Below are 55631 nucleotides of genomic sequence, written 5' to 3' on the forward strand. Positions count from 1 at the left end.
GTACAAGCAGTCACTCCAGTCGGCGCTGGACCAGGCCGGTGGTTGATCCGGCGGCCGGGTCCGCACAGGCTCCCGCCGCGGTACGTCGGGTGGAGGAGACGATGGGGACCGTCTTCTCCTTCGACGTCCGCGGCGGGGAACCCACGGCCGTACGGGCCGCACTGGACGAGGCGGTGGCGGAACTGCGCCGGGCCGACGAGGTGTTCAGCACCTACCGGGAGGGCAGCGAGGTCTCCCGGCTGGCGCGCGATGAGACGACGCTCGCGGAGTGCGTGCCCGAGGTCGCCGAGGTGCTGGAGCTGGCCGCGGAGGCGGAGCGGGTGAGCGACGGCTGGTTCAGCACCTCGTACCGGGGACGGCTGGATCCGACGGGGATCGTCAAGGGCTGGGCCGTGGAGTGCGCCGCCCGGCGGGTCGCGGCGGCCGGTGCGAGCGGCGTGAGCGTCAACGGCGGCGGGGACGTGCAGCTGCTCGGGACGCCGGGGGCGGGGCGGCCCTGGCGGGTGGGCGTGTCGGACCCGTTGCGCCCGGGCGGGCTGGCGGCGGTCGTGTCGGCGGCCGGGGCGGACGAGCTGGCGGTGGCGACGTCCGGCTCGGCGGAGCGGGGCGCGCACATCGTCGATCCGCGCACGGGGCGCGCCGCGGTGACCGACCTGGTGTCGGTGACGGTGGTGGCGGCGCGGCTGACGTGGGCGGACTGCTGGGCCACGGCGGCGTTCGCGATGGGGGCGCGGGAGGGGTTGCGGTGGCTGGAGTCGCTGGACGGGGTGGAGGGGCTGTTGGTGACGGCGGGGGACGAGGTGCGGTGTACCGGGGGCCTGGCGGGGTGGTTGGGGTGACTGCAACCCCCAAGGGGCGCGGGGAACTGCGCGACCAGCCACCGACCACCCGCACCCGGCCCCCGGCCCCCGGCACCAGCCCCCGCGGCGCTCACCCTCCGTTCTGAGCCAACCGCAGCAAATGGTCCGCCAACGCCTGCCCACCCGTCGGCTCCCTGCTGATCAGCAGCAGCGTGTCGTCACCCGCGATCGTGCCCAGGATGTCGTGCAGTTCCGCCTGGTCGATCGCCGAGGCGAGGAACTGCGCCGCCCCCGGAGGGGTCCGCAGGACCACGAGGTTCGCCGATGCCTCCGCGGAGATCAGCAGCTCCGCGGAGAGCCGCCGCATCCGCTCCTCCTTCGCCGACTCCCCGAGCGGCGCCCGCGGGGTGCGGAAACCGCCCTCGCTGGGCACCGCGTAGATGAGGTCGCCGTCGTTGTTGCGGATCTTGACCGCGTTCAGCTCGTCCAGGTCCCGGGAGAGCGTCGCCTGCGTGACGGTCAGCCCGTCGTCGGCGAGCAGCTTCGCGAGCTGGCTCTGCGAGCGCACCGCCTGCCGGTTGAGGATGTCCACGATCCGGCGGTGGCGTGCGGTGCGGGTCTGCGGTACGGCAGGCCCACCGGTCTGCTCGTGCTCCTGCGCCTGGCTCATCGTCGTCTCATTCTCCGGATCGTCCGTCCCCGTGGGCCCCGTGGGCCTGGTCAAGGATGCCGGTCAGCGCCCCGAGGAACGCGTCCACCGCGTCGTCGCCGAGGTTCAGCGGCGGCATCAGCCGTACGACATCGGGTGCGGGCGCGTTCACCAGGATTCCGGCGTCCTGAGCCGCCTGCTGCACCCGGGGTGCGAGCGGCTCGGTGAGCACGATACCCAGGAGGAGGCCGGCCCCCCGGACATGGGCTACGAGCGGGTGGCCCAGCGCCTCGACGCCGCCGCGGATCTTCTCGCTCTGCCGCTTGACGTTGTCCAGCAGTCCCTCGTCCGCGACGGTGTCGAGGACGGCGAGTCCGGCGGCGCAGGCGACGGGGTTGCCGCCGAAGGTGGTGCCGTGCTGGCCGGGCTGGAGGAGTTCGGCGGCGCGGCCGAAGGCGACCGTCGCGCCGAGCGGGAGTCCGCCGCCCAGGCCCTTGGCGAGAGTGACGACGTCCGGCAGGACGCCCTCGTGGGCCTGGTACTCGAACCAGTGCCCGGTCCGGCCGATGCCGGTCTGCACCTCGTCCAGGACGAGCAGCGCGCCGGTGGCGGCGGTGATGGCGCGGGCGGCCTTCAGATAGCCGGGGGGCGGGACGACGACGCCGTTCTCGCCCTGGATCGGCTCGATGATCACCAGGGCCGTCTCCTCGGTGACCGCGGCGGCCAGCGCCTTCGCGTCGCCGTAGGGCACGTGCGTGACGTCGCCGGGCAGCGGCCGGAAGGGTGCCTGCTTGCCGGGCTGGCCGGTGAGCGCCAGCGCTCCCATGGTGCGGCCGTGGAAACCGCCGTCGGTGGCGACCATGTGCGGACGGCCGGTCAGCCGGCCGATCTTGAAGGCGCCCTCGTTGGCCTCGGCGCCGGAATTGCAGAAGAAGACCTTGCCGTCGCGGCCGAAGCGCTGGAGCAGCCGTTCGGCGAGGGCGACGGGCGGTTCGGCGATGAAGAGGTTGGAGACGTGGCCGAGGGAGGCGATCTGCCGGCTCACCGCCTCGACCACCGCCGGGTGGGCGTGGCCGAGCGCGTTGACCGCGATGCCGCCGACGAAGTCCAGGTACTCCTTGCCGTCGGCGTCCCAGACCCGGGCGCCCTCACCGCGCACGAGCGGCAGGCGCGGCGTGCCGTAGTTGTTCATGAGCGTGCCCTGCCACCGCTCGGTCAGCTCCGCGTTGCTCACGGCTCCCCCTGTCCGTCCGGCACGACCATCGTGCCGATCCCCTCGTCGGTGAAGATCTCCAGCAGGATCGAGTGCTGGACCCGGCCGTCGATGACGCGGGCGGTGGTGACGCCGCCCCGCACGGCGTGCAGACAGCCCTCCATCTTGGGCACCATGCCGCTGGACAGCTCGGGCAGCAGTTTCTCGAGCTGGGCGGCGGTGAGGCGGCTGATCACCTCGTCGGAGTTCGGCCAGTCCTCGTACAGGCCCTCGACGTCGGTGAGGACCATGAGCGTCTCGGCGCCGAGCGCCGCAGCGAGTGCCGCAGCCGCCGTATCAGCATTGACGTTGTAGACATGTCCGTCGTCCTGGGAGCGGGCGATCGAGGAGACGACCGGGATACGGCCGTCGGCGAGCAGTGCCTCGATGGCGCCGGTGTCGATCTCGGTGATCTCGCCGACCCGGCCGATGTCGACGGACTCGCCGTCGATCTCGGGCCGGTGCTTGGTGGCGGTGATGGTGTGCGCGTCCTCGCCGGTGAGACCGACGGCGAGGGGTCCGTGCTGGTTGAGCAGCCCGACCAGCTCGCGCTGCACCTGCCCGGCCAGCACCATCCGTACGACGTCCATGGCGTCCTCGGTGGTGACGCGCAGGCCGGCCTTGAACTCGCTGACGATGCCGTGCTTGTCGAGCGCCTTGCTGATCTGCGGCCCACCGCCGTGCACGACGACGGGCTTGAGGCCGGCGTGGCGCAGGAAGACGACGTCCTGGGCGAAGGCGGCCTTCAGGTCCTCGTCCACCATGGCGTTGCCGCCGAACTTGATGACGACGGTCTTGCCGTGGTGCCGGGTCAGCCAGGGCAGCGCCTCGATGAGGATCTGGGCCTTGGGGAGCGCGGTGTGCTTCCTCGTCGTACTCATGAGCTGTACGCGCTGTTCTCGTGGACGTAGTCGGCGGTGAGGTCGTTGGTCCAGATCGTGGCGGTGGCGTCGCCGGCGGCGAGGTCGGCGACGATGTGGACCTCGCGGTAGCGCATGTCGACCAGCTCGCGGTCCTCGCCGACGCCGCCGTTCTTGCAGACCCAGACGCCGTTGATGGCGACGTTGAGGCGGTCGGACTCGAAGGCGGCGGAGGTGGTGCCGATGGCGGAGAGCACGCGACCCCAGTTGGGGTCCTCGCCGTGGATGGCGCACTTGAGCAGGTTGTTGCGGGCGATGGTGCGGCCGACCTGGACGGCGTCGTCCTCGGTCGCGGCGTTCACGACCTCGACCTTGATGTCCTTGCTGGCGCCCTCGGCGTCCCGGATGAGCTGCTGGCCGAGGTCGTCGCAGACGGTGCGGACGGCCTCGGCGAACCCGTCGTACTCCGGGGTAATGCCGGAGGCGCTGGAGGCGAGCAGCAGCACCGTGTCGTTGGTGGACATGCAGCCGTCGGAGTCGACCCGGTCGAAGGTGACCCGGGTGGCGTCGCGCAGGGCGCGGTCGAGCACCTCGGTCTCCAGGTCGGCGTCGGTGGTGAGGACGACGAGCATGGTGGCGAGACCCGGGGCGAGCATGCCGGCGCCCTTGGCCATGCCGCCGACGGTCCAGCCGTCCTTCGTCACGACGGACGTCTTGTGGACGGTGTCGGTGGTCTTGATGGCGATGGCGGCCTTCTCACCGCCGTGCTCGGAGAGCTGACCGGCGGCGGTCTCGACGCCCGGCAGCAGCTTGTCCATGGGCAGCAGTACGCCGATCAGTCCCGTCGAGCAGACGGCGACCTCGCCCGCGCCCGTACCCAGCACCTCGGCGGCCTTCTCGGCGGTCGCGTGGGTGTCCTGGAAGCCCTTGGGTCCGGTGCAGGCGTTGGCGCCGCCCGAGTTCAGGACGACGGCGGACACCTGCCCGCTCTTCAGCACCTGCTCGGACCACAGCACCGGCGCGGCCTTGACGCGGTTGGAGGTGAAGACACCGGCGGCGGCGCGTCGGGGGCCCTTGTTGACCACGAGGGCCAGGTCGGGGTTCCCGCTGTCCTTGATCCCGGCGGCGATGCCCGCCGCCGTGAATCCCTTTGCTGCCGTCACACTCACGGCGCGACTCCGATCGTCGTCAGTCCGGTGGTCTCGTCGAGACCGAGGGCGAGGTTCATGCTCTGGACGGCACCGCCCGCGGTGCCCTTGGCCAGGTTGTCGATGGCGCTGATCGCGATGATGCGGCCCGCGGCGGCGTCGTACGCGACCTGGACCGATACGGCGTTGGAACCGTAGACGGACGCGGTCGCGGGCCACTGGCCCTCGGGCAGCAGGTGCACGAAGGGTTCGTCGGCGAAGGCCTTCTCGTAGGCGGCACGGACGGACTCGGCGGCGACCCCGGGCTTCGCCTTGGCGGTGCAGGTGGCGAGGATGCCGCGGGGCATCGGCGCGAGGGTCGGGGTGAAGGAGACGGTGACCGGCTCGCCCGCCACCGCGCCGAGGTTCTGGATCATCTCGGGGGTGTGCCGGTGCAGGCCCCCTACGCCGTACGGCGACATGGAGCCCATGACCTCGCTGCCCAGCAGGTGCGGCTTGGCCGCCTTGCCCGCGCCGGAGGTGCCGGAGGCGGCGACGATCACGGCCTCGGGCTCGGCGAGCGCGGCGGCGTAGGCCGGGAAGAGCGCCAGGGACACGGCCGTCGGGTAGCAACCGGGCACCGCGACACGCTTGGACCCCTCCAGCGCGGCGCGGGCACCCGGCAGTTCGGGGAGGCCGTAGGGCCAGGTGCCGGCGTGCGGGGAGCCGTAGAACCTCTCCCAGTCGGCGGCGTCCTTCAGCCGGAAGTCGGCGCCCATGTCGATCACCAGCACGTCCGGCCCGAGCTGCTCGGCGACGGCGGCGGACTGCCCGTGCGGCAGCGCGAGGAACACAACGTCGTGCCCGGCGAGCACCTCGGGCGTCGTCGGCTCCAGCACCCGGCCGGCCAGCGGCGGCAGGTGCGGCTGCAGCGCGCCGAGCTTCTGTCCCGCGTTGGAGTTGCCGGTCAGGGCGCCGATCTCGACCTCGGGGTGCGCGAGCAGCAGACGCAGCAGCTCACCGCCCGCGTACCCACTCGCTCCGGCCACCGCCGCACGTACCGCCATGACATCCTCCATCCGTGATGGCATGACTATACGTATCGCTGCACGTTTATGCAATCGCTTCATGGAGCGCGGCCCCGCCGTCTTCGTCGACGTGCCGACCCTCGCCGTGTCGTCACTGGCCGAACGGCAGTGGAATGGGGCGCCACGGACGCGGAACGGTCGGCGGCCAAGGCGTTCGTTCTGGACGTGCTGGACCTGGCCGCGCGCCGCCACCGCTGGGGCCCCGCCGACGCCGGCCCCGGCGACGAGCTCCCCGACGCACCCCTCGTCGCCTGCTGCGTACGGCACCGGGTGCTGAGCGCGCTGCCGTACTGGGAGGGGTGCGTCTTCTGTCACGGGTGAGGGACGTACCGGCCGGGGATCCCGGGCGCTATCGCTGCCTGATCCGCAGGAAGGTCACCGAGTTCGCCGGGAAGGTGTAGGTGAACTCGCTCGCCACCCCGGAGAAGGTGGACCGCACCGGGGTGACCGGGGTGTCCGTCTCCGTGTTCACGGCGTCCTGGTCGGCGGCCAGCGTGGTGACGCGGGCCTTGCGGGCGACCTTGGCGCCGCCGAGGTCGACGGCGGTGCGGGCCGCCGTGTCCTGGGCGTTGACGACCTTGACGATCAGCTCGCCGGTCCGGTCGTCCTCGGTGACGATCTGGCGGAACGGCTCGGCGGGCTTGTCGTCGGTGAAGCTGCCCCACTCCTCACCGTCGAGGTAGAGGGTCACCTGGCGGCCCCGCACCTTGACGTCGATGTCGTAGGCGCGGCCCGTCTCGATCGAGCCCGCCTTGGAGAGGAGCGTCGACTTGCCGCCGTCCGAGGCCTGTTCGACGGCGGACTGGGTGTTGTTCCAGCCGCCCAGGTTCCACCAGTAGTAGTTGCCGGTGTCCTTGACGCCGAAGGCGATCAGGAAGCCCTCGTTGCCGGATTTCTTGGTGGCCCGCACGTGCAGGTCGTAGTTCTGCCAGGCCGGGTCACCGGCCGTGACCATGGTGTTCTCGGCCGCGGTGTCGGTCTGGACGTAAGCGCCGTCCTGGACGGTCCATGCGCCGGTGCCCGTGTGGGTCCACTGCGACGCGTCGCCGGAGAAGTCGTCGGACAGGAGGGTCTCCCCGTCCGCCGACGTCACCCGCACGTCGTCGTAGGCCGCGCTGGTCGCCCACGTCGACAGGCCGACCGCGCCGGTGATGGGCCCGCTGACGGCCGGTGTGCCGGTCGCCGTGGAGGGGACGACCCGGTCGCCGGTGTTGTTCATGAAGAGCTTCTGGACCTCGTAGTTGGCCGAGCCCCAGGACGCGTGGTTGTTGAACCAGATCATGTCCGGGCTCCACTGCACGTAGTCCTCGTTGGCGAGCAGCGGGGCGTAGGAGGCGAGCTTGACGACGTCCGCGTTGCGCTCCAGGCCGGTCATGAAGGCGGCCTCGGAGAGCGCGTTCCGCCACGCGTTGCCCTGGGAGGCGTACTCGCCGAGGAAGACCTTGGGGCCGTTCCTGTCGTAGGAGTCGTAGCGGTCGTTGTTCTGGAGGAACCACTGCGGGCTGTTGTAGTAGTGCTCGTCGACCATGTCGACGCCGGCCTCGCGGTTCAGCCGCCAGGCGGTGTCGAAGGTGGTGCCGGAGTCGTCGGGGCCGGAGTTGGAGATGACGGTGATGTCCGGGTACTCGGCCTCGATGGCGGCGCGGAACTGCTTGAAGCGGGCCATGAACTCCCGGGGCAGGTTCTCCTCGTTGCCGACGCCGATGTGGGTGAGGCCGAAGGGCTTCGGGTGGCCCATCTCGGCGCGCTTGGCGCCCCATTCGCTGGTGCGCGGGCCGTTGGCGAACTCGATCAGGTCCAGGGTGTCCTGGATGTGCCGCTTCAGCAGCGCGTCGTCGTCGGTGGCCTTGTTCTGGCCGCAGCCGGTGACCAGGGCGGGCACGACGGGCAGCGGCATGGCGCCGATGTCCTCGGCGAAGCGGAAGTACTCGTAGTAGCCGAGGCCGTAGCTCTGGTTGTAGCCCCAGAAGTTGGCGTTGGTGGCGCGCTCCTCGACCGGGCCGATGGTGTCCTTCCACTGGTAGGACCGTTGACGCTCCCAGCCGGAGGCGGCGCTGTAGTCCTCCATGGAGCCGGTGTTGACCAGGCACCCGCCGGGGAAGCGCAGGAAGCCGGGGTTGAGGGCCTCGATCTTCTCGGCGAGGTCCTTGCGCAGTCCGTTGGGCCGGCCCTTGTAGGTGTCCCGGGGGAAGAGGGACACCATGTCGAGGGCCGCGGGGGCGGTGGTGGTGACGGCGAGGCGGCCGCGGTTGCTGGTGCGGGTCGCGGTGAAGGTGGCGGTGTACTTGCGCCACTCCCCCTCGGCCGCCACCCGGCGCGGCTTCGCGAGGGTGCCCGCCGCGTCGGCGAGCGTGACCGTGAGGGTCGTGCCGCTCCCGGCGCGGGCCCACACCGAGAAGTCGTACTTCTTGCCCTTCTCCACGTGGATTCCGGTGTTGTAACCGCTGTTGGCGACGGAGGAACCGGCTGCCAGGGAGAGGTAGTTGCGGTTGCGCTCGTTGAGGCGGCCGGCGTCGTTCCGGACCTCGGCGGTGCCGTCGGCCGTCCAGGAGGTGAGCGGTGTGTACGAGGCGTTGTCGGCGGTGGAGTACTCGAAGGACCGGTTCTGCACCAGCTCGGCGTACAGGCCGCCGTCGGCGGCCCGGTTGATGTCCTCGTAGAAGACGCCGTACATCGTGTCGTCGATCGCGGCGCCCTCGGCGGACGGGTCGACGGTGATCGTGTAGTCGGTGGCGGCGGTCCCCGCGTGCGCGGGGGACGGCAGCAGGGCGGACGCCGTCAGGAGGGCGGTCGCGCCGAGACCGACTCTCCAGCGGGTGCGTGACAGGGATGACATGGATACTCCGCGGCTCTCTGGTCGTTCGAAATATCGGACATTGGTCAGCACTTCGAACGGCAAGATAGGGAGGGGGCGGAGGCGCGTCAATGGGTCGCGCGGCAACCAGGGGGCCGGAGACGGAAAGCGGGTGGAAATGGGCGAGTTGTGGCCGGTGCCGGACGTGCTGGCGTATCTCGCGGGCCGGTGGCGCACCGAGCGGACGGTGCGGGACCTGGCGAGCGGCGCGGAGGGCCGCTTCGAGGGCGCGACGGCGTTCGACGCGCTCGCGGACGGCGGGCTGCTGAGCCGGGAGTCCGGGGCCTTCACCTGGCAGGGCGTGACCCGCCCCGCCGAGCGGACGCTGCGCTACGCGGCGGGGGTCGGGCCCGGCACCGCCGACGTGCGTTTCACGGACGGGCGGCCCTTCCACGGCCTGGACCTGACGTCGGGGCGGCACGTGGCCGACCATCCGTGCGCCGCCGACCTGTACCGCGGCGAGTTCACCGTCCGGGACGCCGACCACTGGCGGACCGTGTGGCGGGTGGGCGGCCCGGCGAAGGACCTGCTGCTCGTCACGGACTACGCCCGCGAGGCGGGTTAGGGGCTGTCGTTAGCCCCTAGGCAGCGGCTCCTTCCAGACGGAGGTTCCAGCGGCCCGCGCGGCCGGTGACGGTCGTGGTCGACAACGGACGCACGTCGAGGTTCCAGTACGTCGCGGGCGGCGCCTTCAGGGCGTAGACCAGAGCGGCCCGGATCACGGACGGCTCGGCCACGGCGACGATGCGGTCGCCGTCCTCGCCGGGGCGCGTGTCGAGCCAGCCGCCGACGCGGGTGATGAAGCCCAGCAGCGACTCCCCGCCGTGCGGCGCGGTCCGCGGGTCGGCGAGCCAGGCGTCGACGGCCCCGGGCTCCCGGGCCATGGCCTCGCCGAGGGTCAGTCCGCGCCAGCGGCCCATGTCGCAGTCCCTGAGCGCCAGTTGCACCAAGGGGCAGCAGCCGATCGCGTCACCGGTGGCGCGGCTGCGGGGCGTGGGCGAGCAGTAGCGCAGCTCGGCCGCCGCGAGCGGCAGCAGGTCGCCCGCCACGCGCAGTACCTCGTCCCAGCCGGCCTGGTCCAGCGGCCGGTCGTCGTCGAAGCGCTCCGCGAGCAGCGGTGAGCTGCGTGCGGCCGCGACGAACGTGACCCGAAGCGCCATGCGGTGATGGTGCTGCGCGGGGGTCCGCAGGTCAAGAGATGTTACTTGTGGGTTACCGAGGGTGCGCCCGGGTTCACGGGCCGAAGGTGTGCGCCATCCACTGGTCCGGCCGGTCCAGTGCCGTGAAGCCGAGCTTCTCGTAGACGCCGTGCGCGTCGTGCGTGGCCAGCAGGATCCGCCGCAGCCCGTACGGCCGCAGGTGCTCGCGCACCGCCGCGACCAGTGCCGTGCCGATGCCCTTGCCGCGCACCGAGGGGTCGACGTACACGTCGCACAGCCAGGCGAAGGTGGCCCGGTCGGTGATCACCCGCGCGTACGCCACCTGCTGTGCGGTCAGCTCCTCGTGGACGCCGAAGTTGAGCGAGCCCTCGATCGCGCGGTCCTGCTTCTCCCGGGAGCGTCCGAGCGCCCAGTACGCGTCGGTCGACAGCCAGCGGTGCACGCGTGCGGCGTCGATGCGGTGCGGGTCGGTGGAGATCTCGTAGCCCTCGGGGAGGCTCGGCGTGGGGATCATGCGGGGATGCTCGCAGGGTGGCGGGGCCGCGTCGAGCCCGCGGGGTTCACGGACGCCGCCCCCACACCTCCGCGCAGGCCGTGCGCAGGCGCCGTACCCCCTCCGCGATCTCCCCGGCGCCCGCCACCGCCGCGAAGCTCAGCCTCAGGTGGGGGGCCGGGGGCTCGGCGCTGAAGTACGGGCGGCCCGGGGTGACCGCGACGCCCGCGCGCAGGGCGGCCGCGGTGAGGGCCGCCTCGTCCGTCCCCTCGGGCAGCCGGGGCCACAGGTGGTAACCGCCGGAGGGGATGTGCGTCAGGGAGATCTCGGGGAGGTGCAGGCGCAGGGCGGACGTCATCGCGTCCCGGCGGGCCTTCAGTTCCGCGGAGACCGCGCGCAGATGGCGGGGCCAGGCGGGCGAGCCGACGAGTTCCAGCGCCGCCTCCTGGAGGGGGCGGGGCACGAAGAAGGTGTCGACGACCTGGATGGCCCGCAGCCGCTCCAGCACCGGTCCGCGCGCGGCCAGGGCGCTCACCCGGAAGCTCGGCGAGGTCGCCTTGGTGAGCGAGCAGACGTGCACGACGACGCCGTCCGGGTCGTCGGCGGCGAGCGGGGCGGGCAGCGGGCCCGCGTCCTCGTGCACCAGCCGCCGCACGAAGTCGTCCTCGACGACGAAGGCGCCGGCCGCGCGGGCGATGCGCAGCACCTCGCCGCGCCGCTCGGGGGCGAGCACGGCACCGGTCGGGTTCTGGAACAGGGGCTGGCAGACGAAGACGCGGGCGCCGGTCGCCCGGAAGGCGTCGGCGAGCAGCGCCGGGCGCACGCCGTCCGCGTCCACGGGGACCGGCACGGGGCGCAGGCCGGCCGCCCGGGCGATGGCCAGCATGCCGGGGTACGTCGGGGACTCGACGAGAACGGCGGTGCCGGGCGGGGCGAGGGCACGCAGGGCGGTGGTCAGCGCGGACTGGCCGCCCGAGGTGACCAGCACCTCCGCCGCCGTGATGGCCCCGCCGATGCCGCGCGCGAACCACTCCCGCAGCTCCGGCAGCCCCTCCATCGGCGGCCGGCCCCACGCACCGGGCCGCCGCCCGGCCCGGGACAGGGCCGCCGCCATCGCCCGCTCCGGCTGCAGCGAGGGGTGCAGGTAGCCGCCGTTGAACTCCACGACGCCGGGCGGCGGAGCGGCCAGCGAGACCAGGACCCCGGAGGCGTCCACCGAGCGCGGTACGAGGTCGGCGGCGCCGTCGGCGCTGAGCGCGACCTCCTGCCAGGAGGTGTCCCCGCCGGACGTCGCGCCGGGGCGCGGCCGGGCGCGGAAGGCCCCGGCGCCGGGCCGGGTGACCACCAGCCCCTCGGCTGCCAGCTGCGCCAGGGCGCGGGAGACGGTCACCGGGCTCACCCGGAACCGGTCTACGAGGGCTCGACTGGAGGGGAGCTTTCCGCCGGGAGAGTAGCGGTCGAGCTCACTTCTCAGCTGGTTCGCCAGGTCAGCGACACTGCTACGCTCTTGCATGAGAGCACAGAGTAGCGCTACCAGCCCTTCGGCGATAGCAGTGGACGGCGGCCCGGACACCGCGTCCGGCACCCGCTCCCTCGGCACCCTCCAGGCGGCCCTGGGCGTCGTCGCCTTCTCCCTCACCTTCCCCGCCACCGCCTGGGGGCTGGAGGGCTTCGGCCCCTGGTCCCTCATCGCCGTGCGCTCGATCCTCGCCGCGGTGATCGCCGGGGGCTGTCTGCTGGCACTGCGCGTGCCCTTTCCTGAGCGGCGGCACTGGTTCGGGCTGGCGGTGGTGGGGGCGGGCGTCGTCCTGGGCTTCCCGCTGCTGACCACGCTCGCCCTGCAGACCTCGACGACCGCGCACGCCGCCGTCGTGGTCGGGCTGCTGCCGCTGACCACCGCGCTGCTGTCCGCGCTGCGCATCGGCACCCGCCCCTCGCGCACCTTCTGGATCGCGGCGCTGGCGGGCGCGGCGGCGGTCATCGCCTTCACGGTGCAGCAGAGCGGCGGCGCCCTGACCACGGCCGACGCCTACCTCTTCGGGGCGCTGCTGGTGTGCGCGGCCGGTTACACCGAGGGCGGGCGGCTGGCCCGGGTGATGCCCGGCTGGCAGGTCATCGGCTGGGCGCTGGTGCTGTGCCTGCCCGTGACGGTGCCGATGGCGGCCGTGGCCCTCTCGTTCGAGCCGGTGCACCTGACGGGGCACGGGGTGGCCGGGCTGCTGTGGGTGGCGGTGGGCTCGCAGTTCCTCGGGCTGGTCGTCTGGTACCGGGGCATGGCGGCGATCGGGATTCCGAAGGCCAGCCAGTTGCAGCTGGCCCAGCCGCTGCTCACACTGGTGTGGTCGGTACTTCTCCTGGGCGAGCAGCTGACGGTGGCCGCTCCGCTGACGGCCGCGGCGGTACTGGTGTGCATCGCGGTCACCCAGCGGGCCCGGGGCTGAGCGGCAGACACGTGAGGAGGCCTCACAGATGCACGCAACAAAGGGCGACCAGCTGATCCAGCACGGCCGGGTCGTCGGTGAGCACGACAAGGTCGGGGAGATCGTCGAAGTGATGGGCGAGAAGGGCGAACCCCCGTACCGGGTCCGGTTCGAGAACGGGCACGAGGCGGTGTGCTCGCCCGGCCCCGACTCGGAGATCCGGCACAGGGAGATCCGGCTGTAGCCGTACTTCTCAGGGGCGCGGGGCGCGGGCCGGTCGCGCGTAGTGGTCGGCGCTCACCCGTGCCATCGCGCCGATCCGGTCGTCGGCCACGTCCTTGGCCGAGAAGTAGACGTGCCCGTGCACCTCGGGGTGGAGCCGGGCGAGTGTGAGGTGGCGGGAGAGTTCCGCCGGGTCCTGCCAGGCCGCGCCCTGCGCCGGGTCACCGGCCTTGTACAGCGCCTCGCCGACGTACAGCTCGGTCCGGCTCCCCTTGGCCACCTCCGCCCACCACGGCACGAGCTTGGCGTAGTCGGCGGCTTCCAGGCCGATGTTCCAGTACAGCTGCGGCACGATGTAGTCGATCCAGCCCTCGCGCACCCACTTGCGGGTGTCCGCGTGCAGGTCGTCGTAGGTCTGCACCCCGGCCTTCGTGTCCGAGCCCGCGGCGTCGGTGGCGGCGTTGCGCCACACACCGAAGGGGCTGACGCCGAAGCGGGCGGCGGGGCGGATCTTCTTGACCCGGTCCGCGGTCTCGCGCACCAGCAGGTCGATGTTGTTCCGCCGCCAGGCGGCCTTGGCCTCGAAGCCGCCGCCGTACGTGCTGAACGTCCCACCGTCGTCGAAGGTCTGGCCCGCCACCGGATAGGGGTAGAAGTAGTCGTCGAAGTGGACGCCGTCCACGGCGTACTTCTCGACGGCGTCCATCATCGCGTCCTGGACGAAGGCCCGGACCTCGGGCAGCCCCGGGTTGTAGTAGAGCTTCCCGCCGTACGGCACCACCCACTCGGGGTGCTTGCGCGCGGGGTGGGACGGCACCAGGCGGCTGGGGACGTCGTGGGTGGCGACGCGGTACGGGTTGAACCAGGCGTGCAGCTCCAGGCCGCGGGCGTGCGCCTCCGTGACGGCCGTGCCCAGCGGGTCCCAGCCCGGGTCCCGGCCCTGGCTGCCGGACAGGTACTCCGACCAGGGCTCGTACGCCGAGGGCCACAGCGCGTCGGCCGTGGGCCGCACCTGGAGGATCACCGTGTTGAGGCCGTGCCGGACCGCCGTGTCGAGGTACTCGACCAGCTCCGCGCGCTGCTCGGCCGCGCGCAGCCCCGCGCGGCTGGGCCAGTCGCGGCCGGCCACGGTGGCCAGCCACATGCCTCGCATCCCGACGGTGGCTCCGCCGCCCCCGCGGGGTCCCTCGGCGGGGCCGGATGCGGCCGGCGGAGCCGAGGGGACCGGCGCCGCCGACGCCCGGGGCGCCATCGTGAACGCCGACAACGCCGCCACCGCGAAGGCACGACGCGAGACACCGCCCATGGGAAGACCTCCTGCACGCTGCGGATCCGCGCGGTTACGGATCGTGTACGGGCACTCAGCATGCCCGACCCGGGAGACGGATCCGTGACCATTCGGGGGTAACGTGCTCGATCGGAGCAGGCACCGGGGACCCCGGCGTGCGTGCTGCCACAGCCGTGAAGTCAGCGAAAGGGACGATGTGACCGGCATCTCGGGAGATATCGCACGCGTCGGCGTGGTGGGCTGCGGTCAGATGGGAGCGGGCATCGCCGAGGTGTGTGCCCGCTCCGGTCTGGACGTGATGGTCGCCGAGACCACCGGCGAGGCGCTGGAGATCGGCCGGACCCGGCTGTACAACTCGCTCACCAAGGCCGCCGAGCGCGGGAAGATCAGCGAGGAGGAGCGGGACGCGACGCAGGCGCGCCTCAGCTTCACCACCGACCTCGGCGAGTTCGCCGACCGTGATCTGGTGATCGAGGCCGTCGTCGAGAACGAGCAGGTCAAGACCGAGATCTTCCAGGTGCTGGACCAGGTCGTGACCCGGCCGGACGCCATCCTGGCCTCCAACACCTCCTCGATCCCGCTGGTGAAGCTGGCCGTCGCCACCTCGCGGCCCGACCACGTCATCGGCATCCACTTCTTCAACCCGGCCCCCGTGCAGCAGCTGGTCGAGCTGATCCCGGCGCTCACCACCTCCGAGGGCACGCTCAGCCGGGCGCAGCTGTTCACCGAGAAGGTGCTCGGCAAGCACTCCATCCGCGCCCAGGACCGCTCCGGATTCGTGGTCAACGCGCTGCTGATCCCCTACCTCCTCTCGGCGATCCGGATGTTCGAGTCGGGCATCGCCAGCCGCGAGGACATCGACAACGGCATGGAGATGGGCTGCGCCCACCCGATGGGCCCGCTGAAGCTGTCCGACCTCATCGGCCTGGACACGGTCGCCTCGGTCGCGTACTCGATGTACGAGGAGTACAAGGAGCCGCTGTACGCCGCTCCCCCGCTGCTCCAGCGCATGGTCGACGCGGGCCGGCTGGGCCGCAAGAGCGGCTCGGGCTTCTACACCTACGGCTGACGGCTCTGGGACCTGAGGTGGTGCAGCAGGAGTAACGCGGCCGCCATGTTGGCGGCCGGGACCTCCCCGCGGGCGACCAGGTCGGGAACGACCTTGAGGGGGACCCATTCCCGGCGGTCCGACTCGAAGTCGTCCACGGGGTGTCCGACGTACGTGCCCTCCTCGGCCCAGTAGACGTGGTGCCGGGCGTCGGTGAGCCCGTTGGACGGCTCCACGCTCATCAGGTGGTGCAACGGTCCCGGCCGCCAGCCGGTCTCCTCCTCCAGTTCCCTGGCCGCCGCCACCGCGACGTCCTCGCCGTCCTCGACGACGCCGGCCGCGAGTTCCCAGCCCCAGCTGTCGGTGATGAAGCGGTGCCGCCACAGCAGGAGGACCTCGTCGGCCTCGTTCACGACCGTGGCCACGGCCACGGGGCGCATGCGTATGAGGAAGTGGTCGAGGTGCCGGCCGTCCGGCAGCCCTACATCGGCCAGATTGACGCTGAACCAGCGGTTTGAGTACACAGTTTGTTCGTTCTGCTTCGTCCACTGCACGGTTCTGCCACCTTTCCTGAGGTAGGTGGCAATATCGCAGCCGGAGCGGCCCCGCAGCAGGCGCACGGTGACCGCTCAGGGCGCAGCGGTGGCGCAGGGAGACCCGGGCCGGGACCTCAGAGCGGTACGCGCAGCGCCCCGTCGATGAGTGCGGCGGCCTCGGCCGTGCCGGCGCAGCCGCTGCGCACCAGGTGCTCGCGCACCGCGCGGAGTCTGTCGCGCAGGCGCTGGGACTCCATCCCCCGGGCCCGTTCGGTCATCTCCACCGCGGTGGCCACCGCCTTGTCGGCGTTGCCCTGACGCAGTTCGATGGTGCTGAGCATGGCGAGCCGGTGCACCCGGCCGCGGTCGTGCGCCGGGTTGTCGACGGCCGCTGTGGCGTGCTCGGCCGCCGCCGTCAGCTCGCCGAGGCTCAGCAGCGCCTCCGCCACTTGGACGTTGACCAGCCCGGGCTGGACATAGCCGGTCTCGTCGGGTTCGTAGCCCCGCCGGATGCGTTCGGCGGCCTGCTCGGCCCGCCGGATGCAGGTCAGCGCGCTCGTGCCGTCGCCGAGGTGGGCGTACGCCTTCGCCTGCATCGCGTACAGGTCGGAGGCGAGCGCCGGTGTGGTGTGCGGGCCGGCGGTGCGCAGGGCGGCCTCGGCGAAGGCGACGGCCTGCCGGTACTCCCGCATGAACAGCGCCTGGTTGACCAGCAGGGCAATCACGTAGGCGCCGAGGCCCCGGTCGCCGCTGGCCTTCGCCAGCCGCAGGGCCTGGTGGAAGTAGCGCTGCGCGAGGCCGTGCGCGTCGGAGTCGTACGCGCAGATGCCGGCGACCGCGACCAGGCCTCCGGTGGCGCGGTGGAGCTGGCGGCCGGTGGCGTCGGTGTAGCTGCCGCGCAGCAGCGGAGCGGCCTCGGAGTTGAGGAACCCGACGACGCGGGCGCGGGTCGCCATCCCGCCGGCCTTGCGGTACATCTGCTCGTAGTGGGCGCGGGCGCAGCGCAGCATCTCCAGGTCGGCCGGGGTGACCCGGTGCCGGCCGCCGCGTGAGACGTCGACGTCCTCGGGCGGGTTCTCCCACTCCCACACCGGCATCACGGCGGGCGTGCCGGTGAGCGCGGGGGCGCCGAGGATGTGCGGGCGCCGCTGCTGGTCGGAGCGCCACAGGGCGGTGGCCCGTTCCACGAACCCGGACAGTGAACCGGTGTGCGGGGCGGCCGGTTCGCCGGGGACGCCGAGGCCGATGTCGTCGAGGGTGACGGGCCGGTGCAGCCGGGCCGCGAGGACCTCGCAGATCAGGTCGGGCACCTGGCCGCGCGGGCGCTGCCCCTTCAACCACCGTGCGACGGCGGTGTGTTCGTATCTCAGTGCGAGCCCACGGGCCCGGCCCGCCTGGTTGACGTGCGCGGCCAGTCCCGCGTGCGAGATCCCGGCCTCGTCGAGGATCGCGTCGAGCAGGGTGTTGGGCTGCATGGGTGCCCCCCGGTGACTCGGTGCCGACAGCGTAGTGCGTCGGTCTTCACACGGGGTGTGAACGGAGTACGCGCATCCGCAGCGTGTGCGCGCTGTCGCGGAGAGTTCCGGGCCGGTTGACTGAAGGGCCTCGAAAGAGGCCGGCCGGGCCGCCGGCTCCCCCTCGTACAGTGCGGCGGCCCGAGTGCACGCCGTCCGCCCAGCTGCCTGCCCGACACTCCGTGGCGGGGCGGACGGCTCCGCCGGCTTCGCGGAGCGAGTGAGCGCCGTTCAGGGTGGGGGTGCGTTGTCGGCTGCGGGTGCGTGGTGGTTGCTCGCGCAGTTCCCCGCGCCCCTAAAAGAAGGCACGTCGCGCTGACGCCCCTTTTAGGGGCGCGGGGAACTGCGCGACCAGCCACCGACTACCCGCAGCCGCCGACCGGCAGAAACCCCACGCACCTTGGGCGAACCGAACCCCTAACTGCGCAGCACCGCTCCGACGCGCTCGCCCGCGAGGGCGACCGCCGCGTCCCGCGCGGCCGATGCCTCGTCGACCGTCAGCGTCCGGTCCCCCGCGCGGAAGCGCAGCGCGTACGCGAGGGACTTGCGCCCCTCACCCAGCTGCTCCGCGTTGGCGTAGACGTCGAACAGCCGGATGGACTCCAGCAGTTCACCCGCGCCCTCGCGCAGCGCCGCCTCGACCTCCGACGCCGGGACGAACTCCTCGACGACCAGGGCGACGTCCTGCGTCGCGACCGGGAACGTGGAGATGCCCGGCGCCTGCGGGGTGTCGTCGCCGACGCCCGCCACCGCGTCGAGGTCCAGCTCCATCGCACTGGTGCGCGCGGGCAGGCCCAGCGTCTTCACGACGCGCGGGTGCAGCTCACCGGCGTGCCCGACGACGCGCTCCTCGCCGTCCACGGTGACGAACAGCTCGGCGCAGCGGCCCGGGTGCCACGGCCCGTACTGGCCCTTGCGGACGCCCAGTTCGGCGCCGGCCTCGCGGGCGACGGTCCGGGCGGACTCGACCGCGTCGGCCCAGTCGGCCGGACGGCCCTTGCCCCACCAGCCGGCCTGCTCGCGGGCGCCGGCCAGGACGACGGCGACGTGCCGCGGCTGGTCGGGCAGCGCGGCGTCCAGCGCGGCGAGGTCGTCCTCGCCGGGGCGCCGGTCGACGGGCAGGTTGGCGGCGACGCGCTGCTCGTCGCGCGGGTGGAAGACCAGGCCGGTCTCGAAGAGGGCCAGGTCGTGCGAGCCGCGGCCGTCGTTGCGGCGCAGGGCGCCGAGCAGGCCCGGCAGCAGCGAGGTCCGCAGCGCGGGCTCCTCGTCGCTGAGCGGGTTGACCAGCTTGACGACGCGGCGGGCCGGGTCGTCGGCGTCCAGTCCGAGCTGGTCGAAGACCTGCTCGCTGACGAACGGGTAGTTCAGCGCCTCGACGTAACCGGCACCGGCCAGGGCACGCCCGACGCGGCGGTGCAGCCGCTGGCGGGCGGTCAGGCCGCGGCCCGCCGGGGGGCGGGGCAGCGTGGAGGGCAGGTTCTCGTAGCCCTCCAGGCGGATGACCTCTTCGGCCAGGTCGTTGATGTCGTCGAGGTCGGGCCGCCAGGACGGGACGGTGACGATCAGCTCGTCCTGCCCGTACACGTCGCAGCCGACCTCCTGGAGGCGGCGTACGACGGTCTCGCGGCCGTAGGTCACGCCCGCGACCTTGTCCGGGTGGCCGGCCGCCACGGTGATGGTGTGCGGCACGGGCGGGGCGCTGATCTCGGTGACGCCGGCCTCGGCGGTGCCGCCCGCGAGCAGCACCAGCAGGTCGACGGTGCGCTGCGCGGCGGCGGCCGCGGCCTGCGGGTCGACGCCGCGCTCGAAGCGGCGGGACGCCTCGGAGGACAGCTTGTGCCGGCGGGCGGTGCGCGCGATGGCCACCTGGTCGAAGTGAGCGGCCTCGATGACCACGTCACTCGTCGCGTTCTCGGTGTCGCCGTGGTCGGCGATCTCGGTGTTGGCGCCGCCCATGACACCGGCGAGGCCGATCGGGCCGCGGTCGTCGGTGATGACCAGGTCCTCGGCGTGCAGCTTCCGCTCGGTGCCGTCGAGGGTGACGATCGTCTCGCCCTCCTCGGCGCGGCGGACGCCGATCGTGCCCTGGACCAGGGAGCGGTCGTAGGCGTGCAGGGGCTGGCCCAGCTCCATCATCACGTAGTTCGTGACGTCGACGGCGAGCGAGATCGGGCGCATGCCGACCTTCTGGAGCCGGCGCTGGAGCCAGATCGGGGAGCGCGCCTCGGCGCTGAGGCCGGTCACCGTGCGGGCGGTGAAGCGGTCGCAGCCGCTCGGGTCGGCGATCTTCACCGGGTAGCCGTAGGCGTTCGGCGCGGGCACGTCCAGCAGGGCCGGGTCGCGCAGCGGCAGGCCGTAGGCGATGGCGGCCTCGCGGGCGACGCCGCGGATGGACAGGCAGTCGCCGCGGTTGGCGGTGACGGCGATGTCCAGCACCTCGTCGACCAGTTCCAGCAGCTCGATGGCGTCCTTGCCGACCTCGGTCTCGGGCGGCAGCACGATGATGCCGTGCGAGCCGTCGTCGCCCATGCCCAGCTCGTCGCCGGAGCAGATCATGCCGTGGGACGTCTTGCCGTAGGTCTTGCGGGCGCTGATCGAGAAGCCGCCCGGCAGGGTGGCGCCGGGGAGGACCACGACGACCTTGTCGCCGACGGCGAAGTTCCGGGCGCCGCAGACGATCTCCTGGGGCTCGCCGGTGCCGTTGGCCTGGCCGACGTCGACCGTGCAGAAGCGGATCGGCTTCTTGAAGCCCTCCAGCTCCTCGATGGTCAGCACCTGGCCGACGACGAGGGGGCCCTTGAGGTCGGCGCCGAGGTGCTCGACGGTCTCGACCTCCAGCCCGGCCGAAATGAGCTTGGCCTGTACGTCACGGCCGGTCTCCGTCGCCGGCAGGTCGACGTACTCCCGCAGCCAAGAAAGCGGGACCCGCATCAGATCTCCATCCCGAACGGCCGGGTGAACCGGACGTCACCCTCGACCATGTCTCGCATGTCCTCGACGTTGTGGCGGAACATCAGCATCCGCTCGATGCCGAACCCGAAGGCGAAGCCGCTGTACTTCTCGGGGTCGACGCCGCAGGCGGTGAGCACCCGCGGGTTGACCATGCCGCAGCCGCCCAGCTCGATCCAGCCCTCGCTGGAGCAGGTGCGGCAGGGCCGGTCGGGGTTGCCGACGGACGCGCCCTTGCAGACGTAGCAGAGCATGTCCATCTCGGCGGACGGCTCGGTGAAGGGGAAGAAGTTCGGCCGCAGCCGGGTCTTCATCTCCGCGCCGAACAGCGACTGGACCATGTGGTCCAGGGTGCCCTTGAGGTCCGCCATGGTCAGGCCCTCGTCGATCGCGAGCAGCTCGACCTGGTGGAAGACGGGGGTGTGCGTGGCGTCCAGCTCGTCGGTGCGGTACACCCGGCCGGGGCAGATCACGTAGACCGGCAGCTCGCGGGAGAGCGCGGAGCGGATCTGCACGGGCGAGGTGTGGGTGCGCAGCACGACGCCGGACTCGGAGCCGCCCTCCGGGCCCTGGACGAAGAACGTGTCGGCCTCGCCGCGGGCCGGGTGGTCCGGGCCGATGTTGAGGGCGTCGAAGTTGAACCACTCGGCCTCGGCCTCGGGGCCCTCGGCGACCTCGTAGCCCATGGCCACGAAGACGTCCTCGATGCGCTCGGAGAGCGTGGTGAGCGGGTGGCGGGCGCCGGCCGGTACGCGGTCGTGGGGCAGCGTGACGTCCACGGCCTCCTCGACCAGGACGCGCGCGTCGCGCTCGGCCTCCAGCTCGGCCTGGCGGGCGGCGAGGCCCTTGTTCACGGCGCCGCGGGCCTGGCCGACGCGCTTGCCGGCCTCGGCCTTGGCGTGCGGGGGCAGGGCGCCGATCTCGCGGTTGGCCAGCGACAGCGGGGAGGTGCCGCCGGTGTGGGCGACCTTGGCCTCCTGGAGCGCGTCGAGGGAGTCCGCGGCGGCGAAGGCGGCGAGCGCCTCGTCCCGCATGCGCTCGATCTCTTCCGGTTTCAACGCCTCGACCTCGACAGGGTCGTACGACTTATTCGGTGCCGACATCTCTTCCCGTGCTTCCGATTGTCCCCCAGCTATCGCTGGGAGGTGCCCCCATGCTGATGGTCCCCGTCACCGGCTCGTGGACGAAGCGTCTCCGTCTGCGGGACACAAAGGTGCCAATGGCCGAGTCTAACGGGGTGGAGGGAGGCGAATGCGCCCGCGGTGCTCAGGCCAGGTAGGCCGGTGCCGCCACGGGCAACGTAAATCGGAACTCCGCGCCGCCGCCGGCGGCTCGTCCGACCGTGATGGTGCCGCCGTGGGCCTCGACGATGCCCTTGACGATGTACAGCCCGAGGCCGGTGCCGCCGCGCTTGCTGCCCCGCCAGAAGCGGGTGAAGACGCGGTTCATGGACTCCTCCGGGATGCCCGCCCCTTCGTCGCTCACCGTGACCGACGTGCCGGTGTCCTCCCCTTCGCGGGGTGACGCCGTGGGCGTGACGTCAATGGTGACGGTTCCGTCGCCGTGCCGCACGGCATTTTCCAGCAGGTTGCTGAGCACCTGGTCGATCTTGTCCGGGTCGGCCCACAGGTCGGGCAGCGGCTGCGCGAGGCGGAGCAGGAAACGGTCGGCCTCCTGGCCGCCGGCGACGTACGCCTGGATGTGGCGGCCGACGGCGGCGCCGATGTCGACGGGCTGGCGGCGCACCTCCAGCCGGCCCGAGTCGATCCGGGAGATGTCGAGCAGCTCGGCGATGAGCCGGGTGACGCGGTCGGCGTCGGCGTCGACGGTCTCCAGCATCAGCCGCTTCTGGTCATCGGTGAACCGCTCCCACTTGGCGAGCAGGGTGGCCGTGAAGCCCTTGACGGAGGTGAGCGGGGAGCGCAGCTCGTGGGCGACGGTGGCGATCAGCTCGGCGTGGCTGCGTTCGGTGCGGCGCCGGGCCTCGGTGTCGCGGAGGGTGACGACGACGCGGTGGACGGGGCCGAGGCGCTGGGCACGGACGTAGCGTGCGGAGACGAGGACTTCGCGGCCGCCGGGCAGCAGGAGGTTGCGTTCGGGCTGGCGTACGCGGATGGCGAGGCCGCCGTAGGGGTCGGTCAGCTGCCACCAGCGCCCGCCCTCCAGGTCCTCCAAGGGCAGCGCCGTCTCCAGCCGCTGTCCGAGGGCCTGGGCGGCGGGGGTTGCGGTGATGCGCGCGGCGGCGGAGTTGAAGCAGATGACGCGGCCGTGCTCGTCCGCGACGACGAGTCCGTCGGGCAGCTGGTCCGGGTCGATGCCGAGGCCGGCGGGATCACCGGGGGCGCGGGGCGCGGGCGGACGCGGCGCCTCCCGTGCTCCCGGTGCGCTGCTCGTGCCGACGCTCATCCCCGTACCCCACCTCTCAGCCGTGCGGGGGCCCTGAGCTGGTCACCCTACTAGGCCTCGGTGACGGAGCGGCACCCTCCGGCGGCGCGCTGTGCACGCGCCGACGCGTAGAGACATACGGCGGCGGCGGTGGCGAGGTTCAGACTCTCGGCCTTGCCGTGGATCGGGACGCGCAGGACGGCGTCGGTGAGGGCGCGGGTCTCCTCCGGCAGGCCCCAGGCCTCGTTGCCGAAGACCCAGGCGGTGGGGCCGCCCATGGTGCCCGCGTCCAGCTCCGCGTCGATGTCCTCCTCGCCCGCCCCGTCGGCGGCGAGGACACGCACCCCGGCGTCCCTGAGCCCGGCCACGGCCTGCTCGACGGGGACGCCGACGGCGACGGGCAGGTGGAACAGGGAGCCGACGGAGGCGCGTACGGCCTTCGGGTTGTACAGGTCGACGGATGCGTCGGTGAGCACGACGGCCTCGGCGCCGGCGGCGTCGGCGCAGCGCAGCACGGTCCCGGCGTTGCCGGGATCGCGGACGTGGGCGAGGACGGCGACCAGCTTGGGCCGGGCGGCGAGGATCTCCTCGAACGGCGTGTCCAGGAACCGGCAGACCCCGACCAGCCCCTGCGGGGTGACGGTGGTGGAGATGTCCTCGATCACCTCGTCGGCGGCGAGGTGGACCCGGGCCCCGGCGTCCCGTGCGGCCCCCACGATGTCGGCGTACCGCTCGGCCGCCTCGACGGTGGCGAACAGCTCGACCAGCGTCTCCCCGTACCCGGCGGCCTCCCGCACGGCCTGCGGCCCCTCGGCCAGGAACAGCCGCTCCTTCCCCCGAAAGTTCCGCTTGGCCAACCGCCGCGCGGCGAGCACACGGGGGGAACGGGGGGAGATCAGCTCGGGGCTGACGGGAGGCACTTTGCTCACCTTCACAATTGAATAGACGCTGACTGCAACGCGCCCCCATAGGGGCGCGGGGAACTGCGCGACCAGCCCCAACGGACCCGCGGCAGACAACGAACCGAACAACGGCAATCGAAGGGACCCGCAGGCTTCAAGCCTGCGGGTCCCTTCAACTACGGCTCAAGCCAGCGCAGCGTCACGCCGCCTTCGGCGCGTTCACGTCGCTCGGCAGCGCCTTCTGCGCGACCTCGACCAGCGCGGCGAACGCGTTGGCGTCGTTGACGGCCAGCTCCGCCAGGATCTTGCGGTCCACCTCGATGTTGGCGGCCTTCAGACCCTGGATGAAGCGGTTGTAGGTGATGCCGTTGGCGCGGGCAGCGGCGTTGATGCGCTGGATCCACAGCTGGCGGAAGTCACCCTTGCGCTTCTTGCGGTCGTTGTAGTTGTAGACCAGCGAGTGGGTGACCTGCTCCTTGGCCTTGCGGTACAGGCGCGAACGCTGACCGCGGTAGCCGGAGGCCTGCTCGAGGATCGCCCGGCGCTTCTTGTGGGCGTTGACTGCCCGCTTGACGCGTGCCACTTTTTAACTCCTTGTAGCGGGGCCGCGGTGGTCCTCACGCGGCCCGGTATCGAATGGGTCCCGGTCCTGCCGTACGGCGCTCAGTGGCGCCCGTACGTCACTTGCCGAGAAGCTTCTTGATCTTCGCGGCGTCGCCCGGGGCCATCTCGGCGTTGCCGGTGAGGCGACGCGTCACGCGGGACGACTTGTGCTCGAGCAGGTGGCGCTTGCCGGCGCGCTCACGGAGCACCTTGCCGGAGCCGGTGATCTTGAAGCGCTTGCTGGCACCGCTGTGCGACTTGTTCTTCGGCATAGCGCCGTTCTCTCCTCGTCGGTGGCGCTCCGATGCCCGGTCGTGAAACCGGGCACGGTGGAGCGTCGCTCTTGTATCGGTTACGTCCTGGGGACCGGAGTCCCCCGGGGTCACGCCTCGGCGGGAGCCTCGGCCGGGGCCTCGGCGTCCACGACGTCGGCGTCGGCGTCCGCGGCGTTCTGCGACTTGCCGGGGTTGGCCTTCGCCTCCGCCTTGCGGGCTTCCTGCGCCTGGCGAGCCTCGGCCATCGCCTCGGTCTTCTTCTTGTGCGGACCGAGGACCATGATCATGTTGCGGCCGTCCTGCTTCGGGTTCGACTCCACGAACCCGAGGTCGGCCACGTCCTCCGCGAGACGCTGCAGCAGTCGGTAGCCGAGCTCCGGCCGGGACTGCTCGCGACCACGGAACATGATCGTGATCTTGACCTTGTCGCCCTGCTTGAGGAACCGGACGACGTGACCCTTCTTGGTGTCATAGTCGTGCGGGTCGATCTTCGGCCGGAGCTTCATCTCCTTGATGACCGTGTGCGCCTGGTTCTTGCGCGCCTCACGGGCCTTCATGGCCGACTCGTACTTGAACTTCCCGTAGTCCATGAGCTTGCACACGGGCGGACGGGCGTTCGCCGCGACCTCGACGAGATCGAGGTCGTACTCCTGCGCAAGCTCCAGGGCCTTGGCAAGCGGGACAATCCCGACCTGCTCGCCGCTGGGACCGACAAGTCGCACCTCGGGAACGCGAATCCGGTCGTTGATGCGGGGCTCGGCGCTGATGGATCCTCCTCGGTAGCACCACGCGACGGTCTGGCGGACAGCCGCGTAACGTCTGTGTTCGATAGACCTAACCGCGCCGGCGCAACAAAAATGCCCCGGACGATCACAGGCGGGGCTCCTCAGTACTACCGGAGCACCGCCGCGATGTGATCGCGGGGCGCGATTTCGGGCTGGTCGCCGCCGCTGGGACGGGACCGCCTGACCGGTGACCCGCCGTCCTGAGGACGGCCAGGTGGGAGTTCGGAGCCTCCACTTGTGGGCCGGGCTCGCTGCCGTGGGGCGCGCGTGTCCGACCGGTCGTTACACAAGGTTAGCAGCTCGGCGGGGGAACGGCTAACCGAGACCGAGTGGGGCGACGGTGCGTCCTGCGCCTATCGTGAGCGGCATGAGTGAGACCCCTGCCGACTCCTCGGCGAATCCCGACTTCGACGCCATGACCCGCGACATCGCCGAGGTGCCGGCGGTCGAGGTGATCGTGACGGTCGCCGTCAACCTGATGAGCGCCGCCGCCGTGAAGCTCGGACTGACCGAGGAGGGCGAGGCGCACAAGGACCTGGACGAGGCCCGCAAGCTGGTGCACGCGCTGGCCGGTCTGCTGGACGCGACGGCGACCGAGATCAGCTCGTTCCACGCGGCGCCGCTGCGCGACGGTCTGAAGTCGCTCCAGCTGGCCTTCCGCGAGGCGTCGCTCGTCCCGGACGAGCCGGGCCAGGGTCCGGGCGAGAAGTACACCGGCCCTGTCTACGGCTGAGGCCCCTCAGCTCGCTTCGAGCTGTCCGCGCACGTACAAGGGCTCGCCCGGCGGCGTCGCCCCGGCCGGCAGCAGTGCCAGGTCGAGGCCGCGCACCAGGCGGGCCCTCAGTGTCTCGTCGGCGGCCAGCCGCTCGGCGACGGCGCGGGCGGCCCGCGCCGGTTCGGCCCCGGGGTCCAGGAACAACGCGAGGGTGCCGTCGGCCTGGCCCGGCCCGAGGTGTGCCCGCAGTACGGCGGGCTCGGCGGCCAGGGCGGCGCGTACGGCGCCGGCGACGGCCGGGTCGGCGAGCGGGTCGGTCGTCGTACGTCCCTCGGCCAGTGCGAGCAGCACCCGTCCGGTCAGCTCGAACGGCACCGGTCCGGCCAGGTCCAGGACGACGGTGTCCGCCTTCTCGTGCGCGGCGGCCTGGAGCGCCTGGTGCACGGGTACGGCGACGGGGCGGGCGTTCGGGTCCCAGCGGGCGAGCGACTCGGTGGACGTGAAGGCGGGCAGCGCGGTCCGGCCGCCGGCCTTCAGCGTCGGTACGGCCATGTCGCTGGTCTTCTCGCGGCGCAGCCCGTTCTCGGCCTCCTCCGCTTCCCCCAGGACGGCCACCACGGGCACGAGCAGCCGGGCGCCCTTCAGCGCCTCCAGCACGGGCGCCAGGGCGGTGCGGTCCTCGGCCCAGGCGGCGAGCGCCGCGCTCAGCCGAGGGTCGGCGGAGCCGTCGTCGTCGGAGAAGGCGGAGTCGGGGATGTTCTTGTTCGCCACGGTCCCCGAGCCTATCGGGGGTCGCGGAATGCTTCTCACGGGCCTGCCGGAATTCTCTGGCCGGCCTGTGAGGTCCCGTGGGAGAGGCATCGGTGGGGACGGTCGAGCCGGTCGTGGACCGGGAGGCGCTGCCAGGCCACCGCCATGGCGTCGGTGACCGTGCCGGACGGTGCCGAGGTGTCGGTCGCGGTGCTCTACGCGGAGTCCGGTGCGGGCGGCGGGGGTCAGAAGTCGTCGTAGCGTTCGCGGCGGCCGCGCCACAGGACGACGGCCGCGACGATCATGACGCCGCCCGCGCTGCCCGCCAGCGGGGCCGCCCAGGCCGAGGTGCCGTCGTCGGAGGCGGGGGCGTCCGGGCCCGGGCCGAAGTACTTCTCGCCGTACGCCGCCGACCTCAGGCCCTGCGGCTTCAGCCGTCCGGCCGCCTCGATGGCGGCGGCGGGGTCGACGAAGCCGTACCCGCGGGAGTCGTCGCGGCCCCCGGCCGGGGCGTTGCGGGCCGTGTCCTCCAGGAGGCTCTTGACCTGGGCCGGGGTGAGGTCCGGGTGGGCCGACTTCACCAGGGCGGCGGCGCCGGAGACGAAGGCGGAGGCGGCGCTGGTGCCCCAGCCCTCGTAGTAGCGGTGGTCGGGGTCCGCGATGATCACGTCGACGCCGGGGGCGCTGACCGTGGCGTACCAGCGGCGGGTGGAGAAGGAGGCGCGGGTGCCGTAGCGGTCGACGGCGGTCGCGGCGATGACGCCCGGGTAGGCCGCCGGGTAGGAGATGTGGTCGCCCTTCTCGCCGCCGTTGCCGGCGGAGGCCACGACGACCACGCCCTTCTTCAGGGCGTACTGGATGGCCTCGTCCTCGGCGGGCTCGGGGTGGGCGGAGGCGGAGTCGTCGCCGAGGGAGAGGTTGATGATGTCGGCGCCGTGGTCGGCGGCCCAGCGGATGCCTTCGGCGAGGGCGTTGCCGCGGGTCTTGCGGGCCTTGGCGCGGGAGGGGTCGCCGTCCTCCAGGATGACGCGCAGGGGCAGGATCTTCGCCTCCGGGGCGACGCCCATGACGCCCTCGGAGTTGCCGGGGCCGTGGCCGTGACCGGCGATGATCCCGGCCATGGCGGTGCCGTGCCGGGCCCAGGCGCGGTCGCCCTCGCTCGCGCCGAAGCCGACCAGGTCCTTGCCGGTGAGGACGTTGCCGGCCAGGTCCGGGTGGTCGGCCTCGACGCCGGTGTCCAGGACGGCGACGGTGACGCCGGCGCCCTTGGTGGTCTGCCACGCCTTCGCGGTGTGCATGGCGTCCAGGGACCACTGTTGGGCGCGGATGCCGTCGGCGTGCGCGGCCGGCGCCGGGACCAGGACGAGGGCGGCGGCGAGGAGGAGGCTCAGGGCTCCCGTCGCACGGGTTCCGTTGGTGTTCACGAGGGGTGCTCCGTGGGCGTGCCGACGTTCTTGCGCAGGGCGCGTTCGACGCGGTCGGCGAGGCCCTGCGCCTCGTGGCCGAGGCCGGCCTGGGCGGGGGCCGAGGTGGCGCCGGATTCCATGGCCTCCTCGGCGGGCTCGGGCTCGTCCACGGTGCGGGCGTCGGCCCAGCCGGAGACGGCGTAGACGACGACGGGGGCGTCGGTGAGGACGGAGACGGTCCACGAGGCCCGTTGCGGCGCGCCGAATCCGGCGGCGACGGTGCCCTCGGCGGCGTACGGCAGTGGCATGAGGTCGGTGCGGCTCCCCAGGCCCTCCTTCTCGAACCGGCCGGCCAGCGCGGTCATGGCGGCGGCGTCGGCCTTGGCGAAGAGCAGGCCGACGGTCGTGACGTGGCTCTGGGTGGCGTCGGTGTAGGTGGCGCGCAGCAGGCGCGTGCAGCCGACCGGGTCGAGCACCTTGGCCAGCAGCGGGTCGAAGGCGCCGGCGCAGTCGCCGTCCGGGGCGACGGCCACCCGGGTCCAGGTGCGGTCGGCGCCACCGGGGCCGGCGCCCCGTCCCTGGACGGTGGGCGGGAGGAGCTGGTCGACCGGCACGCTGTGCCACAGGTCCCCGGCCGCGGTGAACGCGTCGCGCGCGCCGCCGTCCCCGGAGTCCCCGGCGAGCCAGCTGCCGGTGACGGCACCGGTGACCAGTCCCAGCCCGAGTACGAGGCAGACGGCCGCGGCGACGGCCTGGGGCCTGCCGCGCCCGCCGAGCGAGCGCGGCCGGGCAAGTCCGTCGTACCCCTCGGGCTCCCCGAACGACACCCAGGGCCGCCCGTCACCCGGGGCCGCCGGGGCGCTCCAGGACAGCGCGGGGTCGGGGTCGGTGGGCGCCGCGTCCGCCGGGCGGGAGGCAGGGCGTGGCGCGGCTGCGGGCTCCGCTGCGGGTGCCCGACCCGGCTCCGGCTCCGCCGGGATGGGGCGGAGGCGCCTCGTTGTCTCGGACGCGTTCTCCGCGGGCGCGGCGGGGCGGCGGTGCGGCGGTGCGGAGGCGTTCGCCGCAGGCGCGGCGGCGGGACGGTGGGGCGACGACTCGGACCCGGCGCCCGCCCGCGGGGCCTCGCCACCGGCACCGGGACCGGGACCGACGGACGGAGACATGGCGGTACGCCGGGACGCGGGCGCCGCCGGAGGCTGTCCCTGCGGCCTGCCACTCCCGAAGGGCTCCCCGGCAGGAGAGCGCGGCCACGACTCCGACCCGGCGGCCGCCCGCGGGGCTTCGCCACGGGCGTCGGAGCTTACGGACGGGGACGTGGGTGCCGTCGGGCGTTGTGTGTGCGGCGTGCCGCTTTCCTCCCCGGTCTCGCGGCCGACGGTCGGCGGGGTGTCCGGGAAGCGGGCGGACGCCTGGGGCGGCGGCGCGGGATCGGTGGCCCGGGGGCCGCCTGGCCGGAAACGCGGGAAGGGGTGCTGGGCGCTGCCCGGGGTGTCCGGGTCGCCGTCCCGACGCGTCACCGCACGGCCGTCCTCCCCGCGCGGCACGATCGGGCCGGCCTCACCGCGTGGTGGGGTCGGTTCGTCCGTCCGGCGCGGCGCCGCCCGGTCGCCTGAGGGTGCGGGTACGCGACCGCTGCCCGGGGGCGCGGATGCATGCGGGCGGCCGCTGTCCGCGAGACCGCCGTGCGGCGTCACCGTCGGGCGGGGCGGGGTCTGCGGGCGCCTCGGCGCCTGCCGACGGTCCGGGGCGGCCGCACCGGAGGGGCCCGGGGAGCCGGGGTGCCCGTCCGGGCGGGGCGGGATTCCCGTGGAGGGCGGCGTCGCAGGGCGTGGCGGGGTGTCCGGGCGGCGTCCGCCCCCGGAGCGCTCATCCCTACCGGACGCACCTTCCGGCGAAGGCGGCGTTCCCGGCTGGGGCGAGGCATCCCCGCGCGGCTCACCGCCGGAGCGCAGGCCTTCGTCCCCGGGGGACGGAACCGCCCTCGCCGAAGGCGGCGTTCCGGGGCGCGGCGGAGCCGTAGGGCCGGGCGGGGCGTCAGGGCGTGGGGGGAGGGAGGCGCGGCGCGCTTCCGTGCTCATGCACCCCCCGTTCCTCGGGCCCGGGCCGTTTCTCCGGCGCGGGCCGGTGATGTCGTCTCCTGCCCCGGCCCGGCGCGGAACGTTCCGTCCCGGGCACGCATACCCGCACGGGAGGACCGCCATCCCGGGGCCGGAGCCCCCCCGGGGGGCCGGCCGCCGGGGTCGCCCCGCCGTGCGTGCGCGTCACTCTACGGCGTGACCCCACCCGGCGGGGAACCAGTCCGCGCGCCCGTGGCATTGGCCCGGAACGTCCCCCTACCCTGCGGTAATCCTGTCTGGCAGGCTGCGGTCATGACCGCACGCGCCGCCGACCGGGCCCGCTACGACCGGGCCACCGCCCATCTGGACGCCCCCGTGGCGATCGTGGACCTGGAGGCCTTCGACGCGAACGCCGACGACCTGCTCCGCCGGGCCGGCGGGAAGCCGATCCGGGTCGCCAGCAAGTCCGTACGGTGCCGTGCGCTGCTGGTACGGGTCCTGGCCCGGGACGGCTTCGCGGGCGTCATGTCGTTCACGCTGGCCGAGTCCCTGTGGCTGGCGCGCTCCGGATTCGAGGACGTGCTCCTCGCGTACCCCTCGGCGGACCGCGCCCGCTACGCCGAGCTGACCGCCGATCCCAAGCTCGCCTCCGCCGTGACCGTGATGATCGACGACCCGGCGCAGCTGGACCTCATCGACGCGGCGCGCGACGGCGGCCGGGAAGTCGTGCGGGTCTGCCTGGAGTTGGACACCTCGCTGAAGCTGTTGGGCGGGCGGGTGCGGGTCGGGGCCCGGCGCTCCCCGCTGCACTCCCCCGCCGAGGTCGCCGACCTGGCCCGCTCGGTGGCCCGCCGGCCCGGCTTCGAGGTCGTCGGCATCATGGCGTACGAGGGGCATGTGGCCGGTGTCGGGGACGCGGTGGCGGGGCGGCCGCTGCGGTCGCGTGCGGTGCGGCTGATGCAGGCCGCCGCCCGCCGGGAACTGGCCGAGCGGCGCGCGGCGGTGGTGCGGGCGGTCCGGGCCGTGGCGCCCGGCCTGGAGTTCGTCAACGGCGGCGGCACGGGCAGCGTGCAGCACACCGCCGCGGAGGACGCGGTCACCGAGATCGCGGCCGGGTCGGGGCTGTACGTGCCGCGGCTGTTCGACAACTACACGTCGTTCCGGGGCCGTCCGGCGGCCCTGTTCGCCCAGCCCGTCGTACGGCGCCCGGGGGTCGGGGTCGTGACCGTGCTCGGCGCGGGCTACCCCGCCTCCGGTGCGGCCGGGAAGGACCGGCTGCCCGTGCCGTACCTCCCCGAGGGCCTGCGCTACGACCCCCAGGAGGGCGCCGGCGAGGTGCAGACGCCGCTGCTCGGCACGCCCGCCGACGACCTGCTGATCGGCGACAAGGTGTGGTTCCGGCACGCCAAGGCCGGCGAGCTGTGCGAACGGTTCGACACCCTGCACCTGGTGGAGGGGGACGCGGTGACGGCGACGGTGCCGACGTACCGGGGTGAGGGGCACACCTTCCTCTGACCCCGCCTCCCGGCGCGGCTCAGTCGGACGGGCCGATGCCGCTGCCCACACCGCCGCCCGTGTCCGCGTCGCCGACGGGCCGGATGCCGTCGGTGATCTCGTCCATCGCGGCGAGCGGCGGCCCGTCCTCGCCGGCGTCGAAGACGTAGCGGACGAGGATCGGGGACTCGGTGCCGACGGTGGAGGGGAAGACCAGGGACTGCACGTAGCCGCCGGGGCCCTTGACCGTCGTCACCCGCCAGCGCACGTAGTACCCGGCGCGTCCGGCGACCGCGACCGGCCCGGCCCCGACCTGCTCGTGGGACTCGATGCCGCCGAAGGGTTTGCCGCCGACCGGGTCGCGGTCGTAGGCGTCCTCGGCCGCGTCCTCGATGTCCTGCTCGGCGAGGGTCCTCGGGGACGACTCGGTGCTGCCCGTGACGGTGCGCGAGATGACCAGGCCGTACCGGCAGACGCCGCCGTCGCCGGGGCAGTCGTAGGTGCCGTCCGTGGTCATCATGACGTCGTCCTCGGCGACGTACCGGGGGCGCACCCAGCCGTCCGGCAGCGGGAAGGTGATGCCGTTCAGCGGGTCCTCGACCACGGCCGGGTCGTCGGAGGGAGATTCGGAGGCGGTCGGTGATGAGGTCGGTGGTGTACTCGTCGGCGCCGGGGCGTCGGTGGTGGCCGTGACCGGCGGGGTCCGCGCCTCGGGTGCGCCACCGTCGTCCTCGCCGAGGACGAACACACCGGTGACGATCGCCGCGACCAGGACCGCCGCGGCGGTGGTGAGGGCGATCGCCTTGGCCCGCCCGCCGCCCGCCGGCCGGCGCTGCCCGGGGCCGCCGCCGGTGAACAGCGGCACGGTCGACGACGACGGCGGCGGTTGAGGGGGTGCGTACCCGGCGGCCCCGGGCGCGCGACGGTGGTCCGTCCAGGCCGCGCCGTCCCACCAGCGTTCCTGGTGCGGGGCCGACGGATCGGGGTACCAGCCGGGCGGCGGCGTCATGCTCATTCCGGCACTGTAGGACGCCGTCCGCCCCGGTCTACAGCGGTGTGACGTACGCCCCGGAGATCCCGCCGTCCACCAGGAAGTCGGTGGCGTTGACGAAGGAGGAGTCGTCGCTGGCCAGGAAGGCGACGGCGGCGGCGATCTCGTCGGCCTCGGCGAACCGCCCGAGCGGGATGTGGACGAGGCGGCGCGCGGCCCGCTCCGGGTCCTTGGCGAACAGCTCTTGCAGGAGCGGGGTGTTGACCGGGCCGGGGCACAGCGCGTTGACCCGGATGCCCTCCCGGGCGAACTGCACGCCCAGCTCCCGGGACATGGCGAGGACACCGCCCTTGGACGCGGTGTACGAGATCTGGCTGGTGGCGGCGCCCATCCGCGCGACGAAGGACGCGGTGTTGATGATGGAGCCCCTGCCCTGGCGCCGCATGTAGGGGATGGCGGCCTTGCAGCACAGGTAGACGGAGGTGAGGTTGACCTCCTGGACGCGCTTCCAGGCCTCCAGGCCGGTCTCCAGGATGGAGTCGTCGTCGGGCGGTGAGATGCCGGCGTTGTTGAAGGCGACGTCGACGCTGCCGTAGGTGTCGTACGCGGCCTTGAACAGCGCCTCGACCTGCTCCGGGTCGGTCACGTCGGCCTTGACGAAGGTGCCGCCGGTCTCCTCGGCCGCCGCCTTGCCCCGGGTCTCGTCCACGTCGCCGCAGACGACGTGGGCGCCCTCGGAGGCGAGCCGGCGGGCGGACGCGAGGCCGATGCCGCTGCCGGCCCCGGTGACGACGGCGGTACGGCCGGCCAGGCGGCGGCAGATGATGTCCTCGGTCATGAGTGGCTCGGTCATGAGTGGCTAAGCCTCCGTGCTGATGAAGACGTTCTTGGTCTCGGTGAAGGCGGTGAGCGCGTCGGGGCCGAGTTCGCGGCCGACGCCGGACTGTTTGAAGCCGCCGAACGGGGTCCAGTAGCGCACGCTGGAGTGGGAGTTGACCGACAGGTTCCCGGCACGCACCGCGCTCGACACGCGCAGGGCGCGGCCGACGTCCCGGGTCCACAGTGAGCCGGAGAGGCCGTAGTCGGTGGCGTTGGCCAGGCGGACCGCGTCGGCCTCGTCCTCGAAGGGCAGGACGACGGCGACGGGGCCGAAGACCTCCTCGACGGCCACGCGCGCGTGCGCCTCCACGCCGGTGAGGACGGTGGGCGGGAACCAGAAGCCGGGGCCGCCCTCGGGGGCCTTGCCGCGGATGCCGTCGGCGTCGTCGGGGACGTGGGAGCGGACGCGGTCCAGTTGGGCGCGGGAGATCAGCGGGCCCATGTCGGTGCTCTCGTCGGCCGGGTCGCCGACGCGGACGGACTCGATCGCGGGGGCCAGGAGGGCGAGGAAGCGGTCGTACACCGTGCGCTGGACGAGGATGCGGGTGCGGGCGCAGCAGTCCTGGCCGGAGTTGTCCAGGAAGGACATGGGCGTGGCGGCAGCGGCGGCCTCCAGGTCGGCGTCGGCGAAGACGATGTTGGGGCTCTTGCCGCCGAGTTCGAGAGTGACGGGCTTGAGGAGGGCGGCGCCCTCGGCGGCCACCCGCCGGCCCACGGCGGTCGAGCCGGTGAAGACGATCTTCGCGACGCCCGGGTGTCGGACGAGGGCGTCGCCCGCGACCGGCCCGTGCCCCGGCAGGACCTGGAACAGTCCCTCGGGAAGGCCTGCCTCCAGGGCCAGTTCGGCCAGGCGGAGCGCGGTCAGCGGGGTGGTCTCGGCGGGCTTGAGGAGGACCGCGTTGCCCGCCGCCAGCGCCGGTGCGGTGCCCCAGGCGGCGATCGGCATCGGGAAGTTCCAGGGGGCGATGACGCCGACCACGCCCAGCGGTTCGAGGATCGTCACGTCGAGGCCGCCGGCGACCGGGATCTGCCGTCCGGTGAGCCGCTCCACTCCCCCGGCGGCGTAGTCGAGCAGGTCACGGACGTTGCCGGCCTCCCAGCGGGCGTTGCCGACGGTGTGCCCGGCCTCCATGACCTCCAGCCGGGCCAGTTCCTCCAGGTGGTCGTCGACGGCGGCGGCGAAGCGGCGCAGCAGCCGGGCACGGTCGCCGGGGGCGAGGGCGGCCCAGCCGCCCTGCGCCCGCGCGGCCCGTACGACGGCGGCGTCGACGTCGGACGCCGATGCGGCGGGGACGGTGGCGACGACCTCTTCGGTCGCCGGGTTCAGGACGCGTAGCTCGTCGGAGAGCGGCTGTGCCTCGGACAATCGGTGCCTCACATGCGTTCGAAGGAGCGGCGCAGTTCCCAGTCCGTGACGGCGGCGTCGTAGGCGTCGAGTTCGACGCGCGCCATGTTGCGGTAGTGGGCGACGACCTCGTCCCCGAAGGCGGCCTTGGCGAGGGTGCTGTTCTCCCACAGCTCGGCGGCCTCGCGCAGGGTGGTGGGGACGTGTTCGAAGTCGGCGGCGTAGGCGTTGCCCGGGCAGGGGTCGGGCAGCTCCAGCCGCTGTTCGACGCCGTGCAGGCCTGCCGCCACCATGCCCGCCACCGCGAGGTACGGGTTGACGTCGCCGCCGGGGAGCCGGTTCTCGAAGCGCAGGGAGCGGCCGTGGCCGACGACGCGCAGGGCGCAGGTGCGGTTGTCGTGACCCCAGGCGACGGCGGTCGGGGCGAAGGAGCCGGGCTGGAAGCGCTTGTAGGAGTTGATGTGCGGGGCGTACAGGAGGGAGAACTCGCGCAGGGCCACGAGCTGTCCGGCGAGGAAGTGCCGCATGATCGCGGACATGCCGCCTTCCCCGTCGCCGGCCATGACGCTGTGTCCGTCGGCGTCGGCCAGGGAGAGGTGGATGTGGCAGGAGTTGCCCTCGCGTTCGTTGTACTTGGCCATGAAGGTGAGGGACATGCCCTCCTGGGCGGCGATCTCCTTGGCGCCGGTTTTGTAGACCGCGTGCTGGTCGCAGGTGACCAGGGCCTCGTCGTAGCGGAAGGCGATCTCGTGCTGGCCGGGGTTGCACTCGCCCTTGGCGGACTCGACGGTGAGGCCGGCGCCGGCCATCTCGTTGCGGATGCGGCGCAGCAGGGGTTCGACGCGGCCGGTGCCGAGGACCGAGTAGTCGACGTTGTACTGGTTGGCCGGGGTCAGGCCGCGGTAGTCGGCGTCCCAGGCCTGTTCGTAGGTGTCGCGGAAGACGATGAACTCCAGCTCGGTGCCGACCTGCGCGGTCAGGCCGTGCTCGTGCTCGGCGAGGCGTTCGAGCTGGCGGCGCAGGATCTGGCGGGGGGCGGCGAGCACCGGGGAGCCGTCCTCCCAGGCCAGGTCGGCGACGGCCAGCGCGGTGCCCTCGTGCCACGGCAGGCGGCGCAGGGTGGCCAGGTCCGTGTGCATGGCGAAGTCGCCGTAGCCGCGGTCCCAGGAGGACATCGCGTAGCCGTCGACGGTGTTCATGTCGGCGTCGACGGCGAGGAGGTAGTTGCAGCCCTCGGTGCCGTGCCGCAGGACCTCGTCGAGGAAGAAGCGGGCGGCGAAACGCTTGCCCTGGAGGCGTCCCTGCATGTCGGGAAAGGCCAGGACGACGGTGTCGAGGTCGCCGGCGGCGACGAGGGCGTGCAGTTCCTCGACCCCGAGCGGGGGTGTGCGGTCCGCTGCCACGGGGGGAGCCTCCTTTGGCCGGGAGCCATAAGGTATTGCCGGGGACCATTGCTTGGAAAGGGGGCGCGGCCGCATGCCGGAGGAAACCCCGGGGAGCGTGACGGACCGGCTCGCGCCGGTGCTGCGGCCGGTGCGGGCCGGCAACGGGTTCGAGGAGGCGCTGGAGCAGATCCTCCAGGTCGTCAGGCTGGGCCTGGTGTCCGGGGGCGAGCGGCTGCCCGCCGAGCGGGAGCTGGCGGAGCGGCTGGGGATCAGCCGGGTGACGCTGCGCGAGGTGCTGCGGGTGCTCCAGGACCAGGGGCTGGTTCAGGCGCGGCGGGGGCGGTACGGCGGGACGTTCGTGCTGCCGCGGACGGACGCGGGCGGCGAGGACGAATTGCGGCGCCGGGTCGCCGGGGTCGACATCGAGGACGTGCTGCGCTTCCGGGAGGTGCTGGAGGTGGGCGCGGCCGGGCTGTGCGCGGCGCACGGGCTGAGCGGCGCGCGGGCGGCGCGGCTGCGGGCGGCGCTGGCCGGCACGCGGGAGGCGCCGCTGACGGAGTACCGGCGGCTGGACACGAGGCTGCACCTCACCCTGGCGGAACTGTGCGGCTCGCCCGCCCTCGCCGCCCAGTACGCGGCCGTCCGGGCCACCCTCAACGACCTGCTGGACTGCATCCCGCTGCTGGTGCGCAATCTGGAGCACTCCCAGCGCCAGCACGCGGCGCTGGTGGAGGCGGTGCTCGACGGGGACGCGGACGGGGCGCGGGAGATCACGCGGGAGCACTGTGCGGGGACGGCGGCGCTGCTGCGCGGGTTCCTGGCGTGAGCGCGGGCGGGCGTCTTGCCTCGGGAGCCCGTCCCGGCAAAGGTATGCGTACGGTCCATTGCGGGCAGACCGCGGGAGGTCGGACGATGGCGGGCAGGCCGCTGATCGGCGTCAGTACGTATCTGGAGCACGCGGCGCGCTGGGGCGTGTGGGAGCTGGAGGCGGCGCTGCTGCCGGCCGGGTATCCGCGGCTCGTGCAGCGGGCGGGCGGACTGGCCGCGATGCTCCCGCCGGACGTGCCGGAGCACGCCGCCGCCACCGTCGCCCGCCTGGACGGACTGGTGATCGCGGGCGGCCCGGACGTGGAGCCGGCCCGCTACGGCGCCGAGCCCGGCCCGCGCACGGGTCCTCCCGCCCGGGCCCGGGACACCTGGGAACTGGCGCTCATCGACGCGGCCCTGGCCGCCCGCGTCCCGCTGCTGGGCGTCTGCCGGGGCATGCAGTTGCTCAACGTCGCGCTCGGCGGCACCCTCGTCCAGCACATCGAGGGCCACGCCGAGGTGGTGGGCGTCTTCGGCGGCCACCCGGTCAAGCCGGTGCCGGGGACGCTGTACGCGGGTGTGGTGCCCGAGGAGATGTTCGTCCCGACCTACCACCATCAGGCGGTGGACCGCCTGGGCACGGGCCTGGTCCCCTCGGCCCACGCGGCGGACGGCACGGTGGAGGCCCTGGAACTGCCGTCCGGGCCCGGCTGGGTCCTCGGGGTGCAGTGGCATCCGGAGATGGGCGAGGACGTACGGGTGATGCGGGCGCTGGTGGAGGCGGCGGGCCCGGCCTGACCGGCGCGGGCCCGGAAGCGCGGCAGCATGCGCCGGCCGTCCGGGCCCGCCGCTGCCGGGGCCTGCCCGGCCGGGAGCGGGAGCCGGACCGCCCCGGACGGGCGACGCGCCGCCGCCTGCGCGCGGCGGGCATCCATACGCGGGCAGGCTCCGGCAGCGGCGGGACCGGCCTGACCGGCGCGGGCCCGGAAGCGCGGCAGCATGCGCCGGCCGTCCGGGCCCGCCGCTGCCGGGGCCTGCCCGGCCGGGAGCGGGAGCCGGCCCCCCGGACGGGCGACGCGCCGCCGCCTGCGCGCGGCAGGCATCGATACGCGGGCAGGTCCCGGCACTCGCGCCTGGCACACACCGGCACGCACGACACACGCCCGCGAAGCAAGCCGCGCCGACCCCGCCCCACCCCCCGCCCCCGCACCCGCGGCCGACCGCTCCTCGCAGCGGCCGCGGCACCGGACCCATGGCGCGGGCCGGCGCCGGGCGTCCCGGGGGCCGTCATCCCCCGACATGGCGCACGCGACCCGCCCTCCCGGCCTGCGGGCGGGCGGGCGGCGGGAAGGGGCGCCTCGATCCATCGCCGCCCGCAGGCCGTGCCCTCCGCCCGCGACAGGAGCCGTCGAACCGGCCGGGCGAAGATCGAGCGACTCGGAACGAGGGCCGGGCGCGTACCGGGCCGGTCAGCCGCCGACGCGGCGTACGCGGCCCGTCCGCCACTCCGCCGCACGCCGGCCCCGCGGTGGCGAGGCGGCGAGGCAGCGCGAGGGGCCCCCGATCACCACCGGTCCGTCACCGCCGCGGCCCGCGCCCCCTACGCCCGGGTCAGGGACAGGAGCTGCCGGGCCGGGCCGGTCGGGCGGTGGCCCGTGGGCCATACCGCGCGCAGGTCGCGGGCCAGGGCGACGTCCGCGACCGGGACGCTGACCAGGCGCCGGGTGGACAGCTCCTCGCCGACGGCGAGTTCGCTCAGGACGGAGGGGCCGGCGCCGCTCACGGCGGCGGCCTTCACCGCGGTGGTCGACGAGAGTTCGATCAGGGGGCGGGCCAGGCCGCCCAGGGCCGCGTCCAGGACCTGCCGGGTGCCCGAGCCCTTTTCTCGCAGGATCAGCGGGGTCGCCGCCAGTTCCGCCGCCTGGAGCGGGCGCCTGCGCCGGGTCCACGGGTGGCCCGGTGCCGCCACGACGATCAGCCGGTCGTGGGCGATGACCGCGGAGTCGAGGCCCGCCGGGACGCTCACCCCCTCCACGAAGCCCAGGTCGGCCTCGCCGGCCAGCAACCGCTCCGCCACCGCCGTCGAGTTCCCGGCGAGCAGCGACACCGCGGTGTCCGGCAGCTGGGTGCGCAGCGCGACCAGCCAGCCCGGCAGCAGGTACTCGGCGATCGTCATGCTCGCCGCCACCCGCAGCCGCGAGTCCCGCCGGTCCCGCAGGGCCTGCGCACCCGCGTCGAACGCCTCGGCCGCCTCCACGATCCGGCGCGCCCAGTCCGTGACCAGCGCGCCGGCGTCGGTGAGCCGGGAGCCGCGGGGCGACCGGTCCACCAGCGCGACGCCCAGCTGCCGTTCCATCGAGCGGACTCGGCTGCTGGCGGCGGGCTGGGTGATGCCCAGCTCGCGCGCCGCCCCGCCGAGACTGCCGAGCCGTGCCACGGCCAGGAGCAGCTCCAGCGCCCCGAGATCCGGTACCCGGTGCGCCAGTGAGCCCGCCACGTGCCGGCCCCGTACGTCGTGCCCGCCCTCCGCGTCGCCCGTACCGTTCGTACCGCCCGCACTGCTGCTCATAACCCCAGCTTATGCCCTCATAGGGACATGGTCCCTGGTCAGAGGCTTCGGCCCCCGGGACCGTGGACGCATGGTCACCGCAGCCCAGCCCTTGTCACCCTCACCCGTCTCCGCCCCGCCCCGGCGGGTCCCGGCCGTCCGTCACCTCGGGCCCAACTGGTACGCCTGCGTCATGGGCACCGCCATCGTCGGCACCGCGGGAGCCGCGCTCCCCTGGCAGGTGCCCGGGCTGCGGGCCGTCTGCACCGCCGTCTGGGCCCTGTCGCTCGCGCTGCTGGCGGTCCTGCTGGTGGCCCGGTCCCTGCACTGGCTGCACCACCGCGACCAGGCCCGCGCCCATCTGCTCGACCCGGCGGCGGCCTCCTTCTACGGCTGCCTGGCGATGGCGCTGCTGGCCGTCGGCGGCGGCGCCGTGACCGTCGGCCGGGACTGGATCGGCACCTCGGCCGCGGTGGCCCTGGACACCGTGCTGTTCACCGCCGGTACGGTCGTCGGGCTGGCGGCGGCCGTCGCCGTGCCCTACCTGATGGCCGTACGGCACCGGATAGAACCGGGGCAGGCCAGTCCGGTGTGGCTGCTGCCGCTGGTCGCGCCGATGGTGTCCGCGGCCGTGGGGCCGCTGCTCGTGCCGCACCTCCCGCCGGGACAGCCCCGCGAGACGCTGCTGCTCGCCTGCGTCGCGATGTTCGGGGTGAGTCTGCTCGCGACCCTGGTGACCCTGCCGGTGATCTTCGGCCGGCTGCTCACCGGCGGACCGCTGCCGCTCGCGCTCACCCCGTCGCTGTTCCTGGTACTCGGCCCGCTCGGGCAGTCGACCACCGCCGTGGGGAAGTTCGCGGACGTGGCCCCCGGGGTCGTCCCGGGACCGTACGCCGAGGGCTTCGGGGTGCTCGCCGTCCTGTACGGCGTGCCGGTGATGGGCTTCGCGCTGATGTGGCTGTGTCTCGCCGTCGCCCACGTGGTGCGGGCACGGCGGGAGGGCATGGGCTTCTCGATGACCTGGTGGTCGTTCACCTTCCCGGTGGGCACCTGTGTCACCGGCGCCGAGGCGCTGGCCCGGCACACGGGGCTCGCCGCCTACGACGTGCTCGCCGTCGTCCTGTACGGCGTCCTCGTCGCCGCCTGGGCCGTCGCCGCCGTGCACACCGCGCGGGGCCTGTTCAGCGGCGTGCTGCTCGCAGGGCCGCGCCCAGCACCCGGGGCGCCTTCGCCAGCGACGGCCCGTACCACGTGAGGTACCGCCCGTCGACGAGGGCGCAGGGCAGGCCGGGGAAGGCCTCCGGGCCGTCGTCGGCGGTGAAGCGGTAGGGCTCGTCCGGCAGGACCACCAGGTCCGGGCGGGCCGCCCGCAGTTCGTCGACCGGGACCTTCGGGTAGCGCTCGGAGTGGGAGGCGTACAGGTGGTCGACGCCGAGGCGGGCCAGTACGTCGCCCGCGAAGGTGTCGCGGCCCAGCACCATCCAGGGCCTGCGCCAGATCGGTACGACGGCCGTGGTGCGCCGCTCGGGGCGGGGCGGGGCGGTCCAGGCGGCCTCCGCCTCGTCCAGCCACCGGGGACGGGACGGCGCCCCGCAGGCGGTCAGCACGCGGGCCAGTTCGGTGAAGGCCTGCGGGACCGTGCGCACCTCGGTCACCAGCACCTCGACGCCCGCCGCGCGCAGGACGTCCACATCCGGGGCGCGGTTCTCCTCCTCGTTGGCGATCACCAGGTCGGGGGCGAGGGCGAGGACGCGGTCGGTCTTCGGGTTCTTGGTGCCGCCGACGCGGACGACGTCGAGGCCGGCCGGGTGACTGCACCAGTCGGTGGCTCCGGCCAGGGCGCCCGGAACCGTACGGGCCACCGCCTCGGTCAGCGACGGCACCAGCGAGACCACCCTCACCGGCGGGGCCCCTCCCGTACCGCCTCGATGTGCTCGGCGACGGCGACCACGATCAGCCGGGTGTCGGGCACCGTGGCCCGCCAGCGGTGCCGCACCCCACCGGTCAGGTACAGCGTGTCGCCGCGCCCGAGCCGGTAGGCACGGCCCTCGGCCTCGATCTCCACGGCGCCCTCGGCGACGAACATCAACTGGTCGTTGCGGTATTGCAGTTCCCGGCCCGCGTCGTGGTCGCCGGTGAACTCCGAGGCGTGCATCTGGTGGTGCCCGCGCACCAGCGAGCGCACCCTGGGTGCCAGTTCGGGGTCGGGGTCCTCGGCGCGGACCACGTCCACGCTGCAGGCGGGGTCGGCGGCGGCGAGCAGTTCGACGGCGGTGGTGCGCAGGGCGTCGGCCACCTTCTCCAGGGAGCTCTGGCTGGGCCGGGCCCGGTCGTTCTCGATCTGGCTCAGGAAGGGCACGGACAGGCCGCTGCGCTCGGAGACGACGGCGAGGGTGAGTTCGAGGGTCCGGCGCCGCCGCCGTACGGCCGCGCCCACCCGAAGCTGCTGCTCTTTGTGGTCGCCCATCGCTCCGGCTCCCTCCTCCGCCCGTCGCCGTATCCCTGATGAGTTCTCTGCACCCTACGCATGTTCGGCAAACCGTTTCACGCGGCCGTCACATCGACGTCACGGTGCGGTGGCCGCGACCTCACGTTTCTCGCCATCCCAGAGCCTCCCGACAGCGGTGCCGGACGCCTTACCGGTTCAAGGTCCGGACGGTCCCGCGTGTTCCCGCCAGTCCCTCACGTCCCGGTCGAGTGCGGCTCGGGCGGTGGGTTGGCGCTCCGTGGTTGACCGAATCCTTACCGTGCGCCGACCGCACACGTCAAAGGGGTGGGCCCGGGACGCGTCTTCGAATCGAAGCGTGTCCCGGGCCCACCCGGCGGCCGGTACGGTCGTGCTACTGCGGGGTCATCCGGCCGACCATGTCCGGGTGCTCTTCGAGCCACGCGGCCACGGCTTCCTCCTCGTTCCCCTGGCCGCGGTTCTTGATCTCCGCCTCCAGGGTGCCGAGCTCGTCCTCGCTCATGCGGAAGTTCTTGATCCACTCGGTGAGCTGCGGGTACTGCTCGGGGAAGGCCTTGCTGGAGATGGTGTGGATCGTGTTGTTCTCGCCGAAGGACTTCTTCGGGTCCTTCAGCTTGGTCAGCTCGTACTCGCTGTACGCCCAGTGCGGGGACCAGAGCGTGACCGCGACCGGCTCCTTCTTCGCCAGCGCGCGCTTGAGCTCGGCCAGCATCGCCGGGGTGGAGCCGTCGACGACCTCGTACTCGTCCTGGAGTCCGTAGGCCGGCAGGACGTCGTTCTTGACCAGCTGCATCTGACCGGTGCCGGGCTCGATGCCGATGATCTTCCCGTCGAAGAGGTCGGCCTTGCCCTTGAGGTCCGCGAGGGACTTGACGTCCTTCACGTACGAGGGGACGGCGATCTCCAGGGAGGTCGGTTCGTACCAGGTGCCCAGGTCGGTGAGGTTGTTCTTGTGCTTGTCCCAGTAGTTCTTCTGGGCGTGGGGCAGCCAGGCGTCGAAGTTGAGGTCCAGGTCACCGGAGGCGAGTCCGGTGTAGACCGGGCCGACGTCCATCTGCTTCAGGTTCAGCTTGTAGCCGCGCCGCTCCAGGACGTTCTTCCACAGGTAGGTGACGGCGACGTCCTCTTCCCACGGGAACCAGGCGACGTCCAGCGGACGCTTGGCCTCGGCCGGGGTGGCGCCGGAGCCGCCCTGGACCGGGGCGAGCTTGTCGACGACGCCCGGGTTGGACTTCAGCCAGGTGCGCACGGCGTCCTGCTGGTTGCCCTTGCCGGCCTTGTTGATCTCGGCCTCGAGGCTGGTGAGCTGCTTCTCCGTCATGGAGAAGTTCTTGAGCCACTCGGTGACGACCGGGTTGTCGTCCGAGAAGCCCTTGCGGGACAGCGTGTGCACGCCGTCGCCCTTGCCCCAGGAGCCCTTCGGGTCCTTGAGCTTCTTCAGGTCGTAGTCGTTGTACGCCCAGTGCGGCGACCAGAGCGTGACGACGATCGGTTCCTTCTTGCTGTAGGCCCGCTTCAGCTCGGCCAGCATCGCCGGCGTGGAGCTGTCGACGACCTTGTACTCCTTGTCGAGGCCGTACTCCTTGAGCACCTTGCTCTTGAGCAGGTTCATCTCACCGGCGCTGGGCTCGATACCGGTGATCTTCCCGCCGAAGAGGTCGGCCTTGCCCTTGAGGTCCTCCATGGAGTCGATGTCCTCCATGTAGGCCGGGACGGTCAGCTCCAGCGACGTCTCGTCGTACCAGGAGCCGAGGTCCTCCAGCTGCTTGCCGTACTTCTTCCAGTACTGCTCGTGGGTCGTCGGCAGCCAGGAGTCGGTCTGGAAGTCGATGTTGCCCTGCGCCAGCGCGGTGTAGAGCGGGCCGGCCTCGAACTGCTTGGCCTCGACCTCGAAGCCGCGCTGCTCCAGGATCTCCTTCCACAGGTAGGTGGAGGCGACGCCCTCGTCCCAGGGGATGTAGCCGATGGAGATCTTCTTGCCCGCGCCGACGTTCTTGCCGCCGGCCACCGTCTCGGACTTCTCGCCGCTGCCGCCGAAGACGCCCATGCCGCCGGCCACCAGGCCGAGGATGACGATGCCGATCACGGCGACCTGCGGCTGGGGGCGGTAGGACCAGATCTTCAGGCCCTTGGCGGCGCGGGCCTTGGCGGCGGCGCGGCGGCCCAGGGGCGAGACGTGCGTGCCCAGCGCGCTGGTCATGCGGTCCAGGTAGATCGCCAGGATGACGATGGCGACACCGGCCTCGGCGCCGAGGCCGACGTTGAGCTGGCCGATGGACTCCATGACGTCGCCGCCGAGGCCGCCGGTGCCGACCATGCCGGCGATCGCGGCCATGGACAGGCCGAGCATGATGACCTGGTTGACGCCCGCCATCACCGTGGGCAGCGCGAGCGGGAGCTGGACCCGCAGCAGGGTGTTGCGGGGGGTGGTACCGAAGGCCTCGGCGGCCTCGACCAGTTCCTTGTCGACCTGGCGGATGCCCAGCTCGGTCATGCGCACGCCGGGGGCGAGCGCGAAGATCAGGGTGGCCACGATGCCCGGGGCGGAGCCGGTCCCGAAGAACAGGATCGCCGGGATGAGGTAGATCATCGCGGGCAGCGTCTGCATGAAGTCCAGGCCCGGCCGGACGACCGCGCTGACCCGGTCGGAGCGGGCCGCCCAGATGCCCACCGGTACCGAGACCACCAGGGCGATGATCGTGGCGACCAGCAGGAGCGCCAGGGTCACCATCGCGTTCTCCCACAGACCCATGGAGTCGATGAAGGCGAACCCGGCGAAGGAGAGGACACCGGCGAGCGCACCACGCAGCCAGAAGGCCAGCACGGCGAAGATGCCGGCGAGCAGCAGCGGCTCGGGGGCCTGGAGGACGGCGTTGATGCCGTCGTAGGCGCCGGTGAAGATGTTCTTGAGGAAGGTGAAGAGCCAGGAGACGTTGTCGAGGAGCCAGTCGACGGCGCTGTTGACCCAGTCACCGAGAGGAATCCTAGGCACGGGTCATCACCTTCTCGCCGCCCTTGTCCCGCGGGGTGTCGCAGACGCCGGGAACCGTGTCCTCGTCGCCGAGGAAGCCGACGAGACGCCGGGCCGGGACCACGCCCACCAGCCGGCGGTCACCGTCGAGCACGGCCACCGAGTGGGGCACGCGGGCGCTGATCGCGCACAGTTCCGCGAACGGGGTGTCGGGCGTGGCGGTCTCGCAGCCGCAGTCGGCCTCGTCGCCGCGCAGCTCCGTCTCCATGACGGCGCGCGCGGTGAGCACGCGGGAGCGGTCGACGTCCTGGGTGAAGGAGGCGACGTAGTCGTTGGCGGGACGTATCAGGATGTCCTGCGCGGTGCCTATCTGCACGATCTCGCCGTCGCGCATGACGGCGATGCGGTCGCCCAGGCGCATGGCCTCGTTGAGGTCGTGGGTGATGAAGACGATGGTCTTCTTCAAGGTCTTCTGCAGGTCGAGCAGCTGGTCCTGCATGTCGCGGCGGATCAGCGGGTCGAGGGCGCTGAAGGACTCGTCCATCAGCAGCAGGTCGGCGTCCGTGGCGAGCGCGCGGGCCAGACCCACACGCTGCTGCATACCGCCGGACAGCTCGTCCGGCCAGGACTTCTCCCAGCCGGCCAGGCCGCACAGGGCGAGCGCCTCGTCGGCGCGGCGTTCGCGCTCGGCGCGGGGCACGCCCTGCACTTCAAGACCGTAGGCGGCGTTGTCACGGACGCTGCGGTGCGGGAAGAGCGCGAAGTGCTGGAAGACCATGCTGATCTTCTTGGAACGGACCTCGCGCAGCTCGCGGTCGCTGAGCTCGGTGAGGTCCTGGCCGCCGTAGCGGACATGTCCGGCGGTCGGCTCCGACAGACCGTTGAGCATGCGCAGCAGCGTGGACTTGCCGGACCCGGACAGGCCCATGACCACGAAGATCTCGCCGGGTTCCACGGTGAAGGACGCGTCGATGACGGCGGCCGTGGTTCCGTCGGCGCGCAGTTCCTCCCGGTCTGCTGCCCCCTTGCGCAGTCGTTCGACTGCCTGGTCCGGTTTCCTGCCGAAGACCTTGTACAGGTTCTCGGCCTCTAGCCTGGCTGACACGCTTACCTCTTGGATCGGGGGCAGGGACAGGGTCGTGAAAACTCGCTCATGCGCAGACTCGTCGAGCGAGGAATCGTCGATACGAAGACTCGCTAACAGTTGAATGCATCAACCAGCTTCGGCCCGGCTGCGCGCCTGCCCTGATCTTTATGGGTCAAACATTTGAGTGACCCAGTTCACACGCCCTCCATCGATCGCCCACACTCCCTGCGGCATGATTGCGAGGCGTGACCGGACGACTGATGCTCCTCGACACCGCCTCCCTCTACTTCCGCGCCTACTTCGGCGTGCCGGACTCCGTGAAGGCACCCGACGGCACACCCGTGAACGCCGTGCGCGGACTCCTCGACTTCATCGACCGCCTGGTGAAGGACCACCGGCCCGACCACCTGGTCGCCTGCATGGACGCCGACTGGCGACCGGAGTGGCGGGTGGAACTGATCCCCACCTACAAGGCGCACCGCGTCGCCGAGGAGCAGGCGTCGGGCCCCGACACCGAGGAGGTCCCCGACACGCTCTCGCCGCAGGTCCCGGTCATCGAGGCCGTCCTCGACGCGCTCGGCATCGCCCGCGTCGGCGTGGCGGAGTACGAGGCGGACGACGTCATCGGCACCTACACCGCGCGGGCGACGGGCCCGGTCGACATCGTCACCGGCGACCGGGACCTCTACCAGCTCGTGGACGACGCGCGGGGCGTGCGCGTGCTGTACCCCCTCAAGGGCGTCGGCACCCTCGCGCTCACCGACGAGGCCGCGCTGCGGGAGAAGTACGGCGTCGACGGGCGCGGGTACGCCGATCTGGCGCTGCTGCGGGGCGACCCGAGCGACGGCCTGCCGGGCGTGGCGGGCATCGGCGAGAAGACGGCGGCCAAGCTGCTCGCCGAGTTCGGGGACCTGGCCGGGATCCAGGCCGCGGTCGACGACCCCCGGGCGAAGCTCACGCCCTCGCAGCGCAAGCGCCTGACCGAGGCGAAGCCGTATCTCGCCGTCGCCCCGAGGGTCGTCCGGGTCGCCGACGACGTGCCGCTGCCGGACGTCGACACCGCGCTGCCGCGCACGCCCCGGGACACCGCGGCGCTGGACGAGCTGGCGGCGCGCTGGGGGCTGGGCGGCTCGCTGCAGCGGCTGCTGGCGACACTCACGGCCTGAGCAGTGCCGTACGGGCAGGCAAGGCTCGCCCGGTGAATCGGGGCTCCGAGGAGGGGAAGCCGTAACCTGCGCGCGGGGGGGCGTCGTGGAGCTCTTCGTCCATGACGCGGCAAGCGAGGCAGGGATGCTAACTTAGGTAAACCTAACTCAGGGAACCCCCACGCAGGGAGCAGGGAGGCCGTCATGGCAGACCGTCCGGGACGCAAACCGCGCAAGCCGCACACCGCGCAGGTGGTGCGCACCGAGCGGCTCACCCCGCACATGCAGCGCGTGGTGCTCGGCGGCGGGGAACTGTCCGCCTTCTCGGCGGACACCTGCACCGACCACTACGTGAAGCTGCTGTTCCCGGCCGAGGGCGTGACCTACCCCGAGCCCTTCGACATGGAACGCGTCCGCGAGGAGTTCCCGCGCGAGCACTGGCCGGTGACCCGGACCTACACGGTGCGCCAGTGGGACGCCGAGCACCGCGAGCTGACGCTGGACTTCGTGATCCACGGCGACGAGGGACTGGCCGGGCCCTGGGCCAAGCGCGTCCAGCCGGGCGAGACCGTTCGCTTCCTGGGCCCCGGCGGTGCCTACGCCCCCGACCCCGCCGCCGACTGGCACCTGCTCGCCGGTGACGAGAGCGCGCTGCCCGCGATCGCCCGGTCCCTGGAGGCGCTGCCCGACGGTGCCCGCGCCTTCGCCTTCATCGAGGTCGACGGCCCCCAGGAGGAGCAGAAGATCGACTCCGACGTGGAGGTGGTCTGGCTGCACCGCGACGGCCGTCCGGTGGGCCGGGCCCTGGTCGAGGCCGTGCGCGGCCTGGACTTCCCCGAGGGCCGGGTGCACGCCTTCGTGCACGGCGAGGCGGCCTGCGTGAAGGAACTGCGCAAGCTCCTGCGGGTTGAGCGCGGCATCGCCCGCGAGGACCTCTCCATCTCCGGGTACTGGCGCCTCGGCCACAACGAGGACGGCTGGCAGGCCTCGAAGCCGGAGTGGAACGCCCGCATCGAGGCCGAGCAGGAGGGCACCGCCTCGGCGGCGTAGTGCTCCTGGCGGCGGGCCGGGAGTACGCCGGGCCCCGGGGCTCCGCTCAGTCGCCGCGTATCCGCGCGTGCAGGTGCATGTCGTGCCAGCCGTCGGCGTGCAGCAGGGCGCTGCGCTTGGTGCCCTCCAGGGCGAAGCCCGCCTTGGCGGCCACCCGGCAGGAGGCCTCGTTGGCGAGGGCGTGGGACAGTTCCAGACGCTGGAAGCCGATGTCGTCCAGGGCCCAGCGGGCCAGCGTCCGCGTGGCGCGGGCGGCGACGCCACGGCCGCGGGCCGCCGCCGTGGTCCAGTAGGCGACCTCGGCGACCCCGTCGCCCAACTCCACCTGCCGCAGCGCCACCCGGCCCAGCAGCCGGTCGCCGGCCCCGTCGGCGACGGCCCACTGAACGTTCCGCTCCTGCTCCCAGCCTCGCTGCCACTCGGCGATCCAGCCGCGCACCTCCTCCTCGGAGTCGGCGGCGCGGATGTGCCACTGGTGCATCACCGGGTCCTGGAAGGCCGCGTGGACGGCGGGCGCGTCCGCCGTGCGCCACGGGCGCAGCAGCAGCCCGTCGCCGGTGGGGAGCGTGGGCTGCGGGGTACGGGAGAGGGTCCCCGGGGGCAGGACCGGGCTCGTCAGGTAGGGCATGGCCGCATCCTGCCAACGGGTGCGGCCGGCGGCCCAGTGGATTTCGTACGCTGGCAGGCGATGAGACGCCGCACCGCTCCCCCGCCCTCACCCCTCCCCCAGCGCGACGGGGTCGACGCGGTGCGGGTGCGGTTGCCCGCGGACGGGCCGTGGGCCACGGTGCGGGAGCACCTGACGCAGCGGCTGTCCGGTGCGGGACCGGGGGTCGTCGACGGCATGTTCGCGAGCGGGCTGTTCGTGGGCGCGGACGGGCGGCCGGTGCCGGACGACGCCCCGTACGAAGGCGGGATGTACGTGTGGTTCCACCGGGAGCTGCCCGCCGAGGTGCCGGTGCCGTTCCCGCTGGTGACCGTGTACCGCGACGAGCACATCGTCGTCGTCGACAAGCCGCACTTCCTGGCCACCACCCCGCGCGGCGGCCACGTCACCGAGACCGCGCTCGCCCGGCTCCGCCGCGAGCTGGACGTCCCGTCCCTCGGCGCCGCGCACCGCCTGGACCGGCTCACCGCGGGACTGGTCCTGTTCACGGTGCGCCCCGAGGAGCGCGGCGCGTACCAGGGCCTGTTCCGCGACCGGCTGGTGCGCAAGGCGTACGAGGCCGTCGCCCCGTACGACCCCGCGCTCGCCCTGCCCCGGACCGTACGCAGCCGCATCCTGAAGGAACGCGGTGTCCTGGCCGCCCGGGAGGTCGATGGCGAGCCGAACGCGGTGAGCCGCGTGGAGCTGATCGAGCACCACCCGGCCGGCGGCCCCGGCCCCGACCGCGGGCTGGGCAGATACCGGCTGGTGCCCCGCACCGGGCAGACCCACCAGCTGCGCGTCCACATGAACGCGCTCGGCCTGCCGATCCTCGGCGACCCCCTCTACCCCGAGGTCGCGCCGCCCGTGCCGCCCGGCGACTTCCGGCGCCCGCTGCAACTGCTGGCACGGGAGCTGGCGTTCACCGATCCGGTCACCGGGCGGGAGCACCTGTTCCGCAGCGCCCGGTCCCTGGGCGCCTGGACGGCGTACGACGACTGGGCGGCGTACGCCGGCGGGCCAGGGCGTCAGTAGCCGCGCCACCAGAGCAGGAAGCGCTGCCAGGCGCCGCGCGGACGGGGCGGTTGTGGTGCGGGCCCCGGCTGGGGCTGCGCGGCCGTGAACGACACGGGCTCCGGCGGCCGCACGGGGACCTCGGGTTCGGGCCGCTCCTCCCGGCGGGGCATGCCGATGTGCCAGTCGGTCCGCTCCGCGGCGCCCGGGGCGTGGCTCGGCTGCGACCTGATGTCCTGCTGCGCCTTGGGCTCGAACCGCACCGGCAGCTCCACCAGGTGCCGGGAAGCGATGGACGACCGCCACCTCAGGTCGTCCTCGTCGCAGGCGAGCTGGACGTCGGGCAGCCGCATCAGCAGCGCGTCGATGCCGGCGTCGGCGATGGCCCGTCCGATGTCCTGGCCGGGGCACTCGTGCGGGCCGCCGCCGAAGGCCAGGTGCGCGCGGTTGCCCTGCATGCTCGCCTCCAGGTCGGGGCGGATGCGCGGGTCGACGTTGCCGGGCGCGATGCCCAGCAGCAGCCCGTCGCCCGCACGGATGCGCTGCCCGCCCAGCTCGGTGTCCTGCTTGGCGAAGTAGGCGAAGACAGTGCTGAACGGCGGCTCGTCCCACAGGGACTGCTCGACCGCCTCGAACACCGGCATCTGGCCACCGCTGAGCTGGGCGCGGAAGCCGGGGTGGGTGAGAACCACGCGCAGTACGTTGCTGATGAGGTTGACGGTCGCCTCGTACGCCGCGAGGAGCACCAGCCGCAGGTGCTCCCTCACCTCGTCGTCGGTGAGCCCCGCCGGGTGGCTGACGAGCCGTCCGGCGATGTCGTCCCCGGGACGGGCCCGGCGCTCGGCGGCGAGCCGGCCCAGGACGTCCATGAGGTGGGCGTGGCTGGCCAGCGCGGTCTCGGTGCCCTTGAGGGCATCCCGCGCCGCCTCCACCATCCGGTCGTTGTACGCGTCCGGCATGCCGAGGAGGTGGCACATCACGCCCATCGGCAGGTGCTCGGCGAACTGGCCGACCAGATCGGCGCGGCCCTCCTCGCAGAACCTGTTGACGAGGCGCTGGGTGTACCGCTTGATGTGGCGGCGCAGCTCCCGGTAGTTGATGTCGGACATGGTGCTGGTGACCGCGCCGCGCAGCCGCTTGTGCTCCTCGCCCTCGGCGTGCGAGCAGATGGGCTGCCAGGCGATGTGCGGCATGAGCGGATGGTCGGGCTTGACCATGCCCTCGTTGAGCGGGGTCCAGATGCGGCTGTCCCGGCAGAACTGGGCGGGCGTGCTCACCATGTGCAGGTTCTCGGCGTGCCCGAGGACCACCCACATCGGTACGTCGTCGTGGAGCAGCGCCGGTGCCACCGGCCCGTGCTGCTCGCGCAGCTTCTCGTACAGCTCCTCCAGGTCCTCCGCCTCGTGCAGCCGGTGGAGTCCGCCCGGTCCGAGGCTGCCCGGTCCGGGGCTGCCCGGTCCGGGGGTGCCCGGTCCGGGGGTGCCCGGTCCGAGTCCGTGCGCGGGGCAGCCGGGCGGTGGTTCGAGCAGGGGTTCGCCCGCTGAGGCGGGGGCGTGGCGTTCAGGCGTCACAGTGTCGCTCCGCAAGAAAAGGGTGTGGGCCGGGGGTCGGCCGGCCTCGACGGGTCAGGTGAGCGCGCCCTTCATGGCGAGGGAGTGCAGGAAGCGCATCAGGGTCAGCAGGACGTCCCGGCTGGAGGCGCGGCGCCGTACGTCGCAGTCGAGGATGGGGATCTCCTCGGACAGGTCGAGCGCGGTGCGCAGCTCCGCCAGGGGGTAGCGGGGGGCGTCCGGGAAGGAGTTGACGGCGACGACGAAGGGCACGCCGCGCTCCTCCAGCCGGCCCATGACGTCGAAGCTGACCTCCAGGCGGCGGGTGTCGACGAGGACGACCGCGCCGAGGGCCCCCTCGAACAGCCCGTTCCACAGGAACCAGAAGCGTTCCTGGCCGGGTGTGCCGAAGAGGTACAGCACCAGTTCGTCGGTGATGCTGATGCGGCCGAAGTCCATGGCCACCGTGGTGGCGGTCTTGGAGGCGGAGCCGTAGTTGTCGTCGACGCCGATGCCGGCCTGGGTCATCGTCTCCTCGGTGGTCAGCGGTCTGATCTCGCTGACCGAACCGACCATGGTGGTCTTGCCGACCCCGAAGCCGCCCACGATGACGATCTTCACGGCGGCCTCGGCCGTGTGCGGCAGCCGGTCCTCCGTCCGTGGGCCCGGGATCGTATCAGAGTCTTTGAAGTCCATGCATCACCGCTTCGAGGAGGTTTCGGTCGGCGACCTTCTGGCGGACGATCGGGGCGCGGGCCTGCACCAGTTCCTTCGCCAGCAGGTCGGTGAGCAGCACGGTCAGCACGCTGAACGGCAGGCTCAGGTAGGCCGACAGCTCGGCCGCGGACAGGGGCGCGACGCACAGCCGCAGCACGGCCGCCTGTTCCGGGGTGGCGGACACCGGCGGCTCGGCGCGGGCCACGATCAGCGTCACCAGGTCGATGTCGGCGCGCTCGCCGGCGTCGTCCCCGCCGATGACGAACAGCCGCTCGGGGTTGCGGTTCTCGCCTTCCTTGGCCGGGCCGGAGGCGGGTAACGAGGCGGGGGGCTGCTGCCCCGGGGATCGCCGCTGGCGCTGGGGAGGAGTCATACGGTCTGCCCGTTGCGCCTGGCGGGACTCGTCAGGTGGGGGCCGATCCGGGCCACCAGGTCCGCCATGCTCAGGCCCATCCGGCCGGGCTCGCAGCAGACGTCGGAGAGCACGGCGAGGTAGGCGTTGGGGCCGGCGGCCATCAGGTAGAAGTAGCCGCCGTTCATCTCGATCAGGACCATCTTCATGTCGCCGTCGCTGGTCGGGATCTCCTGCGCGACCGCGCCCGCCAGGCTCTGCAGGCCCGCGCAGGCGGCGGCGACCCGGTCGGCGGCGTCCGGATCACCGGAGTAGCGGGCGATGCGCAGGCCGTCGGCGGACAGCACCACGATCATCTCGATGCCCGGAACACCGTCGTAGAGATCCTTGAGCATCCAGTCGAACTTGCCTTGCTGCTCGATCACTTGAGGTTCCCCTCGTCGTCGGCCGGGGCGTGGGCCGGCTCACTGCTGCTGGACTGCTGGTGGGCCTGGGTGATGCCCGGGTACTGCTTGAGGCCCTCCCAGAAGGCGCCGATCCAGTGACCCGGCGGGAGTTCCTCGGTCTTCTCCGGTTCGGGTTCCGGGGCGGGCGCCGGGATGCCGTTGCGGGCCCGCTCGGCGGCGAGGCGGGCCTCGCGCTCGGCGTCCTCCCGCTCCCACTTCGCCTGTTCGGCCAGGCGCTGGCTGAGCGGCATCTTGACCCGGCTGCGGCGCTGCGGCAGGCCGCCCGCCGTCCACTCGGTGACCTCCGGCACGTCGTCCTCGAAGGAGACGCCCGCCGGGATGCGGGGGCTGGTGGGACGGCGCTTCTTGGGCTTGCGCTCGGGGCCGGGGAGCACGTCCGGGCCGGGGGTGCCGATGGCGGTGGCGCCGATGCCGTGGGCGAGGCCGACGCCGGGCTCGGTGGTCATCATCTTGCTGGGCACGATGAGGATGGCCCGGACCCCGCCGTACGCCGAGGCGCGCAGCGCGACGTCCATGCCGAACTGGGTGCACAGCCGGCCGACGACGGACAGGCCCAGGCGCGGGTGCTGGGCGAGGTCCTGTACGTCGGTGCCACGCTTGGCGTCCTCCAGCAGGCCCTCGATGCGGGCGCGGGACTCCTCGCTGAGGCTGACGCCGGCGTCCTCGATCTCGATGCAGACGCCGCTCTGCACCTCGGTCGCGGTGACGTGCACCTTGGCGCCGGGCGGCGAGTAGCGGGTGGCGTTGTCGAGGAGTTCCGCCGCGGCGTGGATGACCGGCTCGACGGAGGTTCCCTTGATGTTGACCTTGGCGATGGAGGCCAGGTTGATCCGGCCGTACTGCAGGATGCGGGACATCGCGCCGCGCAGCACGCTGTAGAGGGCGACCGGTTCGGGCCACTGGCGGCCGGGCCGGCCGCCGCCGATGACGGAGATCGAGTCGGCGAGGCGGCCGATCAGCGCCGTGCCGTGGTCGATGCGCAGCAGGTCGTCGAAGACCTCGGGGTTGCGCCCGTGGTCCTCCTCCATCTCGCGGAGTTCCTTGTTCTGCTGGTGGACGATGGCCTGGACGCGGCGGGCGATGTCGACGAAGGAGCGCTCGGCGGACTCACGCATGGAGTCCTCGTGGTCGACCATGTCGCACACCATGCGGATCAGCTTGCGCTGGGGCTCGCCGAGTTCGGCGTAGGAGGGGTCCAGCTCGCCGATGCGGCGCATCACCTCGTGGGGCGTGTGCCCCCGGCGCATGAAGTGCAGCGCGTTGGGGATGACTTCGCCGCCGAGCCGGACCATCTCGTCGTAGTGGCTCGCGGCCCGGCGTTCCAGATACGCGCTGTTACGGGCGTGCTCCTCGCGCATCACCCGCATCTCACGGCCGCGGCGCACCACTTCGGCGCCCGCGAGGCTCACCAGCAGTGTGGCGAGGGCGCCGCACAGGCCGACGGCGAGCCGGGCCGGTTCCGTCACGAGGGCGACGGCGGCCCCGGTGGCCGCGGCCATCAGTATGGCCGGCAGCAACAGCGTGCGCGCGTAGGGAAGTTCGCGGCGCCCTGGAGGGGAATCAACACTCACCATGTAGGCCCTCTGAAAACGAATCGGCGGGGATGGGGGAGCTTGCGGTGGGGTATCTCTGGGAGTTGTCGGGATCTTCGGCGCGTTAGGAACAAACGCGCGATTTCACCTCAACTCGGTGCGCTGCGGGCGAGCTTAGTCCGAGCGGATCATCGCCGTGTCATATTCAGCAAGCGCCTGAAACGGGTGCGGGGGCTGGAGTAACCTCGGACCCATTTACACGGGGAGAGATCATTCGAACACGCGCTGTAATTGGGTGCGGGTGTACGGAACCCACGACGCACAGAGGCCCGGCGGTGCAACCGCCGGGCCTCTGTGACTTGACTGTGTGGGCTAGCCCACCGACGAGTAGGCGACCACTCCGCGCAGCAGCTCATCGACCGCCTTGCGCGCGTTCTTCGGGACCGTCGATCCCTCACCCGGCGCGGCGGCCGCGATCTGGCCGAGGACGTCGATGACCTGCTTGCACCAGCGCACGAAGTCGCCGGCCGGCATCTCCGCCTCGCGCAGCACCTCGTCGAGGCCCTTGCCGGAGGCCCACACGTACGCGGCCCAGGCGAAGCCGAGGTCGGGTTCGCGCTGGCCGACACCCTCGGTCTGGCGGATCCGGAACTCCTCCTCCAGGGCGTCGAGCCGGCCCCAGATGCGGACGGTCTCGCCGAGCGCGGCCTTGGCCTTGCCCGAGGGCACCTTGGGGGCCATCGCGTCGTCGGCGACCCGGGACTCGTAGACCAGCGCCGAGACGCAGGCGGCGAGCTCGGCCGGGGACAGCCCCTCCCAGACGCCCTCGCGCAGGCACTCGCTGGCCAGCAGGTCCAGCTCGCCGTAGAGCCGCGCGAGGCGCTTGCCGTGCTCGGTGACCTCGTCGCCGCGCAGGTAGTCCATCTCCGTCAGCAGCGCCACGATCCGGTCGAAGGTGCGGGCGATGGTGTTCGTCCGGCCCTCGATGCGGCGCTCCAGCTGCGAGGTGTCGCGCAGCAGCCGGTGGTAGCGCTCGGCCCAGCGGG

Annotated in this window: 52 protein-coding genes (1 of these 52 running past the window's edge); 14 read left to right on the forward strand and 38 right to left on the reverse strand. The window is 72.9% G+C overall.

Annotation, left to right across the window (positions count from 1 at the left end):
* Positions 1 to 101: 101 nt before the first annotated feature.
* Entirely contained in the window at positions 102 to 839 is a 738-nt protein-coding gene (locus KUM03_RS35770; protein WP_217254719.1) for an FAD:protein FMN transferase, read from the forward strand.
* Positions 840 to 930: 91 nt separating this feature from the next.
* Here the strand turns inward: KUM03_RS35770 and KUM03_RS35775 are convergent, their stop codons facing one another.
* From KUM03_RS35775 to argC, 5 genes are read right to left on the reverse strand one after another with little or no spacing between them, the layout of a single operon-like run.
* Positions 931 to 1470 carry an arginine repressor gene (locus KUM03_RS35775; RefSeq protein ID WP_073730882.1) on the reverse strand — a complete coding sequence of 180 codons (540 nt, stop codon included), beginning with the start codon at positions 1468 to 1470 and terminating at the stop codon, positions 931 to 933.
* A 7-nt stretch (positions 1471 to 1477) separates the two neighbouring features.
* On the reverse strand, positions 1478 to 2683 hold the full coding sequence (locus tag KUM03_RS35780; RefSeq protein ID WP_217254720.1) for an acetylornithine transaminase: 1206 nt from the start codon (positions 2681 to 2683) through the stop codon (positions 1478 to 1480).
* The gene (gene argB, locus KUM03_RS35785; RefSeq protein ID WP_217254721.1) at positions 2680 to 3582 is read right to left on the reverse strand and encodes an acetylglutamate kinase; all 903 of its coding nucleotides are present in this window, start codon (positions 3580 to 3582) and stop codon (positions 2680 to 2682) included. The genes KUM03_RS35780 and argB overlap by 4 nt, the downstream gene beginning before the upstream one ends.
* Positions 3579 to 4730: a bifunctional glutamate N-acetyltransferase/amino-acid acetyltransferase ArgJ gene (argJ, locus tag KUM03_RS35790; protein ID WP_217254722.1), complete on the reverse strand. Its 1152-nt coding sequence runs from the start codon at positions 4728 to 4730 to the stop codon at positions 3579 to 3581. Before argJ ends, argB begins: the two co-directional genes overlap by 4 nt.
* Positions 4727 to 5755 (reverse strand): N-acetyl-gamma-glutamyl-phosphate reductase, encoded by a 1029-nt coding sequence (gene argC / locus KUM03_RS35795; protein WP_217254723.1) that lies wholly within the window; start codon positions 5753 to 5755, stop codon positions 4727 to 4729. The genes argJ and argC overlap by 4 nt, the downstream gene beginning before the upstream one ends.
* A 129-nt stretch (positions 5756 to 5884) precedes the next feature.
* Here argC and KUM03_RS35800 point away from each other — a divergent pair, with 129 nt between their 5' ends.
* On the forward strand, positions 5885 to 6097 hold the full coding sequence (locus tag KUM03_RS35800; protein WP_254400350.1) for a hypothetical protein: 213 nt from the start codon (positions 5885 to 5887) through the stop codon (positions 6095 to 6097).
* A gap of 28 nt (positions 6098 to 6125) precedes the next feature.
* Here KUM03_RS35800 and KUM03_RS35805 read toward each other — a convergent pair whose 3' ends face one another.
* A complete protein-coding gene (locus KUM03_RS35805) occupies positions 6126 to 8612 on the reverse strand; it encodes an alpha-L-arabinofuranosidase C-terminal domain-containing protein (RefSeq protein WP_217254724.1) in 2487 nt (828 codons plus the stop codon).
* A gap of 136 nt (positions 8613 to 8748) precedes the next feature.
* Here KUM03_RS35805 and KUM03_RS35810 point away from each other — a divergent pair, with 136 nt between their 5' ends.
* The gene (locus KUM03_RS35810; RefSeq protein WP_217254725.1) at positions 8749 to 9195 is read left to right on the forward strand and encodes a DUF6314 family protein; all 447 of its coding nucleotides are present in this window, start codon (positions 8749 to 8751) and stop codon (positions 9193 to 9195) included.
* Positions 9196 to 9211: 16 nt separating this feature from the next.
* Here KUM03_RS35810 and KUM03_RS35815 read toward each other — a convergent pair whose 3' ends face one another.
* The 3 genes from KUM03_RS35815 to KUM03_RS35825 form a co-directional block, all read right to left on the reverse strand.
* On the reverse strand, positions 9212 to 9790 hold the full coding sequence (locus KUM03_RS35815; RefSeq protein WP_217254726.1) for a histidine phosphatase family protein: 579 nt from the start codon (positions 9788 to 9790) through the stop codon (positions 9212 to 9214).
* A 73-nt stretch (positions 9791 to 9863) separates the two neighbouring features.
* On the reverse strand, positions 9864 to 10304 hold the full coding sequence (locus KUM03_RS35820) for a GNAT family N-acetyltransferase (protein WP_073730893.1): 441 nt from the start codon (positions 10302 to 10304) through the stop codon (positions 9864 to 9866).
* 46 nt (positions 10305 to 10350) lie between these two features.
* On the reverse strand, positions 10351 to 11796 hold the full coding sequence (locus KUM03_RS35825) for a PLP-dependent aminotransferase family protein (protein WP_217254727.1): 1446 nt from the start codon (positions 11794 to 11796) through the stop codon (positions 10351 to 10353).
* On the opposite strand from KUM03_RS35825, the gene KUM03_RS35830 reads away from it, so the two are divergent.
* Positions 11795 to 12724: a DMT family transporter gene (locus tag KUM03_RS35830; RefSeq protein ID WP_217254728.1), complete on the forward strand. Its 930-nt coding sequence runs from the start codon at positions 11795 to 11797 to the stop codon at positions 12722 to 12724. The two genes, KUM03_RS35825 and KUM03_RS35830, sit on opposite strands and share 2 nt — an antisense overlap.
* A 28-nt stretch (positions 12725 to 12752) precedes the next feature.
* Positions 12753 to 12947, forward strand: coding sequence for a DUF1918 domain-containing protein (locus tag KUM03_RS35835; RefSeq protein ID WP_217254729.1), 195 nt, complete (start codon positions 12753 to 12755; stop codon positions 12945 to 12947).
* Positions 12948 to 12956: 9 nt separating this feature from the next.
* Here KUM03_RS35835 and KUM03_RS35840 read toward each other — a convergent pair whose 3' ends face one another.
* Positions 12957 to 14231 (reverse strand): glycoside hydrolase family 10 protein, encoded by a 1275-nt coding sequence (locus KUM03_RS35840; protein ID WP_217254730.1) that lies wholly within the window; start codon positions 14229 to 14231, stop codon positions 12957 to 12959.
* A 178-nt stretch (positions 14232 to 14409) separates the two neighbouring features.
* Between KUM03_RS35840 and KUM03_RS35845 the strand changes: the two genes are divergently transcribed.
* Entirely contained in the window at positions 14410 to 15282 is an 873-nt protein-coding gene (locus KUM03_RS35845) for a 3-hydroxybutyryl-CoA dehydrogenase (protein WP_308406477.1), read from the forward strand.
* Here the strand turns inward: KUM03_RS35845 and KUM03_RS35850 are convergent.
* The 9 genes from KUM03_RS35850 to infC all read right to left on the reverse strand — a co-directional run bounded on the left by KUM03_RS35850 (position 15273) and on the right by infC (position 25192).
* Positions 15273 to 15815, reverse strand: coding sequence for an NUDIX hydrolase (locus KUM03_RS35850; protein ID WP_217254731.1), 543 nt, complete (start codon positions 15813 to 15815; stop codon positions 15273 to 15275). The two genes, KUM03_RS35845 and KUM03_RS35850, sit on opposite strands and share 10 nt — an antisense overlap.
* 116 nt (positions 15816 to 15931) lie before the next feature.
* A complete protein-coding gene (locus KUM03_RS35855; protein ID WP_217254732.1) occupies positions 15932 to 17272 on the reverse strand; it encodes a transcriptional regulator in 1341 nt (446 codons plus the stop codon).
* Between the two features lie 456 nt (positions 17273 to 17728).
* Positions 17729 to 20242, reverse strand: coding sequence for a phenylalanine--tRNA ligase subunit beta (pheT, locus tag KUM03_RS35860; RefSeq protein WP_217254733.1), 2514 nt, complete (start codon positions 20240 to 20242; stop codon positions 17729 to 17731).
* Positions 20242 to 21363, reverse strand: a complete 1122-nt coding sequence (gene pheS, locus KUM03_RS35865; protein ID WP_217254734.1) for a phenylalanine--tRNA ligase subunit alpha — start codon at positions 21361 to 21363, stop codon at positions 20242 to 20244. Before pheS ends, pheT begins: the two co-directional genes overlap by 1 nt.
* A 163-nt stretch (positions 21364 to 21526) precedes the next feature.
* Positions 21527 to 22666 (reverse strand): ATP-binding protein, encoded by a 1140-nt coding sequence (locus tag KUM03_RS35870; protein WP_217254735.1) that lies wholly within the window; start codon positions 22664 to 22666, stop codon positions 21527 to 21529.
* Positions 22667 to 22716: 50 nt separating this feature from the next.
* Positions 22717 to 23565 (reverse strand): RNA methyltransferase, encoded by an 849-nt coding sequence (locus tag KUM03_RS35875; protein ID WP_217254782.1) that lies wholly within the window; start codon positions 23563 to 23565, stop codon positions 22717 to 22719.
* 181 nt (positions 23566 to 23746) lie between these two features.
* Positions 23747 to 24130 carry a 50S ribosomal protein L20 gene (gene rplT / locus KUM03_RS35880; RefSeq protein ID WP_016642495.1) on the reverse strand — a complete coding sequence of 128 codons (384 nt, stop codon included), beginning with the start codon at positions 24128 to 24130 and terminating at the stop codon, positions 23747 to 23749.
* Between the two features lie 97 nt (positions 24131 to 24227).
* A complete protein-coding gene (gene rpmI, locus KUM03_RS35885; protein WP_003977225.1) occupies positions 24228 to 24422 on the reverse strand; it encodes a 50S ribosomal protein L35 in 195 nt (64 codons plus the stop codon).
* A 110-nt stretch (positions 24423 to 24532) separates the two neighbouring features.
* Complete coding sequence (gene infC / locus KUM03_RS35890) at positions 24533 to 25192, reverse strand: translation initiation factor IF-3 (RefSeq protein WP_217254783.1); 660 nt, start codon at positions 25190 to 25192, stop codon at positions 24533 to 24535.
* A 385-nt stretch (positions 25193 to 25577) separates the two neighbouring features.
* Here infC and KUM03_RS35895 point away from each other — a divergent pair, with 385 nt between their 5' ends.
* Positions 25578 to 25943 (forward strand): DUF1844 domain-containing protein, encoded by a 366-nt coding sequence (locus tag KUM03_RS35895; protein ID WP_217254736.1) that lies wholly within the window; start codon positions 25578 to 25580, stop codon positions 25941 to 25943.
* A gap of 6 nt (positions 25944 to 25949) precedes the next feature.
* On the opposite strand, the gene KUM03_RS35900 is transcribed toward KUM03_RS35895, so the two are convergent.
* The 3 genes from KUM03_RS35900 to KUM03_RS35910 form a co-directional block, all read right to left on the reverse strand.
* Positions 25950 to 26696 (reverse strand): SseB family protein, encoded by a 747-nt coding sequence (locus KUM03_RS35900; RefSeq protein WP_217254737.1) that lies wholly within the window; start codon positions 26694 to 26696, stop codon positions 25950 to 25952.
* A gap of 224 nt (positions 26697 to 26920) precedes the next feature.
* Positions 26921 to 28099, reverse strand: a complete 1179-nt coding sequence (mycP, locus tag KUM03_RS35905; protein ID WP_073730909.1) for a type VII secretion-associated serine protease mycosin — start codon at positions 28097 to 28099, stop codon at positions 26921 to 26923.
* Positions 28096 to 28908, reverse strand: coding sequence for a hypothetical protein (locus tag KUM03_RS35910; protein WP_217254738.1), 813 nt, complete (start codon positions 28906 to 28908; stop codon positions 28096 to 28098). Before KUM03_RS35910 ends, mycP begins: the two co-directional genes overlap by 4 nt.
* A gap of 1542 nt (positions 28909 to 30450) precedes the next feature.
* Between KUM03_RS35910 and KUM03_RS35915 the strand changes: the two genes are divergently transcribed.
* On the forward strand, positions 30451 to 31653 hold the full coding sequence (locus KUM03_RS35915) for an amino acid deaminase/aldolase (RefSeq protein ID WP_217254739.1): 1203 nt from the start codon (positions 30451 to 30453) through the stop codon (positions 31651 to 31653).
* A gap of 19 nt (positions 31654 to 31672) precedes the next feature.
* Here the strand turns inward: KUM03_RS35915 and KUM03_RS35920 are convergent, their stop codons facing one another.
* The 4 genes from KUM03_RS35920 to KUM03_RS35935 are packed head-to-tail and all read right to left on the reverse strand — an operon-like array spanning position 31673 to position 36250.
* Positions 31673 to 32641, reverse strand: a complete 969-nt coding sequence (locus KUM03_RS35920) for a DUF2510 domain-containing protein (protein WP_217254784.1) — start codon at positions 32639 to 32641, stop codon at positions 31673 to 31675.
* 37 nt (positions 32642 to 32678) lie between these two features.
* On the reverse strand, positions 32679 to 33461 hold the full coding sequence (locus tag KUM03_RS35925; protein ID WP_217254785.1) for a 3-oxoacyl-ACP reductase: 783 nt from the start codon (positions 33459 to 33461) through the stop codon (positions 32679 to 32681).
* A gap of 21 nt (positions 33462 to 33482) precedes the next feature.
* A complete protein-coding gene (locus KUM03_RS35930; protein WP_217254740.1) occupies positions 33483 to 34868 on the reverse strand; it encodes an aldehyde dehydrogenase in 1386 nt (461 codons plus the stop codon).
* A gap of 8 nt (positions 34869 to 34876) precedes the next feature.
* Positions 34877 to 36250 carry a glutamine synthetase family protein gene (locus KUM03_RS35935; protein ID WP_217254741.1) on the reverse strand — a complete coding sequence of 458 codons (1374 nt, stop codon included), beginning with the start codon at positions 36248 to 36250 and terminating at the stop codon, positions 34877 to 34879.
* A 73-nt stretch (positions 36251 to 36323) separates the two neighbouring features.
* Between KUM03_RS35935 and KUM03_RS35940 the strand changes: the two genes are divergently transcribed.
* The gene (locus KUM03_RS35940) at positions 36324 to 37058 is read left to right on the forward strand and encodes a FadR/GntR family transcriptional regulator (protein ID WP_217254742.1); all 735 of its coding nucleotides are present in this window, start codon (positions 36324 to 36326) and stop codon (positions 37056 to 37058) included.
* Positions 37059 to 37144: 86 nt separating this feature from the next.
* On the forward strand, positions 37145 to 37837 hold the full coding sequence (locus KUM03_RS35945) for a gamma-glutamyl-gamma-aminobutyrate hydrolase family protein (RefSeq protein WP_217254743.1): 693 nt from the start codon (positions 37145 to 37147) through the stop codon (positions 37835 to 37837).
* Between the two features lie 802 nt (positions 37838 to 38639).
* On the opposite strand, the gene KUM03_RS35950 is transcribed toward KUM03_RS35945, so the two are convergent.
* The gene (locus KUM03_RS35950; protein ID WP_254400351.1) at positions 38640 to 39608 is read right to left on the reverse strand and encodes a LysR family transcriptional regulator; all 969 of its coding nucleotides are present in this window, start codon (positions 39606 to 39608) and stop codon (positions 38640 to 38642) included.
* Positions 39609 to 39678: 70 nt separating this feature from the next.
* Here KUM03_RS35950 and KUM03_RS35955 point away from each other — a divergent pair, with 70 nt between their 5' ends.
* Entirely contained in the window at positions 39679 to 40842 is a 1164-nt protein-coding gene (locus KUM03_RS35955; RefSeq protein ID WP_217254744.1) for a TDT family transporter, read from the forward strand.
* Here the strand turns inward: KUM03_RS35955 and KUM03_RS35960 are convergent.
* The 4 genes from KUM03_RS35960 to KUM03_RS35975 form a co-directional block, all read right to left on the reverse strand.
* Positions 40769 to 41488: a helical backbone metal receptor gene (locus KUM03_RS35960; RefSeq protein WP_217254745.1), complete on the reverse strand. Its 720-nt coding sequence runs from the start codon at positions 41486 to 41488 to the stop codon at positions 40769 to 40771. The genes KUM03_RS35955 and KUM03_RS35960 overlap by 74 nt on opposite strands.
* Complete coding sequence (locus KUM03_RS35965) at positions 41485 to 42054, reverse strand: helix-turn-helix domain-containing protein (protein WP_217254746.1); 570 nt, start codon at positions 42052 to 42054, stop codon at positions 41485 to 41487. The genes KUM03_RS35960 and KUM03_RS35965 overlap by 4 nt, the downstream gene beginning before the upstream one ends.
* 373 nt (positions 42055 to 42427) lie before the next feature.
* On the reverse strand, positions 42428 to 45046 hold the full coding sequence (locus KUM03_RS35970) for an ABC transporter permease/substrate binding protein (RefSeq protein ID WP_217254747.1): 2619 nt from the start codon (positions 45044 to 45046) through the stop codon (positions 42428 to 42430).
* Positions 45039 to 46130: a glycine betaine/L-proline ABC transporter ATP-binding protein gene (locus KUM03_RS35975; protein WP_217254748.1), complete on the reverse strand. Its 1092-nt coding sequence runs from the start codon at positions 46128 to 46130 to the stop codon at positions 45039 to 45041. Before KUM03_RS35975 ends, KUM03_RS35970 begins: the two co-directional genes overlap by 8 nt.
* Positions 46131 to 46372: 242 nt before the next feature.
* Here KUM03_RS35975 and KUM03_RS35980 point away from each other — a divergent pair, with 242 nt between their 5' ends.
* On the forward strand, positions 46373 to 47278 hold the full coding sequence (locus tag KUM03_RS35980) for a 5'-3' exonuclease (protein WP_217254787.1): 906 nt from the start codon (positions 46373 to 46375) through the stop codon (positions 47276 to 47278).
* A 183-nt stretch (positions 47279 to 47461) separates the two neighbouring features.
* On the forward strand, positions 47462 to 48307 hold the full coding sequence (locus KUM03_RS35985; RefSeq protein WP_217254749.1) for a siderophore-interacting protein: 846 nt from the start codon (positions 47462 to 47464) through the stop codon (positions 48305 to 48307).
* A gap of 46 nt (positions 48308 to 48353) precedes the next feature.
* Here the strand turns inward: KUM03_RS35985 and KUM03_RS35990 are convergent, their stop codons facing one another.
* Positions 48354 to 48935: a GNAT family N-acetyltransferase gene (locus KUM03_RS35990; protein WP_217254750.1), complete on the reverse strand. Its 582-nt coding sequence runs from the start codon at positions 48933 to 48935 to the stop codon at positions 48354 to 48356.
* A gap of 60 nt (positions 48936 to 48995) precedes the next feature.
* Here KUM03_RS35990 and KUM03_RS35995 point away from each other — a divergent pair, with 60 nt between their 5' ends.
* The gene (locus KUM03_RS35995) at positions 48996 to 49988 is read left to right on the forward strand and encodes an RluA family pseudouridine synthase (protein WP_217254751.1); all 993 of its coding nucleotides are present in this window, start codon (positions 48996 to 48998) and stop codon (positions 49986 to 49988) included.
* Here the strand turns inward: KUM03_RS35995 and KUM03_RS36000 are convergent.
* From KUM03_RS36000 to KUM03_RS36025, 6 genes are all read right to left on the reverse strand, one after another.
* A complete protein-coding gene (locus KUM03_RS36000; RefSeq protein ID WP_217254752.1) occupies positions 49982 to 51538 on the reverse strand; it encodes a cytochrome P450 in 1557 nt (518 codons plus the stop codon). The two genes, KUM03_RS35995 and KUM03_RS36000, sit on opposite strands and share 7 nt — an antisense overlap.
* Before the next feature lie 54 nt (positions 51539 to 51592).
* Positions 51593 to 52213 carry an ATP/GTP-binding protein gene (locus KUM03_RS36005; RefSeq protein WP_217254753.1) on the reverse strand — a complete coding sequence of 207 codons (621 nt, stop codon included), beginning with the start codon at positions 52211 to 52213 and terminating at the stop codon, positions 51593 to 51595.
* Positions 52194 to 52607, reverse strand: a complete 414-nt coding sequence (locus KUM03_RS36010; protein ID WP_073730929.1) for a DUF742 domain-containing protein — start codon at positions 52605 to 52607, stop codon at positions 52194 to 52196. The genes KUM03_RS36005 and KUM03_RS36010 overlap by 20 nt, the downstream gene beginning before the upstream one ends.
* Entirely contained in the window at positions 52604 to 52981 is a 378-nt protein-coding gene (locus tag KUM03_RS36015) for a roadblock/LC7 domain-containing protein (RefSeq protein WP_254400407.1), read from the reverse strand. The genes KUM03_RS36010 and KUM03_RS36015 overlap by 4 nt, the downstream gene beginning before the upstream one ends.
* Before the next feature lie 26 nt (positions 52982 to 53007).
* Positions 53008 to 54627 carry a sensor histidine kinase KdpD gene (locus tag KUM03_RS36020; RefSeq protein WP_217254754.1) on the reverse strand — a complete coding sequence of 540 codons (1620 nt, stop codon included), beginning with the start codon at positions 54625 to 54627 and terminating at the stop codon, positions 53008 to 53010.
* Between the two features lie 330 nt (positions 54628 to 54957).
* Positions 54958 to 55631, reverse strand: the final stretch of a protein-coding gene (locus KUM03_RS36025; protein ID WP_217254788.1) for an RNA helicase. 2179 nt of this gene lie beyond the right edge of the window; only the last 674 of its 2853 coding nucleotides appear in the window; its start codon lies off the right edge, out of view — the gene reads right to left on this strand; it ends in the stop codon at positions 54958 to 54960.

The sequence above is a fragment of the Streptomyces sp. AC602_WCS936 genome (genome assembly GCF_019049125.1).
Classification (GTDB): Bacteria; Actinomycetota; Actinomycetes; order Streptomycetales; family Streptomycetaceae; genus Streptomyces.

What these genes read in the sequence shown, in the direction of transcription:
- KUM03_RS35770 (WP_217254719.1), top strand. Translation starts at nt 102, where the DNA reads ATGGGGACCGTCTTCTCCTTCGACGTCCGCGGCGGGGAACCCACGGCC.
- KUM03_RS35775 (WP_073730882.1), bottom strand. Translation starts at nt 1,470, where the DNA reads ATGAGCCAGGCGCAGGAGCACGAGCAGACCGGTGGGCCTGCCGTACCG.
- argB (WP_217254721.1), bottom strand. Translation starts at nt 3,582, where the DNA reads ATGAGTACGACGAGGAAGCACACCGCGCTCCCCAAGGCCCAGATCCTC.
- argC (WP_217254723.1), bottom strand. Translation starts at nt 5,755, where the DNA reads ATGGCGGTACGTGCGGCGGTGGCCGGAGCGAGTGGGTACGCGGGCGGT.
- KUM03_RS35805 (WP_217254724.1), bottom strand. Translation starts at nt 8,612, where the DNA reads ATGTCATCCCTGTCACGCACCCGCTGGAGAGTCGGTCTCGGCGCGACC.
- KUM03_RS35810 (WP_217254725.1), top strand. Translation starts at nt 8,749, where the DNA reads ATGGGCGAGTTGTGGCCGGTGCCGGACGTGCTGGCGTATCTCGCGGGC.
- KUM03_RS35815 (WP_217254726.1), bottom strand. Translation starts at nt 9,790, where the DNA reads ATGGCGCTTCGGGTCACGTTCGTCGCGGCCGCACGCAGCTCACCGCTG.
- KUM03_RS35820 (WP_073730893.1), bottom strand. Translation starts at nt 10,304, where the DNA reads ATGATCCCCACGCCGAGCCTCCCCGAGGGCTACGAGATCTCCACCGAC.
- KUM03_RS35830 (WP_217254728.1), top strand. Translation starts at nt 11,795, where the DNA reads ATGAGAGCACAGAGTAGCGCTACCAGCCCTTCGGCGATAGCAGTGGAC.
- KUM03_RS35825 (WP_217254727.1), bottom strand. Translation starts at nt 11,796, where the DNA reads ATGCAAGAGCGTAGCAGTGTCGCTGACCTGGCGAACCAGCTGAGAAGT.
- KUM03_RS35835 (WP_217254729.1), top strand. Translation starts at nt 12,753, where the DNA reads ATGCACGCAACAAAGGGCGACCAGCTGATCCAGCACGGCCGGGTCGTC.
- KUM03_RS35840 (WP_217254730.1), bottom strand. Translation starts at nt 14,231, where the DNA reads ATGGGCGGTGTCTCGCGTCGTGCCTTCGCGGTGGCGGCGTTGTCGGCG.
- KUM03_RS35855 (WP_217254732.1), bottom strand. Translation starts at nt 17,272, where the DNA reads ATGCAGCCCAACACCCTGCTCGACGCGATCCTCGACGAGGCCGGGATC.
- pheT (WP_217254733.1), bottom strand. Translation starts at nt 20,242, where the DNA reads ATGCGGGTCCCGCTTTCTTGGCTGCGGGAGTACGTCGACCTGCCGGCG.
- pheS (WP_217254734.1), bottom strand. Translation starts at nt 21,363, where the DNA reads ATGTCGGCACCGAATAAGTCGTACGACCCTGTCGAGGTCGAGGCGTTG.
- KUM03_RS35870 (WP_217254735.1), bottom strand. Translation starts at nt 22,666, where the DNA reads ATGAGCGTCGGCACGAGCAGCGCACCGGGAGCACGGGAGGCGCCGCGT.
- rpmI (WP_003977225.1), bottom strand. Translation starts at nt 24,422, where the DNA reads ATGCCGAAGAACAAGTCGCACAGCGGTGCCAGCAAGCGCTTCAAGATC.
- KUM03_RS35895 (WP_217254736.1), top strand. Translation starts at nt 25,578, where the DNA reads ATGAGTGAGACCCCTGCCGACTCCTCGGCGAATCCCGACTTCGACGCC.
- KUM03_RS35915 (WP_217254739.1), top strand. Translation starts at nt 30,451, where the DNA reads ATGACCGCACGCGCCGCCGACCGGGCCCGCTACGACCGGGCCACCGCC.
- KUM03_RS35920 (WP_217254784.1), bottom strand. Translation starts at nt 32,641, where the DNA reads ATGACGCCGCCGCCCGGCTGGTACCCCGATCCGTCGGCCCCGCACCAG.
- KUM03_RS35925 (WP_217254785.1), bottom strand. Translation starts at nt 33,461, where the DNA reads ATGACCGAGGACATCATCTGCCGCCGCCTGGCCGGCCGTACCGCCGTC.
- KUM03_RS35940 (WP_217254742.1), top strand. Translation starts at nt 36,324, where the DNA reads ATGCCGGAGGAAACCCCGGGGAGCGTGACGGACCGGCTCGCGCCGGTG.
- KUM03_RS35945 (WP_217254743.1), top strand. Translation starts at nt 37,145, where the DNA reads ATGGCGGGCAGGCCGCTGATCGGCGTCAGTACGTATCTGGAGCACGCG.
- KUM03_RS35950 (WP_254400351.1), bottom strand. Translation starts at nt 39,608, where the DNA reads ATGAGCAGCAGTGCGGGCGGTACGAACGGTACGGGCGACGCGGAGGGC.
- KUM03_RS35955 (WP_217254744.1), top strand. Translation starts at nt 39,679, where the DNA reads ATGGTCACCGCAGCCCAGCCCTTGTCACCCTCACCCGTCTCCGCCCCG.
- KUM03_RS35965 (WP_217254746.1), bottom strand. Translation starts at nt 42,054, where the DNA reads ATGGGCGACCACAAAGAGCAGCAGCTTCGGGTGGGCGCGGCCGTACGG.
- KUM03_RS35980 (WP_217254787.1), top strand. Translation starts at nt 46,373, where the DNA reads ATGCTCCTCGACACCGCCTCCCTCTACTTCCGCGCCTACTTCGGCGTG.
- KUM03_RS35985 (WP_217254749.1), top strand. Translation starts at nt 47,462, where the DNA reads ATGGCAGACCGTCCGGGACGCAAACCGCGCAAGCCGCACACCGCGCAG.
- KUM03_RS35990 (WP_217254750.1), bottom strand. Translation starts at nt 48,935, where the DNA reads ATGCCCTACCTGACGAGCCCGGTCCTGCCCCCGGGGACCCTCTCCCGT.
- KUM03_RS35995 (WP_217254751.1), top strand. Translation starts at nt 48,996, where the DNA reads ATGAGACGCCGCACCGCTCCCCCGCCCTCACCCCTCCCCCAGCGCGAC.
- KUM03_RS36005 (WP_217254753.1), bottom strand. Translation starts at nt 52,213, where the DNA reads ATGGACTTCAAAGACTCTGATACGATCCCGGGCCCACGGACGGAGGAC.
- KUM03_RS36010 (WP_073730929.1), bottom strand. Translation starts at nt 52,607, where the DNA reads ATGACTCCTCCCCAGCGCCAGCGGCGATCCCCGGGGCAGCAGCCCCCC.
- KUM03_RS36015 (WP_254400407.1), bottom strand. Translation starts at nt 52,981, where the DNA reads ATGCTCAAGGATCTCTACGACGGTGTTCCGGGCATCGAGATGATCGTG.
- KUM03_RS36020 (WP_217254754.1), bottom strand. Translation starts at nt 54,627, where the DNA reads ATGGTGAGTGTTGATTCCCCTCCAGGGCGCCGCGAACTTCCCTACGCG.